Genomic DNA, 57,671 nt, shown 5'->3' with positions numbered 1-57,671 from the left:
TGGTCAATTTGGCTTCTCTCTGCTTCAGGGAATAGATGAGCTCGCCAATAAACTGAACCAGCGCTGGTTCTTCTTGATTTCGGTGCAGGTATAAGTGAATACAGTGATCCAGATGAACCCCGCTGTATAAGCCCGTCAAAGAGGCGGGCTGTCGTATATCAGGCAGTTTGTTCTTAAAACGCGCGTCAATGATCCTGGAGAGGAGCTCGTCCCGTATGGTATTTTCGAGTTGTTTCATGAGTTCCGCAAAATCAGGGAGAATATTCATCAGGATGATTAATGGCTTTTGAGCGCCAGGCAGGCGGGCATAATGTTTAAACCAATAGAGGAGGAAGGGGGATCTCTTTTCAGCGATACATTCGAGGAGATTGTTCAATATTTCAGGCGTAAAATGGTTAAATTGTCTGAATGAACAAAGTATTTCGGCTGCGGCCTCTGCCTGCAAGCTGCTGAGACTACCTTCAGGGATTAGTGGCAGCTTGATGTGATTCGACAGTGAGCCGAGGCGCAGGGAACCAGGACGACTTGCGGTTAAGCCTGGACTGTCGAGCAGTGTTTGTCCCGGAAATTGCAGCAGGCAATCTGCACGGCTCAGCAGATGGCAGACTAGTAAACAGTTTAAACTGGTATTGTCAATTCTTTTTGAGAGAGCCATTAGCGCATCAACCGGGAATTGGCAGACCATTAACAGATTTAGAAATTCCTTAATCGATTGCTCGTCTTCTAAAACAGCCTGCTGATGCTGCTTTTCCAACAAGCCTATTCTTAGCCAGGCAGGATTCGCCGCTGTCTTTTTTGCCAGTAACTGCTCTTTGATCCACTTCCAGCTGAGTAATGGAGTAAATAATGTCAAAATCCGGTCATCAATAGCCGTTTTCTGGTCCAGGCTAATCAATAAGCACTGACGTAATGACTCAGGATACAAGTGCAATTCATTGCAAAATTCCTCTACTAATCCCGCATGAATAAGCAGCCCAATTAATTTGTCCAGCCATTGGAGTTGCTCTGCCTGCTGTTCACCGATATCGAGCATCCATCGCTTGAGCTTATCCAGCAAATCATGCGGTTGTTTTGTTCTGTTAAAACTTAATGCCAGATAATGAAAATACACCGCAGGATAATCTCGATAGACTGAGGTGCAAAGTTCATCTACTCTTTGCAAAAATGTTTCATCGTCAGATGACAGCAAGGTTTCCACTAGCAATATGTTTTCTGTTAATTGAGCTGATACCACAGTGTTATTGTGCTCCTTCCAATGCTGAAGAATGGAATTCATAGAGGCAATAGCTGAGAAATCAATAACGTCTTTTTTTATATGGGCCGACGCTGTATTCAGCCAAATAGTGAATTCAGCAGCGGGTTCTACAGAGAAAATCAGTTTTTGCAAGGTCGTAAGCGAAGCGACAGACTCTCTGGTTAATTGTCCAAACTGTGCTGCAGTCAATTCGGCCAGACAAGAGGGGGCAGGTACCGTTTCTGGAAAATAATTGGCTAAGTGTTGTTGTAAACGGTTTTTGATCTGCTCAATACAAAACCTGCTTGAGCTGGGATGATGGCTCAGGGTATTCAGAAATTGATAGTGGAAGGCTGGATTTTCAAGCGCAATTCTAATGGTATGCTGTAAAAGCCGCTCATTAAGGGCCTGAATCAGGTTCAGATTTTGCTGATTCTCAAGCAAATAACTCAGGCTTAGTAAAAATTCCAGAGTAATCGCCTCATTAGGCGGGTTAAAGGCTGGTGCATAACTGTTAAAGATGATAGCAAGCTCTGCTACGTCAAGCTTAAGACCGGGGCTTCTTAATGCAGCCAGGCGTTCATTATCATAATGATTATGGCCGCTTTTTAATGCTTCAGCAGCAATCATTCGCCCGTGTTTTTTTAGTCTTTCCTCATTGATGTGTAAATGCTGAATTTCCGTTTGCAGCCATTGCAGTTCCAAATTCTGGCTTAAGGATTCGGGTAGAGTCACAAGCCCTGCCTCCTTTTTTGAAATGCCTGAAGCCTGAGCTTTCTGTACCATGGATAGAAGTAGGGGGGCATAAGCTAAACGATAAAAACGGGTGCAGGTCAATAATTCTTCGAGACTTTGACTGCCCATGCCATAAAGTACCGAAACCAGCTCCTGGATACTTGAATATTTTGTTAGCAGCTTGCTGAATTTAGCCAGATTCGCTGCGTGTACGGGGTTTTCTCTTTGCTGCAGATGAGTTATCAGTAATGAAGGGGATACAGCGCTGAGTAGTTTGTATAACAAGGGAGGAATAATGTTTATGCCTGATTGGGTAAACAAACAATTGTCCAAAATCCACTCCTGGACTTTTATATCCTGTAGAATCTGGGGATCTCTAAAAAAAACATCCATCAGCTCATTAAATTTTGTGCTGATTAAAAACTGCTGTTGTTCCTGCCATTCTTTATGAATAGCCTGGGCATTAGCCAAGGCATCACTTTCTGCTTTAGGTAGCAGGCTAATGCGCTTCATATTAATTCTGGCAAAATAAGACTCAGGATTAAACAAGGCATACAGACGCGGTGAGGAGTAATATTCAATTGCTGTGAGATGGAGCTTAAATTTTCCCCACGCGCCTTGAATGGTTTGGATTTGTTCCTGTTTAAGCGCATTAAGCGGTATGGCTGGGGCTTGACCGAGTGAATCGAAGGACTTAATTAGTTCACTGACTGATTGGGGCAAATCATTGATGACCTGCTCAGCGATTCCTTTTCCCTGTTTCAGCAAGGGTTGTATTATATTTTTAACAACCCCGGTATTCACCAATGGATGAGAGGGATTTACCGCTTCCTCTCCAAGTTCCATCAGCACGCCTTCAATCAGGGGCAGTCTTTGCAGCCAACGGGCTGACACGAGGGTATTTTCAGAAACACTCCCGGTATTGGCCAATGGTTCGTAAAATTCATTGAGCTTTATGATTTCCTCAAGAAATTCCATTTGGGCCTGCATGGCGATAACTTCGTCAGCAAAACCTAAATACTTTAAAAGAAGAGGATGGCATTGCCAGCCTTTCCATGGATGGAGCCAGGCATCGCGCATATACTGATTTAGAAGTCCTGCGCTCTCGATGGGCATTTCCCAATCAGGGTTTTTTAAAAAGCTCTGTATCTGCTGGCGTCGTGATACGGACTCCATAATGAGTTGATGCAGCTGCTCCTGACAGGCGTTTTCTTCTGTATAATTTGCCAGAGCAGCCAATGCCTGCTCGTCGGCGTTAATTTTATTCAACCAGTCGGCAAGAGCCAGATGATTGCGCTGCAAATATTGGAAGAGACTGTTGACGAAATTAAATTTTAGTTTGGGCTGTGTCTGGCTATTCAATATCCGGCACAACTGCTCTGCAGAGCTTAGTTCAGACAGCAATCTATCGATCTGTGCAGGCGCCAGAGTATGAATACCTTCCGGGTGTCTGGCAATTAAATCGACAAAAACGAAAAGTGTCTGGCTGTGTAAAAAAATTTCATATAAAGCCTGTACTGATAACACTCTGGCCAGGGTAATCAGAGAAGACCACTGAACGTCTTCCAGTTTGCTTTGCTGTAACACATTGACAGCCAGTTTTTTTTGTCTTTCGATTGTAAGCTTATGAAATAGGAGAACATATTGCTCTTCTGTGATCTTGGCGGGAGGTTTCATAAGCAGGGATTGGATAAACTCCTGGCAGCAATCGCTATCCATAAAGCCTTGATTCTGGATTATATCAAAATGCTCCAGCAGCGTGCTGGTGAACGGATGATGCTCAATATCAGCCTCGGGCAGATCGATAAGCCAGATATTGACTGCCTGTGAAAATTGCTGGCTGCCAAGGATAATCGACGTCCAGGCGGTATGCCGTTGCCGCAAAATTTCCATACTGTTAAATGTGACCTGCTGGAACTCCTGAACAAATTGATAGTGGTTAGCTTTATGAACCGCAGAGTTAGAGGATAGTTTCGCAAAAAATTCAATCTGGCCTAAAACCAAGGCCCGATGAGACTCCTGCTCATGGTTTAAATCGAGCTCCATTAACATTCGGTTAAACACGGGAATCACATCCAGGTTCACTGATTCCGGTTTAATTTGCCGCTGTGCGTCTGCAAGATGACGCTCTCTATCTACTGGGGTGAACAATTTTAACTGTTCAGCCAGAATTGGATAATGGATGGCCGGCAGTGATTTCTGTGCTAATTCAATGAAAAGTTTCGGCAAATAAAACTGCAGTTCAGGCAAGGCATAGACCGTTTGCAGAAAGCCTTGCTCTCTTGGCAATAAAGAGAACAGGCTGGCCCGGTCAATCGTATCCAATTGGCCATTTTTGATAAGCTGCTTCAGCCAATCTGGGAAATTTTGAACAATTTCCTCTGTCTTGCCAGTATCAACGAGCCAAAATATTTCCTCCTGGGAAAGCCCTGACATGGCTTTTTTAAAATGGCGAAGGCTTACAATAAATTGAAAAACCTGATTGTCCAAAACCGGATTTTCAGCCTGCGAATTGGTTTGATTAATTAGTTGATGAATAAATAATTGCGGTGTTTCCTGTAAGTCGACCGTCTTTCTTACCTTAGCCCAGTTAGTTAAGGTGGGGCCTTCCAGTGATTGAAGAAGTATGTTGATGAGATCCATATCGGGAATTTTCTCAAGCAACTCATCATCAATCTGGCTTAGGTAATCAGGGCTTAGTATAGAGCCTGGTTGGTTTGTAAGCGTGATACTTAGCTCTTTGAGGGTTTGGGATTGCCCTAGTTGTGTACAAAGTAATAATTGGCATGCGTTTTCACTGTATTGTCCAGCATGCAGTAATTTCCAGCAACTATGCTTTAGTGCATTAAAATTATTCTTTCCAGCAGCGCTTAACAAATGCTCCACTTTGTAGAGATTCTTAAAGATCTTTTGCAATACAGAGGCTTGGTTTTTGTAGAAATGTAAGAGACGCAAGGCCCGTTCATCCATTTTTTCAGGATTGTACGTAATTAAGTCAAGGATGCGGACTGCGCGTAACTTTAGGTCATTGTCCGCATTATTAACGAGTACACCCTGAAGAATTTGCGGGGTGTAGTCTTGCAGTATGGACGAGCGTGAACAAAGAGAGTGAAAACAGGCCGGTGTCGTAAACAGCTGTTCTGCAATAAGGGTGACAATATTCTTGTCATCCTCATTATTATATTTAATCCATTGATGTATGGGAGCTGAACTATCCAGTGTCGCTTGCATGCGGGTGCAAAACTGTATCAGCAACTGATGTAAGGGGGCCAGATAACTGCTGTCCTGTTTTGATTTTTTAATTAAACTGATAATGAGCTGAATGAGATGTGCTGGTTCAAGTTCTGGCAGTACGGTGTCGAGAATTTCCTGATGGACCTGAGGAGTCAGCAGTATTAAATATTCAAAAAATGAATGCTTATCTTTCTTCTTTAGATAATCACTTAAGAAAGTAAACTTTTCGTCGGTATTCTGATTACGGAGTAAATGGATATAAAAACGATAAAATTCCTCTTTGCTGAGCAATTCAAGCAGTTGCTGTTGTTCTTTAGCCGATATTGTCCTTATCAAATTTAAAAGAAAGGGAAACAGCAGGACCTTTTTTATATTGCTTTCAAACAGGGCAGAAAGCCATGCCATTGATAATTTCGAAAATCCATTAAGATGCGAGGAAATGAGTTCCAAAGGTTGCGCTCTGGATTTCTTGGGTAAAATGGCAATTGTCTGCGCTATCCGTTTGCAATCAGCTGCCTGATTGGCCGATGATTTCAACTTTTCGCACAGCACACGGCAATATTGTTTACAAAGCGATTCCTCCGGGTGGAAAATCTGTTGTAAAGCCAGAATGTGGCTGCAAATGGGAATTAACTGTTCTAATTCGAGCAGATTGAGCAAACTTTCAGTTAGCCGTTGGGATTGACCTGAGTTCTGAGTTAAAAAATTAATGGTGAAACTCTGGTCCGGAGTATTCCGGCTTATGTCTTTTACGAACTGGAGCAATTGCTCCAGTTCCTCAGTTTGCTTGTAATACTCACTTAAAAAGCGGATACAAAAAGCAGTATTCAGTTTATCGCGTTTGAAAAACTGTTTGAACAGTTCTTTTCCGCTGGCTGCTTTGGAGACGGCAACCATTACCGGAATTACTTCGGCAACAAATTGCGAGTCTTCCCAGTTAAACAGGGAATAATGAGTAAGAACTTCTGAGACCAGGCTTTCCTGGAGAGGTTTTTCCGCAGAGCTTTTCAGGCGCGCGATCATTAGCCAGTTAGCCAGATTCGGCCTGTCCGCTATAATTTTCTGATAAGCGCTTTCCGAAGCTTTGGCTCTGATGGCGAGCGCCTGAATAAGATTTTCATATTTGTTTAGATAAGTCTGTCTGGATGAGGCAAATCGTCCGTGAGCTTCCTGATTTTCCTTGGCGTAGGTAGAGGCAATGGCGCGCAGTTTTAAAATGCTGTCAATAAGCTCCTCATCCTCGAGCAAGAGTGACAGGCTGTTAATGGATTGTGCAGGTATTTCGGCAGCAGAAAGCAGGAGACAACTGCTCAGACGCTGCAAATGAGCTTTGGCTTCGGGTTCCTGGAGCGATTCATTTTTCAGGATATAGCCAATCAATTCACCAAGCCAGACGGCATCCTTTTCGGGTCTATCGGTCAGTGCGGCATAAAGCGTTTCCCGCTGGGTATTGGATAAGATGGCCAGCAAACTGGTTAAGGCTGTTCTGCGCTCGCCTGACTTAATCCAGGTGCTTAGAGCAAGCAGACATTGAGGCCATAAGTCAGGGGTTTCATTGATTCTGTCGAAGCTTGCTTTAAGTGCTTGCTGCTGATCGCGCTCCAGAATCTGTGAAAGAAAATGAATGGATATCCTGGTGGTAATCACCTCCAGTCTGTCATCGCTTCCACCGGTTTCGATCACCTTTAACAGGGTTTCCAATAAATCAAAAGAGTGCTGCTGAGCCAAATCATCAACAAGCTTGCTTAACAGGCTAATATCCGGTTTGTCTGATTGATAAGCAATGAGTAAAGCAGGGAGATCGGCTTTGGCCAGTAATGAGTCGACAAATTGATTGGGCATTTAAAACCTCCTTGTTACAGCGCAACTTCTAGCGTTCCCAAAAGCGAGGGGAAAATAAAATCAATAAAGAGAAAATTTCCAGGCGTCCGGCAACCATAGCAAAGATAAGAACCCATTTGCTCCAGTGATTTAAGACGGCCATATTTTCACTGATTGCTCCTAAACCTGCTCCTGAATTGGAAATAGAAACGGCAATTGCGGAAAATGCAGTAAGGAAATCATTGCCGAATCCCATAAAAATTAACAGCAATAGAATAAATAAAGCAATAAATACAGAAATAAAGCTCCACATGGATTGCAAAATGGGTTCTGGCAGACAATGCTTGCCAATTTTGATGGGCACTATAGCATTGGGATGAACCAAACGAATCATTTCTCGCCTGGATTGCTTAAAAATGAGCAGGGCGCGAATGACTTTGATGCCGCCACTGGTTGAGGCAGCGCAGCCGCCAATCAAACCAAGCATTATTAGCAAGATAGGTGTAAAAGTGGGCCAGTCATTAAATGGTTCGGCAATAAAGCCTGTGGTGGTTGCCAGGGAAATTATGTTAAACAATACGGTAATCACGGTATTGTGGCTGATATCAAAGAAGTCATAAATCACCAGACTACCGGTCACAATCAGAGTAGCAATTAAAAGAAAGCTGACATATGTGCGAAATTCCTCATCCTGCCAGTAATGTTTTAAACTTCGTTTTTTGAAGGTAAAAAAATGAAGTGCAAAGTTTGTCCCTCCCAATAACATAAAAAAGCAGGCGACCGACTCAATCAATTCACTTTGATAGAATGCAAAACTGTTGTCATGCATGGAAAAGCCGCCTGTGGAAACGGTAGAGAAACTTTCGCCCAGCGCATCAAACCAATCCATTCCGCTTATCCAATAGCAAAGCATACACAGCAGAGTTAATAAAACATAGATTGACCATAGCGCTTTGGCTGTTTGGGCAATCCGCGGGGTGAGTTTGCTATCCTTCATTGGGCCAGGGGTTTCAGCTCGATACAGCTGCATACCACCAACCCCCAGCATAGGCAATATGGCCACCGCGAGAACTACGATACCCATACCTCCCAGAAATTGCAGCTGCTGGCGGTAGAACAGAACAGCATGCGGAAGACTGTCGAGATCACCAATAATTGTAGCGCCGGTTGTAGTTAAGCCCGAGACCGATTCAAAAAAAGCGTCAGTAACTGGATTAGGACTTTGTATTGCAAACAGAAAGGGCAGCGATGCAAATAAACAGAGAACGCTCCAGAAAAGGGCGACGATTAAAAAGCCATCTCGAGTCTTAAGCTCGTTTCTGCTTTGGCGAAAGAGCAGCCATAACAAGCCGCCTGTACCAAAAGTACAAAGGAAGGCGATTATAAAGGGCCATAGAAAATCTTCCCGGAAAATGATATTAAAAAGGATAGGAGTGAGCATGCTGATACTAAACAGCATGAGCAAAATGCCAAGGATGCGTAAAATCGTTTTAATTTGCATTATTAACCCACAAAACTCAGGCTCACCTGGAAGAGCGATTCAATGTTGCTAATATATTTTTTCTTTAAAATCAGAAGGATGATGTGATCTCCTGATAGCAATATCAGTTCAGGATTAACCATTAATACCTGGCCATTACGAAATAAGGCTGCTATTGAACAGCCTGCCGGTAAATTCAATAAACTCACTGGGCGTCCAACTACTTTCGAAGTGTGCTCATCGCCATGAATAATTAATTCTACAGCTTCTGCTTCGCTATGTTGGAAGCGATACACCTTAACCATATTCCCGCGGCGCAGTTTGGTGAGAATACTGCCAATTGTAATCAGCTGCGGTGAAATAGCCTGATCGATATTGCTGCCTTCAATCAGATCCACATAGGCATTGCGGTTAACCAGGGCCATTACCTGGCGGGCGCCCAGACGTTTTGCCTGCAGACATGACATGATATTGACTTCATCGTCGTTAGTTACTGCACAGAACACATCGGTAAACTCGATATTTTCATTGACTAAAAGATCACGATCGGCGACATCACCCTGTAATACAGTGCCCTTGTGCAATTGAGTCACCAAATCATGGGTTCGATCAGGGCTTCGATCAATCACTTTAATTCGATAGCGATGTTCCAGAGCCTGCGCCAGCTCGGTACCGATATGCCCGCCGCCGGCAATTATGATACGTCGATTGGGGTGAGTGTAGCGTCCAAGCGCAATCAGTGCTTCTTTAATTGCTTGTGGGGAGGCAATAAAAATGACCTCATCACCGCTGGCAACCTGCATCTCATCCTGCGGTGAGAGTACGTCCTTATCGCGAAAGATCATCACAACGCGCGCTTCAATCCCCTGGAGATGTTCATGAAGTTGCCTGATAGTCTTGCCTACCATTAAACCCGAGGATAACGGCTTGATAGTCACCATTAATACATGGCCGTCAGCAAAGTCGAGAACCTGAGATACACCGGGATAGTCAATAAGACTTTCGATATGGTCAGTTACCAGTTTTTCCGGACTGATGCATACATCAACCGGAACATGCTCATCCTGAAATAGCTGCGGGTATTTATAATAGTTATGCGATCGAATACGAGCTATTTTGGTCGGCGTGCGAAAGAGACTGTAGGCTATCTGACAGGCCATCATGTTAATTTCATCGCTATTTGTAACCGCAATAAGCATATCGGCTTGTTCAATACCTGCTTCAATTAATACACTCGGATAGGCTGCATTTCCGCGCACCGTCTGTATATCAAGACGATACTGCAACTCCTGCAGGCGGCTTTCATCCTGGTCGATTAAAAAAATATCATTATTTTCTCTGGCCAGATTTTGTGCCAGCGTTCCCCCGACCTGGCCTGCTCCCAGAATGACTATCCGCATAACAGTAAAGTTCCTTCATAGACAAAAGTGGCAGGACCAGTAAGATAAATGGGGGAGGCCTGATTTTGCCATTTTACGAGGAGTTCACCGCCAGGCAGATCCACCTGAATCGTTTCCTCCATCTGGTAAAAAAGGCGGCCGATAGCTGCAGCAGCGACGGCTCCGCTGCCACAAGCCTGGGTTTCACCGCAGCCGCGCTCATAAACACGAACCTGCAGGCGATCATTGGTAATTATCTCCATAAACTCCGCATTGACTTGCTCCGGGAACAGGGGATGAAAACTGATTTCCTCGCCAAGGGTATTTACCGGGGCTTTCTGAATGTCATTTACCAGAGTTACGGCATGGGGATTCCCAACGCTAATTGCATGAACGGCGACATTGTTCCCCTTGGCTAATGATAATACATAAGAGTCTTGCTGCTGGGTCACCAGGAAAGGGATCTCTTTGGGATTCAGACTCGGTGGCGGCATTTCAATGGTTACAGAGTCATCTTTATTCAGGATTAGCTGCATGGTGGTGGTATGCGTACCGACGCGTATTTTCTTTTTAGTAGTCAGGCCATAATGGTAGAGAAATCGGGCAATGCAGCGTGCCCCATTTCCGCATTGTCCCACCTCCTGCCCGTCCGCATTAATGATGCGATAAAAGAAATCAAGCGATTTATCTTTTGACGGTTCAACGATGAGGCATTGATCAAAGCCTATGCCTCGATGACGATCGCTCAGCGCAATAATCTCTTTGGCAGTTAAATTGGCAGTTTGGTTAATTGCGTCTATGACGATAAAATCATTGCCTAAACCGTGCATCTTTGTGAATTTCAGACTCATGTTTTGGCTCTCGGGTTGGTCAGGATTCAGGGGCTGTTTGTTCTGGTAAATAAAGCGGTCCCTTTTGGCCGCAGGCTGACACATTGGCTATCAACACAACAACTAACAGCACTTGCCCAAGGATCTTTCCTGATAATTTCATAGAAAAACTCCATGTCCGTATTTAATTATAATCATCGTCAGTGTGATATAAAAGAGCCGCGGTGTAAATGATTCACAGTCTGTTTAGTGTGCAATCCATAAAACAAGGCATCTTGTGAGCGGTTTGACAGGATATCCTGGATGGAAAGATTAGGCCGTCACAAGTGAGCTGATTCGCTCCGTTTCCAGTTGATCCAGTGTTTTAAAGGTATCGAGCATGGCCCTGTTGTAGCGCTGATGAGAGCAGGCGTTGATAAAATGTTCTTTTTGACGTGCAACTGTCACTCCATGCGAGTTGGTTTCTGTCCAGCTCAGCATAAAGTGCAGGGTTTGAGGAATTAAATTATCTTGCTGATAGTGAGGGGTTACCTCAATGCGTACACTCGGAACGTTTGGCCATTGCTGTTTCAGTTTTTCAGCGGTGTCGTTTTCGATAGCTTCCAGTATATTGAGATTGGCTGCTCTCGTTGCCGCGGTAATAGACTGCTGATCGTGCTCGCCTCCGAGGAATAAGGCAATTAAATGCGTCCAGTGAAACATATGACCTGTAGACTCGGCATCAATTTCTACGCCATGGGCTTTAAACACGTCCTTGCAGGCCGCTCTGAAGATTGTAAACTGATTGCATGGACGCTTTTTATTCTGATTTTCTTCAATCTGGTGAAGGGTTGCCGTAAATGTAACTTTGCCAGCTCGTTCCCAGATATGCTTGAATCGTGTTTTCAGGGTGGCCACAGACTGCCCGGGCACCCTGAGCGCGCCGTTAAAACGCGGGTTATTATCAGGAGTCGTATGAGTCCATAACTCTGAGGTCTCTGTTCTATAGGCCAGGCGTGCCTCTCGGCCACCCGGCGTTCTTCCTACTTTCAGATAAGTGCGGCAGTTCTCCCCAGGGCTTGTCGGCTGAATTTCTGCTATGCGAACGCCTTTGTCTTTTAGCGGCGACTGACAAAATGTATTGGAAGCGTTTTTCGCCAGAATAAGCCGATTGGTCGAATAATCGATTTCCTCCTGGCTCTGCCGTTTTCTTTTACTCGGGGGTTGAGAATGAAAGAAGGGAGTACAATTTCGCCGCGGTTTTTTTTCTGCCAAAGCGGCAATCAGATTATCATGATTAAGATTTTGAAGACGGGCTAAATGCAGCTGTAAAAAAGGCCTCGATAATCGCTCCCTTTCCTGGGTATCAAAGCGTTTGTATAATTCAAACCAGACGTAGGGCGTCAGGTTTAAACCATTTTCAGCAGGCAGCAGGGACGAGGCCTGTATCGCAAATGAAGTGAGGTTTTCCTGATTATAATTCTCCTGCAGGTAATTAAAATGATACCATCTGGTGTCGCTGCTGCAGTCGGTTTTAGAGATGTATTGGCCAATGCAGTCTTCAGGGAGACTTAATTGAGCGGCAAGTCCTTCTGTCAGGCGTTTAGCGGAGTCTTTTGTATCGGCAGTCTGGTGTAAGCGGCAAGCCTCATTCCAATCCTGAGGAGATAGTTTTCTGGATTTTTTTTCTTGCAGGAACAGGAGGAAGGACTCGATTTGCTCTATCATTGGGCTGGTTGATTACAAATAATACATCAAGGAGGTTATTTTATCATGCTTTTAACGATCCTGCCAGATCGCTGAGCTTTAAAACGGATATCAATTTGTCCAGGGATAAATTCAGGCCATTTGAATCAATAAGTCAGTTTCATCAGGAATCATTGCTTTTTCTTGCACTGTGATAGCGCATTGGTGATAATTTCCCTTTTTTCGGAGAGCTTTGTTGAACGTTTACACAAAAGAGCCAGATACACCGCCGTTGGCTTCGGTAATTTGGATGCATGGTTTAGGAGCTGACGCCTCGGATATGTCAGGGTTAGCATCACAATATCCAATAAGCACGCTGCCCGTTCGTCATGTGTTTATGAATGCTCCCGTTCGGCCTGTGACGATAAATGGCGGCATGCACATGCCGGCCTGGTATGACATCGTCGGCTTTGAGTTAACCGATCGCGAAGATGGCGAGGGAATCAAGGAATCCGAAAAGCAAATCAATGCGGTTATCCAGTCGCAGCTTGAAACGGGCATGACTGAAAAGCAGATTATATTAGCTGGCTTTTCCCAGGGAGCTGCAATGGCTTTGCATACGGCCTTGAACCGCCCTCAGGCAATTGGCGGTGTCGTGTCGCTTTCCGGCTATTTGCCTCTTGCCAGTGAATGCCAGTTCCATTTACCCCGCGAAACGCCTTTTTTTATAGGATATGGACGTTTTGACAATGTCGTTTTACCCGATTGGACTAACTACTCTTGCAGGTTTTTAGAATCCAGGGGTTATCATGATCTGACCATAAAAGACTATCCGATGGAACATTCTATCTGTCAAAGTGAGATTAATGATTTAGATAGCTGGTTAAAAAGATTGCTGGGAGAAAAGGCATGACGATTGTACAAAAGTCACGCATTGTGAAATTTAGTTGCGAGCAAATGTATACACTGGTTAATGAAGTGGAGCATTATGCCGAGTTTCTTCCATACTGCAGTCAAAGTATTATACATCATCGAGACGCTGACGAGGTCCAGGCGACATTGCTCATCTCGGCTGCCGGAATGAATAAATCATTTACAACTCGCAACCGTTTGCAAGCAAATAAAATGATTGAAATTCGTTTGGTCGACGGGCCCTTCAGCCATTTAGAAGGGTTCTGGCGTTTTGATGAGGTTGATGAAGGGTGCAAAATCTCTTTCGACCTCGAGTTTGAGTTTGCCGGCAGAATGTTTTCGATGTTGCTGGGCCCTATTTTTGAGCAAATTACCAATAAGATGGTGGATGCGTTTTGTGACCGGGCAGAGAATTTGTATGCTTGACATTGAGGTGGTGTTTATTCCTTTGGGACAAGAGATATTTCAGGTTAAATGTTCGCTGGCTGATGGTGCCACTGTTGGAGATGCGATCCGACAATCTGGGTTATTGGACGTCTACCCTGAGGTTTTGGAATTGGATTATGGTATTTTCTCAAGAAAAGTATCTGCTGATACGCAATTGAAAAACGGGGACCGGGTGGAGGTCTATCGTAAATTAACCAATGACCCCAAGGAAAAAAGGCGTATTCGAGCCAAAGCTGTAAAATGAAATGGCAGTGCATGCTGGTTAAACCCGGCTTGCAGCCAGGCTTAACCGCTAAAGTCTAGGGAAAATGCTCAATACGAGTCAGCACGCCATTACTGAAATATAAGGAAACGTTTTTTACCTTGAGCGGTGAGCTGCCTTTGCGCCAGGTGTAGGCATAATCCCAACGGTTATTATTAAAGGTTGGGCTCAAAAGACTGCTTCCCAATAAAATAGCGACATCTTGTTTGCTCATGCCTGTCTTAAGCCGAGATACAGTGGATTGCGGTAAAAGATTACCCTGCTGAACGATTCGTCTTGAAAAATCATAAGAGGCGCACGATGCAATGCCGAATGAAATTGTAAGAGCAAGTAATAAACGTAACAATCGCATAATTTTGCCTGTCCTGAAAAATTTCGCCATAATAGCATGTCATTCGTAGAAAGACACTCCAATCGATTAGCTTTTTAAGGAGCCTGTGTGGAAGAGAGCCAACAGTTAAAAGACGCTGGATTAAAAATTACCATGCCCAGACTCAAGGTATTACAAATCCTTGAACAGTCTAAAGAACACCATCTTAGCGCCGAGAATGTCTACAAGGCATTATTGGACATGGGCGAGGATGTAGGCCTGGCCACGGTATACCGAGTTTTAACCCAGTTTGAAGCTGCTGGCCTGGTTGCCCGACACAATTTTGAAGGAGGGTATTCAGTTTTTGAATTGACCCAGGGTGATCATCATGATCATCTTGTCTGTGTTAAATGCGGACGGGTGGATGAATTTGTCGATGAGGTGATTGAAGAGCGTCAGCGGCTGATTGCTGAACGTGCCAATTTTAAAATGACTGACCATGCGCTGAATATCTATGGTCTTTGCCCAAATTGCCAGGTGAAATGATTAGACTATTTATCATGGAGATGATGGATAAAGATAAATTCTCTTGATGACCGGTAAACTGAATTATACTTAGGCAAAAGATCAGTATTGCAAGGAAGTTACAAAAATGAATGAGGAATTACGCAAAGCATATGCCGCCGCTGAGTATCCGGTAATGGATATTGGTGGAATTCTGCTTGATAACAAGCTATTGCCTGACTCTCCGGTGAATCTGGTACTGAAATCCTTTAACCGGCATGGGTTGATTGCTGGCGCCACCGGAAGTGGTAAAACCAAAACCATGCAGGTGCTTTGCGAGCAATTGTCACTCGCCGGTGTTCCCAGTCTGGTCATGGATATAAAGGGCGACGTGTCAGGGTTGGCTTTACCGGGAGTGGAAAATGATTTTTTACGAAGGCGCTGCCAGGACTTGAATTTATCGTTTACCCCGCGCGGTTTTCCGGTTGAGTTTCTAACTTTGAATGACGAGCAGCAAGGCGTTCCTGTCAAAGCGACAGTCGCTGATTTTGGTCCCATTCTGTTTTCACGGATGCTGGACATTAATGAAACGCAATCCGGTGTGGTAACCGTTATCTTCCAATATGCAAAAGAAGAGCAACTTCCCTTAATCGATTTAAGTGATTTCAAAGCCTTGTTACAGTATGTACAGACAGATGCCGGCAAGACAGAGATAGAATCCCGTTTTGGTGGAATCGCTTCTTCGTCGATAGGTATTATCACCCGTAAAATTATCGAACTCGAAACGCAGGGCGGTAACAGTTTTTTTGCAGAACCCGCATTTAATGTGATGGATTTGATGCGCACAACGAATCAGGGGTTAGGCATTATCTCCATTCTTCGATTAATGGATATGCAGGATAAACCCAAGCTATTTTCAACATTCATGCTGAAGCTTTTATCGGATGTATACCGTGTGATGCCAGAGCTAGGGGATCCGGATAAGCCGAAACTGGTGTTATTTATAGATGAAGCGCATCTTATCTTCAAAAATGCCAGTAAGGCCCTGCTCAATCTGCTGGAAACCATTGTCAAACTGATTCGTTCAAAAGGAATTGGTCTGATATTCAGTACACAAACACCCAAGGACATTCCTGATAGCATTCTCAGCCAGTTAGGTTTGAAAATTCAGCATGCCCTGCGCGCCTTTACCGCTAAAGATCGACAGGCCATGAAGCTGGTGGCTCAGAACTTTCCACCGACTAACTATTATAATACAGAGCAGCTATTAACCTCTTTGGGCATTGGAGAAGCGTTACTCAGTGCTTTGGATGGGAAAGGCCAGCCGACGCCATTAATTCAGTGCATGATCAGAGCGCCCGAATCGCGTATGGGCGCTTTAACTGAGCAAGAGCTAAGTTCAGTGGTCCAACAATCCTCTCTGGTATCGCAATATCGGCGGAAGGTCAATACGCGTTCAGCAGCCGAAATTCTTGCAGAGCGCAAAAAGAATACTATCGATATGACCCTGGATGAAAGTAAGAAACGAAAACCAAGGGAGCAGGCAGAGCCTTCAATGATTGATCAATTAAGCAAAAACAGCTTATTTCGGCAATTGGTTCGTCAGTTCTTTCGTCAGCTTACTGATCAGCTGCTTAAAATTCTGGGCGTGAAGAAACGCCGGTAATGAGGGTCGTGCCATTAAGTTAAGCCCCATTTTCTATTAAACTGTCTTCCCCGCGAATGCGGGGAACCATCTCTGAGCTAGCGATAATGCCAACTGAGGAGTGGATTCCCGCCTTCGCGGGAATGACCAATTCCTTAACTTAATGGCCGTGGGCAATGGGGATGGAGGTAATATTGTCTATACTTAAGGGGAGTAATTGGTAAAAGCAAAAGCCTCGCGGCGTTAAAAATGGAGTGACACGGAAGTGCTCTTTTTAAATAATATGCAAAAATTTCGCAATATCATTACCATAAAAATATTTGCTTCACTATCTTTGCTGATCAGTCTTTTTGGTATGATGCTGTGGATTGTGGCTGCATCACAGATTCATATCTTTGCAGGTAGTCATTATCCCATGCAGTTTAATACTGCATTGTGCATTGCCTTGAGCAGCATCTCTATATTGGCCTTACCTTCAAGGAAAAAGTTGGCGTTAATTTTGAGCCAGTTTGCCAATCTTCTGGCTGTTCTGACCTTTGCTCAATATCTGACCGATATGAATTTTCGTATAGATGACCTGTTTGGTTACATGGACCTAAACGTGACCTATCCGGGACGGATGGCTCCAAATACGGCCTTGTGTTTAATTTTATTAAATACTGCTCTTCTGATGCACCTTAAATGTCATTCGAGAATTATACGCTTCACCCAACTAGCCCTCGTTTGTGTAGTCTTTGGCTTGACTTTCCTGTCGGCTATTTCCTATTTTCTTGAGATTAAAGCCGTTTATCTATGGTCGGGTTTGACCGCTATGTCGATCCAGACCGCACTGGGTATTATCTTTTTAAGCAGTTCCCTTATTACTTTGTTTCTTCTTCGTTTTCGGAGTTTTTATGTGGGTTTGATCGAAACTATTGCGATAGTGGTTACCGGAACACTTGCGTCCATCCTGTTCTGGCAGTTTTTGTATATGGATTTTGAATACAATGTACAGAAAAAAATTCAAAATGAGGCGATGGTGGTCAGTAATGAAATCAAGACTGTTCTTGGATCTCAGGCTGAAGCGGCAAGGCGCTTTTTCTATCGGGTCAGCGATTCACCTATAGACGATGAACGAATAAAAAAAGATGCTGTTCATTACCTCGAAGATATGTCGAGCCTGGTATATATCCAATGGCAGGCAAACCAGGGTTTAATGACCAATAGCAATCAACGGGCGGTGAATCAGGGCGAGTGGGCGCCGCTCTGCGATAATGCCCCATCCACAAGTACCGGAATACGAACAGTAGTTTCTCGAAAGCAGTCAAATAATCATTATTATCTCTGTTTGCTGAGTGCGAATGATTCAAACAGGCTTATGCTTTTCGATTTTACCAAATTTCTATCCGATACCATTAACAGTCTTCTGCCGCGAGGCTTTAATCTCAGGATTTCTGATAATCAGCATATACTTTTTGAGCGTTTGTCTACTGAACCCAGTAATAGCAGCAATTTGCGATTTGCCGATAAACTGGAGGTGTATTCTCTTGCGGGTGAACTGCGGTTCTTCATCTGGCCAAGTAACAATTATTTACGAAGCAATAGCCCTGTTTTGCCCGATTTCTTTTTATTTTTTGGCCTGATAATCACCGGCCTTTTGGCATTTATTAATTATTTGAAACACAGCGTCAATATGAAAAATGAAAAGCTGCGTAATACGATGCAAAACAGAAACCAGCAATTATCTGAAATGAAAGCCAAGTATGAACGCATTTATGAATACTCCCCTGATATGCTTTTATTCATTGATACGGGCAACCTAATTACGGAGTGTAATGAAACGTTCGTTGATTCAATGGGCTATTTTAGAAAAAATGGTGTTTTGGGACGTAGTTTATTTGATGTATTGCATTTAAAAGATAAAAAAATTAAAAGGGATATAGCTAAAATACTGGCGGACAGAGGAGCAATAAAAAACCTGGAATTGCCGTTGACCAATCTAAATGGAGAAGAGTCCCTGGTAATGTTAAAAGCCAGCCCTTTTCTGAATGAAGAAAAAGAGTTCCTGGGATATTCGTTTAGCTTACGTGATATTTCGGATATCAACGCCTTAAAACAGGAATTAATGGCTCGTGAATACAGTGTCAACTTATTCCGCGAGAATATTGCTCTTTACGATCACATTCTTGACGAAACGACTGATGGCTGGTGGGATATTAATCTGGAGACGAAAGAATGCCGCTTGTCAAAAAAATTGCTTCGTTCTTTAGGTCTGGATGCACGTTATTCTCATTCACATGTGAATTTTTTTAGAGAGCATGTGATTCCTGAAGATTTTGCTATTGTCGAAAACAATTTAAAACAACATTTGCTTTCCAAAGGCCGCTTTCCTTTCAAACAGGAGGTTCGTTACAGACATCAAAATGGAAAGCTGGTATGGATCTTTTGCCGTGGTCAAGGCATTCTCGATCCCGATGGTAAAATTCGACGGGTTGTTGGTACGCATGTTGATATCAGTGCCCTTAAGTTAACCCAGGCCAAGTTATCAAAAAAAATCAAGGAAATGGACTTAATTGATCAATCAACTCATTTGGTTTTAATGTCTGATGATATCGATACGGCGCTTAGGAACTGCTTATCGCTGATTGGCCTTACAACTCCCTTTTCCAAAGGTATTCTTTATCGCTATCACCCCGCCGCCAATGTCATGGTGGCTACAGCTATCTGGTCTAAAAAAGAGATTGAACCTGAAATGTTAGGGGAGGGGGAGTTCCCTCCTTTTTCGCTAGCCTATGGTGAAGGGCTGGCGGGGAGAGCATGGCAGGAAGGAAAGTCACAATTATCTGGCGTTGACATTGAAAAATTCAAGGCGATTCTGGTTAATAAGTGGAATAAACTTACCTTAAATCAGGTGATCGCCGTGCCTCTTTTTTTAAGTGATAAGGTGGAATGTATTTTTGAGTTTTATCCAACAAAAAAATTAGTCATCAATGAAAATGAGCTGGGTCTTTTTGATATTCTGGCCACACAATTAAGTCTGGCACTGGAAAGAAAAAAAGCAGATTATCTGCTAAAACATTTAGCCTTGCATGACGAGCTTACCCAACTGCCTAACCGTCGTGCCTGCCTTGAAATGCTCGAAATGAGCTTAAGCCGCGCGAAGCGGAGTAATAGCCGGTTTGCATTAATGTTTCTTGATCTGGATGGCTTTAAACAGGTCAATGACAGCTTTGGGCATCATATTGGTGATTTACTACTGATTGAAGTGAGTCAGCTGTTTAGAAAAGCGATTCGCAAGCAAGATTATCTGGCGCGTCTGGCCGGTGATGAGTTCATTATTATTGTAAATGATTTACTTAATCAGGAAATGTTGGCGGTACTGGCTAATCGGTTGATTCAATCTCTTTCACGCCCTCTGGTACTGGAAAATAATATTGTGAAAGTATCGGTCAGTATAGGCTGTGTTACTTATCCAGAGGCAGGTCAGAACATCGAGGACCTTTTACGAGGCGCGGATTATGCCATGTATAAGGTCAAACAGGGCGGTAAAAACAGTTTCTCGGGTTTATCCTGAGATTTTAAGCCCCTCTCTAACTCTCACTGCCATTCAGTTAAGGAAATTTTGTCTTTCCCGCGAAGGCGGGAATCCATCCCTCAATTGGCATTATAGCGAGCTTAGAAATGGATCCCCGCCTTCGCGGGGAGGACAGTTTATGTACAACTGAGCTTAACTTAATGGCAGTGGGGATTACCTATTTAACGCGAACCGATAGCTCGAGAATAAACTCCGCAATCTTTTCCGGTTTTTCCGGATAATTGACAAAGGCGTCGATTGCTACTTTCTTATTCACGCGCTCGCCGCTTTCTTTAGATTCAAATAGCGCCGCTCTGACCTCTTTGCCGCTATCACAAACAAAAAAAACATCCGATTCCGGACGTCGAAGGAATTCGGCATGGAAGGATTTGAAAACCAGAGAAAGGTTTAACTTCTCTTTGTTGGCGTAATAAAAAGCGTGAAGTCCCCCGGCGACATCTGCGCCAACAGCCAGTGCACCGAAATACATGGAGTTAAGGTGATTTCGGCTTCGTCGACGCAATGGGATTTTCATTACAATCTGATCATCATTTAATACCAGAAGCTTGGGGCGTAAATGGCCAATCAGAGGCACCTGGAATGTTCCAAAATACCATAGGAAATATTTGAAGCGTTTAAATAAGGTCATGAGTCGTCCTTGTTTACCTGTAGTTTAGAAATAATCTTTTTTACACCGCGTACCTGATTGACGCGCTTGACAATTGCCAAAATCGATTTTTCCTGTTTTACCTTTCCACTCAGCGTCACCGTACCATTGCTGGTGCTGGCTTTAATACCCACTAAAGGGATGGATTCATCATCAAACACTTTGGCTTTTAAAACGGCTGCTTCAACCTTTGCCGTAATGTAGGCATCCGTTAATCCCATATTGACTGGTTTGATTACCAGATTTTCAATCTCTACCGATTTAACGCCTTTGGTTGATTTGGCGAGCGTTAAGGCATCGACAAAGGCCTGTCGATCATTGACGTGTCCGCTCAAAGTGACGACCCCGTTTTCTGTAGATACCGAGATTTTTAAGGGGTTTAAATCTGTGTGTTTTGTGTATTTGGCCTTAATTTTCGTCGTGATGACTGAATCACTGATGGTTTGCTCAATTTCTTTCAGATTGGGTTCAGCATAGGCAGAAGGAAGTGAACCTGAAAAACAGAAAGATAAAATAAAATATAGAAAAATTCGCATGGCAGGCTAAATATCAAATCCAGTTTACGGAATTATACCATAGATTGTCATTGCCGCGCGGTAAGACTAAGCGTTGTAATATGCGCATCTGGCGATGAATTCTATTATCCCGGGAACGTTTCATGCCAGGCATATTTGGGAGATCTCTCACTGCGTTCGAGATGACGGCCTGCCTGTCTGTGAGTAATGATACAGTTTAATGAACACTCTCATTATCCCCAGTAAAATGAACGGGCGAGACTTTGGGTTTCCCGGTAATTAATGAAGAAAATTTATCAGCATGGCTGAACGAAGAAAATACAAGAAGACTTAAAACAAAAGATTTTATCAGTTTAGTCATCATAATCTCTGCTAATAGGCTATTATTGTTATCGTCAGTTGCATAATCCGCTTTAATTAACTCCACAAGCTGGCATCAAAAGGGTATAATTGATTGTTTTTTGTTTAAGCAGGTCAGGCATGCACAGGATTAGTATACGCGGCGCCAGAACACATAATTTGAAAAATATCGATGTGGACATTCCGCGAAATCAGTTAACAGTCATTACGGGTTTATCCGGTTCCGGAAAATCATCCCTTGCTTTTGATACGCTATATGCGGAAGGGCAGCGCCGTTATGTGGAATCTTTGTCGGCCTATGCCAGACAATTTTTGTCCATGATGGAAAAACCGGATGTTGATTCGATTGAGGGGCTTTCGCCGGCGATATCCATTGAGCAGAAAGCGACGTCTCATAATCCGCGTTCGACTGTAGGAACTATCACTGAAATTTATGATTATCTTCGTCTGTTGTTTGCCCGGGTAGGTGAACCGCGATGTCCTGTGCACCATCATAATTTACATGCTCAAACCATCAGCCAAATGGTGGATCAGGTACTGACGCTCCCTGCGGAACAGCGGGCAATGATATTAGCGCCCGTGGTGAAAGAGCGTAAGGGCGAGCACTTACAATTAATGCAGCAATTGCAGGCCCAGGGTTATGTACGGGCTCGAATTGATGGTGAACTCTGCGAACTTGACGACCCTCCCAAGCTGGCGCTGCGTCAAAAACATACCATCGAAGTAGTGGTGGATCGATTTAAAATTCGGGAAGACATTGCACAACGGCTTAGTGAATCTTTTGAAAACGCGCTCAATCTGGCAGAAGGTATTGCCATTGTTGCTTCCCTCGATGGTAATTTCGAGGAAATTGTCTTTTCATCCAAGTTTGCCTGCCCGGAATGTGGTTATAGCTTGAGTGAGTTAGAACCGCGCTTGTTTTCTTTTAATAACCCGGTGGGAGCCTGCCCTTCCTGTGATGGCCTGGGTGTTGATCAGTATTTTGATCCGGAGCGCATTATACATGATCGCACCGCAAGTCTTGGTGCGGGTGCAATTCGTGGTTGGGATAAAAAAACCACTTATTATTACCCCTTGCTAGAGTCTTTGGCTGAGCATTACCAATTTAATATCGAGCTTGCCTTTGAAGAATTGCCTGAATCGGTTCAAAACATTATTCTTTATGGGAGTGGTAAAGAGGAAATTGAGTTTCGCTACCATCGCTCTCATGGCGGCTACCTGCTTAAAAAACATCGTTTTGAGGGGGTGATTCCCAACATGGAGCGCCGCTATCGCGAGTCAGACTCATCGATGATGCGCGAGGAGTTGGCCAAATATTTATCTTCCCGCCCCTGCCAATTATGCAAGGGCGCTCGTTTGAGAGAGGAAGCGCGCAATGTATTTATTAATGATATCAATTTGCCAGAAATCGCCAACTATTCCATTGAAAAAGCCTATGAATTCTTCAAGCAGCTTCATCTGAGTGGAAACAGGGGCGAGATTGCCGGTAAAATTAATAAGGAAATTTGTGAGCGCCTGGGATTCCTGGTCAATGTCGGTCTGGATTATTTGTCCTTAGCCCGCAGCGCTGAAACCCTCTCCGGGGGAGAAGCCCAGCGTATCCGTCTGGCAAGCCAGATTGGTTCCGGTCTGGTCGGTGTCATGTATATTCTCGATGAACCCTCAATCGGTTTGCATCAGCGCGATAATGATCGCCTGCTAAAAACCCTCACCCATTTGCGAAATCTGGGTAATACCGTCATCGTGGTCGAACATGATGAAGACGCGATTCGTTCTGCGGATTTTGTTCTTGATATCGGACCCGGAGCCGGGGTGCATGGCGGGCGTATTATCGCCGCGGGAACCCCGGAAGAAATTATGGCAGAAGAGAAATCCCTCACCGGGCAATACCTCTCGGGGGTTCGTTCTATCGAAGTGCCTAGACAACGCAAGCACGTGGACGATGAGCGCATGCTGCATCTCACCGGTGTCTGCTGCAATAATCTGGTGAATGTAAATGTAAGTATTCCATTAGGTGTATTGACCTGTGTAACGGGGGTATCTGGTTCGGGTAAATCAAGTTTGATTAATGACACTCTCTATCCTTTGGCCGCCAATCAACTCAATCGTGCCAGTGTGATGACCCCGGGCTCGATTAAGAAAATAAGTGGCCTCGAACATTGTGACAAGGTTATTGATATTGACCAAAGCCCTATTGGGCGCACCCCGCGCTCCAATCCCGCGACCTATACCGGTTTGTTTACTCCTATTCGGGAATTATTTTCAGGCACTCCCGAAGCCCGGGCTCGCGGCTATCAACCTGGGCGCTTCAGCTTTAATGTGAAAGGCGGACGCTGCGAAGCCTGTCAGGGCGATGGGATGATCAAGGTGGAAATGCATTTTCTGCCCGATATTTATGTGGCTTGCGACATCTGTAAAGGAAAACGATATAACCGCGAAACACTGGAAATCCAATATAAGGGTAAGAATATTCATGAAGTGCTGGATATGACGGTTGAGGATGCGCGCAGCTTTTTTGATGCAATTCCAGTCATTGCCAGAAAGTGTCAGACCTTAATTGATGTGGGTTTATCCTATATTCGTCTGGGGCAAAGCGCGACTACATTGTCGGGAGGCGAAGCCCAGCGCATCAAATTGGCTCGTGAATTATCGAAACGTGACACAGGAAATACTTTGTATATCCTGGACGAGCCGACCACTGGTTTGCATTTTCATGACACAAGACAACTCTTAAGCGTTTTATTCCGTCTAAGGGATCAGGGGAATACGATTATTATCATCGAGCATAATCTTGATGTCATTAAAACAGCCGACTGGATTATTGATCTGGGACCTGAAGGGGGAAGCAAAGGAGGGCACATCATTGCCACAGGTACTCCGGAAGATATCACTCGAAACAAGGCATCTTATACCGGAATGTTTTTGAAGCCTCTGTTAAAGAAGAAAAAAGAGGCGGTAGTTTCCTAGCGCTCGCTTCTGACTCCAACTAACCGAGGGTTGCCGTCATCTCGAACGTAGTGAGAGATCTCCCTAATCTTGGTTTGTGCCAGCATTCGGAGATCTCTCACTACGTTCGAGATGACATGGCTAACCACTTCTTAACATACTGAATTATATTGCAATTAATTTCACCCTATACTTGCCTCGGCATGTCCGACGCATCCAAGTGATGCTTGAACCAGAGCCGAATTCGGGTTAACGGTAGTTAAGCGGTTCTTATACCCATTGCAATGCTGGCGATACCAATTCATCTGCGTCTCTTGCTGGCCGGAGGCTAAAAAAAGAAGGACTATAAAGATTTAATCGTTCATGGCAACGCAAACCAAGACATACAAACAAGCCTAAGCCAAGCATAGTAAGGGCGGGTGTTGAGGTGGCTACACCGAGATACATGAATCCAAGCCCCCAGAGCATTCCTGATGGGTGGGGCTGAAAAGAATCGCTCGCCCCCTGAATATACTGGGCATGCTCAATAACATCATTGAACGATGTAGTAAAGGAGTCTTGCTCGCTGTGAGTACGAAGTTCGCTCATAGAAGAAAAATTTTAAAAATTGTCATTTTATGAACCAAAAAAGCTAAAGTCAAGTCACTGTTTTTGCAAGCCGCTGTATCGTAACAAAACCAAGTAATTTGATTTTTATCTAAAAATAGCTATAACTTCAATATAAAACAAAATTGGATGAATAACATGGGAAAGTTTCTTCTATTCGTTTTGGTGATCCTGGCGCTGCTGGCATTTTGGCTTATCAGCATCTATAACACCCTCATCGGAATGATTGAGGCGATTAACAATAATAAAAAGCAAATCGATATCCAGCTAGATCGCCGTTTCAAAGTGTTTGAGTCCTTGATACAAACCGTTAACAAATACATGGATTATGAAAAAACGACATTGAAAGATGTAGTTGCCTTACGTAATCAGGCACAGGCCGCAAGAGCTTCTGGCGATGAAAAAGCGAGAATGGATGCAGAGAATCAGATTTCGCAAATCGCATCAGGAATCAATCTGGTATTTGAACAATATCCTGATTTGAAGGCCAGTCAGAATATGCTTCAGCTGCAAGAGGAAATTGTGAATACAGAAAACAAATTGTCCTACGCCAAGCAAGCCTATAATGACAGCATCGAGCGCTATTATGCCAAGAAAAAATCCTTCGTAGAGGCAATGGTAGTAAATTTCTTTGCTGACAAACTGAATAAAGAGTTCGAGTATTGGTCTTTACCGGAAGATCAAATCAAGGCCCGTGAAGATTATACTGTCAAGTTTTCCGAGTAAGCCATGCCGCTATCAGACTACCATGCTTCGGTAGGTGACTGGCGAGCCCAGTTGCAGAAAAACCAGCGCAAAACGAGGATAGTCATCCTCCTTTTCATCCTGATTTATACCGGGGTGGGTTTGGTGGCGGATGTATTTGTTCTGCAGTCCACTAATCCCAATCTGACTGTGGGTCAGGCTTTTCATGCCTTGCTGACCCTTCAGGTCATTCCTTATGCAACATTGATCATGGGCGGTATCGCCGTCATTTCCTTGCTAATTACCTATGCCATGTACGACCGGATTATGTTAATGGGTACAGAATATCGGGAAATTACACCGGAAACAGCGCAGAATCTACAGGAAAAGCAGTTGTACAATGTGGTGGAAGAGATGCGCGTTTCTGCGGGACTAAAGTATATGCCCAAAGTATTCCTCATTGAAGCAAACTACATGAATGCCTTTGCCAGTGGTTACAGCGAAAAATCGGCAATGGTGGCCATTACCAGAGGTTTAATAGACAAGCTTGATCGCGCCGAATTGCAGGCGGTGATGGCGCATGAATTAAGCCACATCCGTCATCAGGACATCAAACTGACATTAATGGTTGCTGTATTGAGCAATATTTTATTGCTAGTGATTGATGTGCTTTTTTATTCGATGATTTACAAACGAGATCGCCGAAACCAGGATAATCGTTTATTGCTGATTATTATGGTTTTGCGCTGGGTGTTGCCCATATTGACTGTCGTCCTGGCATTATTTTTAAGCCGTACCAGAGAGTACATGGCCGACTCAGGGGCTGTCGAACTCATGCGTGATAATGAACCGATGGCCAGAGCATTGCTTAAAATTTCGGAAGATCATGCAGCCAATGCCGAGGAATACACCCAGGAATATGGACGAACTGCACATGAACAGCTAAGACAGGCTTCGTATTTATTTGATCCCTCCAGTATTGACCCGGTTAAATCACTGACCAGTGCTTTTTCAACGCATCCCCTCACCGAGCAACGTTTAGAGGCCATTGGATTTAAAAAGAAAGATAAGAGATAAACATTAAAAGCCTCACTGCCATTAAGTAAGCTCAATTGTATATTAAACTGTCATCCCCGCGAAAGGCGGGGATCCATCTCTGAGCTAGCCACAATGCCGACTGAGGAATAGATTCCCGCCTTTCGCGGGAATGACAGAAGTCCTTAATGGCAATGAGGGCTAGGTTGAGGGTTGATTCCAAAACCTCTCTCTGAAAGAGAGTAAGGACCATGCCTTGTCAACTAATCGGTTGAATCCTGCAGGCAATTGAATATTCTTTATTGCTTTGAGGTTCAGTAAATTGCAGCTCATTCGTATTACTGAGCGTGATTTTCCTGTCATGATAGGAAATCCCGTCATTTTTCAATACATTAATTAAATTACCCCGTTGAAACAGCACAATGATATGTTTAATCAAAGCTCTTGATGAGCTATTGTTGAATAACCCATGATATCGGTTAATTACCTGGCTTTTATCCAGATAAGTATTAATTTCCCTCTCAATATCCTGTTCTGAATGTTCAGCCAGATGATTCTTCAAAAACTGCTGATTACTTAACACCAGCTCGATAAAATTCAGAATGTTTTCCGTTTTTACGGTGCGATAGGAAGACCAGAAGCTTAGACGTGAGCTGAATTTATTTTCCAGAAAGTCAAAAAGATTGGAAAAATTATGAACAATTACTCTGGCCTGATCGGCCTTAGCCTCATAAAAATCAGCGCGATCCTTTTGTTTTTGTAATTCAACCAGGGCTTCATTCAATTTTAGTTCCAGCGCTTCAATCAGTTCCTGTTCTCTGCTCATGCTTAGTTTCAGGGACTGAAAATCATTTCTTAAATTCTCGCTCGCTCTATTAAAACTTTCTTCGTATAGCTTGAACCGCTCGAGAATGCTGCCAATTCTGCCCTGCATGTTCTCTTTGAGCAGAGATAACTCTCTACTTGCTTCCTGGGCTACTTTTGAATTGTCACCTGAAAGAATTTCCCGGACATCTTTTAATTTATCATCCAGAGTGCTCTTCAGTTCTTTAATATCTTTCACGTTGCGATGAAAATCGGCAAGGATAGTTGTAAAGAGATCTTCATTGGCCTTTTCAATTTTCTTTACATCTTCCAGATGTTTTTTATTGCTTGCCTTTAATTGCTGGACCAAATCCTGTGTTTCGCTAAATTGCCCCTTTACCTTGGCAATATCACTTGAAAGGCTGACTATCTGCGTCTGCTGTTGGATATTTTCCTTTGTCAACAGCTTGTTTCGGGTTTGCAGTTTTTTAACTCGCTCACCATTGATATCAATCTGCCTGATAAGCTCCCCCATATGGGCGGTGATATCTCCGAGTGCCTGAAAAAACTGGTGCAGGGGAGGGGCAAGTTCTTCCCGGCATTTCTCTCTGATTTTGTTTTCAAAATCCCGCAATCGTTTATAAAACTCAATAAACGAAAGCAAACTGCCATGTCTGGGATAAAGTAAAACGAATTCCAACTGCTCAGATCCAAGACCGAGCAGCGAGCTGGTCGCATTCCACTTATATATGGGACTGTTCATTTGCTTGAGGAATTGATAAAGGCCGTCTGGTATTTCAGCTTCATTTCCTCCAAAGCTGATTTTACAGCTGCTGACCTGACCTCCTGCAATTTTTCCAGTAGTATATGATGAGGAAATATGCAATTTACTGCATAGTTTATTGATGGCGTCATTCACATTCATCAATTGCAGTTGGGTAAACTTGAGAGAAGTAAATACTTCATTTTCAGACTTATCTATTTCTGAAAATTGTGAGGGTAATTCAGGATTTAAGCCAAGTAACCGGGTTAAACCATATTCTTCAAAGGTTCTGGCAATATTAAACAGATAAATTCGGTCTTCTTTAGTGAGACTGTTGGCATCAAAGGGCGTTTTGTGTTCATCCGGCTCATAGTTCTTAAGCTTATCAAGCCCATCATGAAGATACTGCATGCGTCGGCGCAGAAACTCCAGTTGTTCAAGGTTGTTTTGAAACACCGAATTAGTAATGAAGCTGGTGCGTTTTATCAGTTTATTGTCATCGAGAGGTTCCGTAATCGACATGAAAGATTGTTTGGGATTGACGAGCGGCATCTTCTTGCTTCTCATCCATTTGGTATCATTCATCAAATCCAGCAATTCCTTAACCTGCGCATACCCAAAGAAGTCAGATAAGCGCCTCATTGCCTCTCGGTAAAAAATATGGATCACCAGACGCCTGGCTTTGTATTCACCCTTTTCAGACATCCCTTTGAAGCCATACTGAATTGCAGACTCAAGAAAGTCTTTCTCAAGTGCCTGGCAAATAAATAAAAGCTTGAAAATGGCTATCATTTCTCGTGATAACTGATCTCTGCAATTTTGATCAATAGGGGTTTTAAGTAAGAAACCGTATTTGGGATCCCAGGATGTAATGTCTGCCATTGCTTTGGGATTATCAAAAATATCCTGGTAACGCACAAAGGATAATCCATCCTCCTCTTGGGCAAGACGATTAAGTCCTTCTGAAACTTTTGCCAGAGGTTTCAGTAATTTGAAAATACCATATTCGTTAAAGGGAACTTTTCCGGTTGCCTGGGAAGTATCTGCTCTTAACATATTCTGGGTTATTTTATAGGCAGAAATCTGCGTGGCATCTGCTCCTGCCTGTGCATCAAACAAGCGGGCAAATAATTCCATCAAATGATTATTCAAGTCATAGAGATCGCGGGTACAATGGACAGACATGGTCTGTACACTAATTTCTCGCTGCTCGACAATTAATTGATCAATTAGATCTCCAAAATGTTTCTGTACTTCCTGGGCGAGCGTGGTGCGCTGCTTCTGAGTTTTTACAAAATAATCCGCAATCGTTTTATTATAATTTTCGGTAAGACCTTCATTGTCTAAAATATTCTGAAAATAGCTTGTGATAATAGTTCGGAATTTTTCAAGGCGTTCTTCATTTTCATATCCTGGCAGCTGCGCTATTCCTTTCATCGCCTGGATTAAGAGCACTGTAGTGTTCCGCATGATTTGCACAGTAGCCTTAGCTAGTGCGCGATTTTCAGAGTTAATCACCTCGCGGTTTTTCAGGTAGCTGTCAAAATATTCATGGATGGTCCGCTCAATGGAAGAGGCAAGCGTATCGGGCGGGGTCATGAGCTGGCTGCTCTCCTGCAGCATATGAATCTGGAAAATATTCCCGTCTGCCGGACTCTCATGAAGCAGGCAGAATTTGTCCATTTCTGGCTTTAATAAGGTTCCGAGATTTAACTGCAGCTCGCAGCCTTTATCCAGCAGGTTTAATTCTTTGACAGTGATTTCAAGGATGCTTGCAAAATTGAAGTTTATGAATTCTCCTGCTGCCTTGTTCAGGCCGCTCATTTGCATAATAAGCTTTTTTTGGTCAGATTGCGCTTTTAAAGAGGTTAAATAGCTCCCCAGAAATGTTCCGGCCATCACACCAGCCGTGCCTGCGATAACTTCACCGGAAACCACCTTGGTGCCGATCATTGTCGCCAAAAGTCCAAACATGTTCATCTCCCTAAATGCATCAATGAATGCTCTCTTCCATGAAAACGCTTAAACAATTCATCGAATTTTTCAACGTATTGTCTAAATCAGCATTGATTTGTTAACCATATAACAGGTTTAATGAAGACGTCAACGCTTGCGTTGAGAATAAAAAAAACAATTTATTACGGGAATAAGCAGCTCGATTTTATAGTGTAGCAAAGTCACTCTAATCCCTGTAGTGGGAATGAACTTTAATTTGGAGATGGCTTTAATATAAGCATATTGGGGTTATCAGATCGTAATTATCCCACTATGCTGTTGTTCAGGAGACTATGCAGCAGGGCCGTTCATCGTCCTCATCCGGTTGTTGAACTGTCTGGATGGTCGGTACCGGAAAAATATTGTTATAAACAATTAGAATGTCCTGCATGAAATCATTGGCGTCACTGTTTAAGGCATGCTCAGGCAAATGCCGGAAAGAGTATTTGGCTGAGATATTAGCCATCAATTGCAACCCCTGTGCATGTGAGGAGTTTCTGGGGGTTCTCGCCAGTATATCACCGGGCCGGAGTATGACCGGAAAATCTGAGTTTTCCAGAGCGAGCATATAATCTGCCAAGACCGGAAACTCGGGTTTGTTTAATCGGCCGATAACAGCATTAAAACGGCATTCCAGAATACAATTGCTATTGTCCAGTAACTCAAGGCAGAGTTTACGTAATGTTTCAGCTTCAGGTGTTAAAGAAATCTGGGCGATTTTAGTGAGGGTCGCTTTTCTGTTAGCCTCATTCGTGGTCAAAGATCTTTCCCATCGTTGAACTATACCTGACAGCGACAGGGGGGCAAAATGAGTAAATGGGCTGGTATTCGTTTTATTCTTGGTGTAGGTGCTAAATAGCGCCAGGGCCGCCTCGGGGCTGGTAATTTTTTCCAGGTCAGTTTTGAGCTCTAATGCACGTTTGCAGACTTGTTCATCTTCCTTGTGCTCTCTGATGAAGCGTGTGAGCTCATCCGCATAGCCCCTCAAAATGTTTGCTGCCATCTGACCTCCCTTGTGAGCTTACTCACGCAATCCGACCCCTTTTTTCAGTAATATCATATTAGCTGCAATTAATAATACGATCAAGACAAAAATAATGCACATCGACAAAGACATGCTCATCTCTTGTTTGCCAATCATTGCGCCACGTAAAGCACTGACCATATAAAGTATAGGATTTAAATGCGAAAGCTTCTCCCAGAATGTAGGCAGCATAGCTGTCGAATAGAACACGCCTCCCAGATAGGTCAGGGGAGTCAGCACAAAAGTAGGAATCAGCATGACATCGTCAAAATTTCTGGCGATCATTGCATTGGTAAAGCCAGCCAGAGAAAAGATAGCAGAAACCAGCAGCACTACAAGCAACGTCAGGGGCAGATGGTGTGGATCAATAGGCACGAAATACCAGGATACCAGGAAAACCAGAAAGGCAACGATTACACCCCGAAGCACACCACCAATTACATATCCCAATAGCAACAGCCCATCATGCATGGGGCTGACCAGGATTTCTTCAATACTTTTCTGAAAGCGAACGGTGAACAACGAAGTTGATACATTGCCATAGGCGTTGGTAATGACTGTCATCATAATCAAACCAGGAGCGATAAACTCGGGATAGCTGACCCCTTGGATATCTCCAATTCGCGGACCTATTAAGGTCCCAAAAATTAAAAAGTACAATGCGGTGGTGATAACCGGTGGCAAAAATACCTGTGAGCTGATGCGAAACATACGCACTAACTCGCGTCTTACTACGGTATAAAAAGCAATCAACTGTTGATTAATGGTCATGATTGATTAAATCCAGAAAGAGTTCTTCAAGCCGATTGGTTTTATTGCGAAGGCTTTGAATTTTAATTCCATTCGCCGAAAGTTCTGCGAATACCTCATTCAGAGAGACGCTGTTATTCACCCGTAGTTCAAAAGTAGTACAGTCAATCAGGCTGGTTTCAAACAGCGGCATTATGGGCAATTGTTCAATGGGTTCCTGTGTGTTAAATACAAAGGTCTGATGATTCAAGCTATTAAGCAAACTTCGCATCGAGGTGTTTTTTATAATCACTCCCTCATCAATTATTGCAATGTGTTTGCAGAGTTGCTCTGCCTCTTCGAGATAATGGGTGGTCAAAATAATGGTAGTTCCTTGTGCATTGGTTTGCTTCAGAAAGTCCCACATGCTTCGCCTGATTTCAATATCCACTCCGGCGGTTGGTTCATCCAGAATGAGCACTTTCGGCTGATGCATTAAGGCTCTTGCAATCATCAGTCGGCGTTTCATACCTCCTGATAAATGCCGCACAATACTGTGGCGTTTTTCCCAGATTCCTAATTGTTCAAGCAGTAAATGCGCCCGAGGTCTCGCCTTAATGCGTGAAATCCCGTAAAAGCCAGCCTGATTAAGTAAAATCTGCTCGCAGGTCTCAAAAATATTAAGATTAAATTCCTGAGGTACCAGGCCAAGACAGGATTTGGCAAGATAGGGATGTTCATCCAAATCATAGCCATAAATGCGAATGCTGCCAGAGGATTTGGTTAGTAATGTGGTGATAAGTCCGATGGTGGTTGATTTTCCAGCCCCATTAGCTCCCAGTAAAGCAAAGAAATCGCCTGTTTTTACAGTCAGGTCAATTCCTTTTAAGGCTTCTACTTTATTGCCGTAGATTTTACGTAATTGTCTAATTTCTAAAGCGTTCATGCCAGGTTCCGTGAACAAATTCATTATGAAAATGTGGCCTATTGAAAAGGAAAAATAACGTTGAATGGGGCGAATAGCAAGCACTATTAACGTAATACCTAACTCGGCTGTAATGAATTGGGATCATCACTAAATTCATCAGACTCATCGTCGGTATCATTGCTTGTTAATCCCGCATCGATGTTGGCCTGTCTGATTTGTTCCATTTTGCTCATAAACTCAGGGGTGATCCATTCTGGCAGGAATTTTTTTTTTCGCCTTTTTTATCTTCCGGTTCTTTTAGTGGAGCAGAGTTTCTGGTTTTAAGTACAAAATCCAGCTCTTCTTGCATACTGGAAAAAAACGTTGGTTGCCCTGGCTTTAAGGCTGCTTTCTTTAATTTCAAAGGGGGCTTGATGTTGGTACTTCCACCCTCTGTTTTTACTGGCCGGGGAGGCACAGGCGGCGCTGGCGGCGCTTTACGCTGGGTTGGCGGTTCAATTTCTGTTTCATTCTTTAAAACAGGTGAGGGTTTGGTCTGTAAATCTGAGCCTGTCATCGCAGGGGAGAGGATGGGTGGCTGTTTAATCGACGATTTATTTTCTTTGATTATTAGTTCAGGCACCAGCTGAGCGGGCGCATTTGCAATAACTTTTTGTAAATTAACTGCATGGCTCGCTTCTTCAATCATATCCCAGGCATGTTCATAGCGGGTTACTTTTTCCCTTAATAAATGCAATTCTCCCTCATTGTCATTTTTGTGCCGCTCCAGTTCTTCATTATGAGTTTGTGATTCACGTAGCTCCTTGGTTAGCTTGGCTATCTGAGCCTCCAGCTCCTGGATTCTTAATGTATAGACTTCTATTTCCAGACAATGCGCTTCTCTCTCTTTGGATATCGCCTGCATTAAATTGCCAATCAGGCTGACTTTGGAGTTTTTAGTATTGAATTTAATGAAGAGGTTGACGCCAATATGATGCTCTTCTTGTGTGATCTCTGCATATTTATTGGTGAATGTGCCCATGTGGGCAAGAAAAATAGGGTCCTGGCTAAACAACATAACAGCGGAGTGTTTTAAAAAATTGAGCACGTCGTCTTCGTCAAAAATATCCGGGGTTTTTACAAAACAACTTTGCAGAAATTTAAGATTTTCAAGGATCGTTTCAGCATGAGTATCTTTATTCCATTTTAAATACCGGCTCAGGTTATTGTTTCCGTATTGCTCAACTAAATCGTTAAATAACGAATTAAACTCTTTGCTTATACTCATTTCCGGCTCCCTGGATTGATGTACAATAGCCCATCAATCCATTTAATAGCAACCGGCCAATAAATTCAACAGACTGAATTAATAATTTGTTGAGAACTTACTCGTTTTAACCACCCGGCAATGCTGACACGGGTCTGATGGGTCAGCTCCACTTCATGAGGAAGATCGCTTGTAAAGCAGATGAAGCGATCAGCCTGAGGTAAAATCGATACCAGGAGTTGTTCTTCCTGGTTATACACCTTCAGAGCTCCCCCATCTTCAGCCTTCCAGCCCTCATTCAGGTAATAGACGCAGGAAATACGCCTATCCTTGTTATTTTGAAATTGATCCACATGTTTTTTATAAAAAGTGCCCGGCTGATAAATGGCATAATGGGTTTCAAACTGATTCAAGCCCATGAACAGGACATTATTTAATTCGCGGCTGATTTGATTTATTTTCTGAAAATAATAGTTTACCGCCAAATCAAATTCATCGGGGTCAAGCCAGAGAATACTATCACCTCTGATTTCCTGCTGCCGGCTAACAGAGGAATTACCTACTCGGGCTTGTCTAAAACGTTGATCAGCATCGCCGCACAAGGCATTGGTTCTAAGTTGCCTTGCATGCTCTTCACCCAGAAAGTTTTCAATAATATGAAACCCTTGATTACAAAGATTATCAATCAGATTTGTATCGACCATGAACATCCAGAAATACTAGAGCTTTACACAATAATTATTGCGATTGTCTCGAAAAAAGCAGAAATCATAGTCCATTTTGTGAAGGAGAGCGAGAAGATTTAACGTATGGCCGATATTAGTCTATTTACCATTAAGCAGGTTTCGTCTTTCTTTCCAGTCTGGTAAAAATTGCGTCATCAACTGTTTAAAATAATGGTTATGGCTAGCTTCAATCAAATGAACCATTTCATGCACAAAAACATATTCAATACACTCTGGCGGATGATGAATCAAATGTTGACTTAACCAGATGCGGCCCTTGCTGGTATTGCAGGATCCCCAGCGGCTTCGCATCGCGCGTATGCCAATGAATTTGGGGAACACCTTAATGATCGGTTGCCATTTGCTTAACAGGGTATCCATTAAACGTCCCAGTTCCTGCCGATACCATTTAGTCAGTATCGTATTAAGATTTTGAGCGCTATCTAAAGTGCTTGAGAAATGCAGTTGTTCGTTAACGATGCCCAGAACCCGATTGCCTGAGCTACCATCTTTCACAAGAGAGTAAACTTTTCCCAGAAATTTAATCTGATTTTCAGAAAGAGGCTGCTGAGGCGAACGCCCTGCAACCTCCTTTTGCTTCTCAATAATCCAGGACTGGCGGCTCAGTAAAAATTGCTCAATCGCGGCATCGCTCATCCTATGGGGTGCACTAACGAGGATTTCGCCATGCGGGGCCGTAATTCTTAAATACAGATGTTTAATAGACTTCCTAATAATTCTGACAGGCTGTTCATTGATCAGTGGAGCCACTTAATATCCGGATAGAAAAAAGTCTATTATATCTGAATTACCCAGTGTGGCTACCGTTCTGCTGGAATACAGGGACTGTCAACGTATTCACCATTAATTTTGAGCACCATGTTGATACTGCGCCGATGATAACGTGACAAAATATCATACTGGGCTTTGCTCATATAACCGTAACTGTTTCCACAATAAACCAGTGAATGGGCAGACGCTGAAGGCTTGGGCTTTAAGGGCAAATCACACTCCCAGCGAAATCGACTTGGATCACAGTTTGCAAATGTTAAGGAAACTGGCAAGATGAACAAAAGGATCGCTATACTTTTTTTCATGACAGGCTCTTTTTTTATTATTGTTTGACTTAATATCGGCGGTTGTCATTATTTCTTTAACGGGATAATTAATTTTGCAAGGAGTAGCAGCGTGACATTAACGACTAAAGATTATCTCGATTTTCTAAGGGATGGTGACTATCTCCGGGCACTGGACTGGACGGCCTATCTCGAAAAAAAATGCGGTGTCAAGGCGGGAGGAGGCGATGATTTGCTGCCGATAGGCGTCTTTGAGTTAATTCGCTATGGATTTTGTCCGGAAGATATGAAGCATATTGAACTGCTTTATGCGGCCCAAGGTGTCAATCTTTTCAAAGGAGTTGCGGGATACGGCTGCACTAATCTAATAAGTGCCGCTCTGCAGTATATGGTTTATTTCAAACACCAGCTCCTGATGTTCTATGCGACTAACGAAGACTGGGGGTCTAATGAGTTATGGGATAAAGCTGCCGTAATTAAGCATATGGAAAGAGAAAGCCCTCACTTGTCTGCAGAAGCCAACAGTATACAATTGAGTACAGAATACGAGGCGCTTGATAAAAGGGCGCAAGAACTGGAGAGAGAAGTTCAGGAGTTAAAGGGAAACAGCGAGATTCAGAAGTTAAGAGCAAATATTGAGTCACTTGAATCCTACCGGGAACTTTGTAATGAGTATATAGACTTATTGTCAAAAGCGCTCGACTCCCTTAACAGTGGAAAAACAGAAAACCAGACTGGGGAGCAGGCTCTTCCTTCAGCTCAGAGCCGGGCCAGGAAAGCGGAAGTGACTGCCGTTCGCTTAGGATTAGTTAAAGTGCTGAACGAGGATTTCAGAGTCTCGATGGCCAACAAAATCAATTGGAATAAAGTAGGCTTGCAGCTTGATGAAATAAAAGCGCAACAGCCGCTTGACTGGGAATTTAATTATCTGAAAAGATTGCAACCGCCTTTCAGCCTGGGAAAAGCGATTGTCGACAAACAAAATCAGCTTTTGTTTTTTGGGATGAACTGTTTACAAAGTATTATTGGCTGTGATTCATCTTCTCTTCGCGCCTCATCGGAAGGACCTCAATCTTAAGAGCATTTGCTATCTGCATCACAAGCTGCTTGATATCTGTGCAATATTGCGTATAATAGCGCAATATTTGTTCACCATTATGAGGTGGTTATGGTTGATGTGGTTATAGTAGGTGCAGGTCCTCTTGGTCTGGCTCATGCCTGGGCAATGAAGAAATTAAATCCGGAATTAAGCATTGTCATTTATGAAAAATATACGGAATACCAGCGTAGACATACACTGAGTATGCAATGGCAGCATTTAGCCTCATTAATGAAAGCGACGGGAACCGAAGAACATCCCACGCTAAAACCTCTTCTGGCTCGGCTCAAAAAAGATCCGCATATTCGCACTAACGAACTTGAAAAAATATTCAAAGAGCTCGCTCTGGAGTGTGAAGAAGGATGCGAGCCTACAAGGATTATCCACGAGGCCATCACACCGGAAAATATTGAAGAAAAGATTCTCGAAGGGCATCCTGAGGCCAAGTTAATCCTTGGCGCAGATGGAACTCACAGCGTCGTCAGCAAACACTTTTTTGGAGAAGATAATCAGGTTAAGCAGGAATTTGATTATGTATTGCAGCTTCGTTACGAAGTCAATGGCTCACATAAAGATGAGGCGGTTGCCACCGCCAATTTTTATCAGAATATGGCGCGTGGCGGGATGATTGCCAGCGAATATGTGGGGCATTTCGCAAAAGGCCAAACTCCTGTTACCATGCAAATGATGATTTCGAAGGAAGTCTTTGATCGTTTGAAGTCCATCGCTACCTCGCAAAAGCCTATTCATCTTAAAAACAACGAGCAGGCAAAGGATATACCCCAGGATATTCGTAGTTTTCTAACCCGCTATCTCGAGCTTAAAATCGAAAAATGCCATGAAGATTCTTCTCTTATCGATTGGAACTCGGTGCGGGTTAGCGTCAACGAAGCGCCGGCGACTTATGCCAGACAAATCAGTAGGCAGGTCGCAAGAAAAGACGGCTCCAAAGTCCATGTTAAGCTGGCGGGTGATGCCAAATTAGGACTTTCTTATTTCAAGGGGTTGAACGCAGGAAATGAGGCAACTGCAATTTTTATCGAGCAGATGAAAGAGCATATTCGTAATGGATTTGCTGATGAAGAGCAACTCGAGCTCAGCCTCAATCAGTATCAAACCTGGTTTACCGAAGTGTATGCCCCTAAAAAAGTACATGAAGTGTCGCAATACAGCCGTCGCAATATTCGCGCTCCAATGCGAATAATGGAGGCCGTGCAAAAGGTAAAGGGCATTTCATGGCAGGACGATATTGACTCCTCTGAAGAGTTGCTTAATGCGTATTTTAATTTACAGCAGGCGCCTGCTCATCAGGTGAGCAGAGAAAAGCAATGGCGTAAATACCCGCATCGCAGCTATGATCCTGTCGGTTTGGGTGATTGGAAATATATTCCTATAACTCATCATTTGAAAAAGACTGTTAAACTGTTTACCGACTTTTTCAAACCTTATAAAACCTCTGCTTCATGGCATCCATTCAAACAAGACTTAAGACAACCCCTGGTTGGACTGCTGAATGTGGGAAGTGGACTGCTTAAAACGCTGGTCGGCCTGCTGAGCTTGAACCCGTGGCGATTTTTGGATGGAGTATTCAGTCTGGTCAGAGGCGCGATAGAAATTGCGACCACCCCGCTGACCTGGCTGCTCAAGCCAATTACCCGAGGCATAGCGACCTTAATCTACAAAGGTTTCTGGGGGCCTAAAAAAATCGAAGACAACACCGGCATGCGAAAGCTTGCTAAATTAGGTATTAAGGCTGTTGATGAATTCGATCAAGAATCCCTCGATCATGACCCCTCTGCCCAATCGAGTTATAACATCATAGCCCTTTGTCATGATATGCATCGCAAATATATGAAAGGCATTCGTCATCAACAAATAACGGATGTGGCGATGGATGAACTTGCAGCCTATAAGCAGGTAGTGGATGAGCCTGTTGCGGATCCAACCACCGCGCGCCAATACTTCTCCCTTTTCTATAACAAGCCAGAGAATAAGGCGGATAAAGTTGAAGCTCCATCTCATCAAGAGGGTTTATCCATCTGATTAAAAAGCCCTGAGGATGCAATAGCGGAATCAGGGCTTTTTTCTGTCTTCCCCCTCGTGCTGCCCTACGTACTGCGACTTGTTCGCAGTATCCAGGAAATGCTTTTAAACGGTTTGAATTAATTTTGCCTGGGATATTACGAATAAGTTGCGGTAAACAGGAGTTGTTGAGAAAATAGAATCAAACAACCAACCTGTTGTCTTTGCGAACAGAGTGAAGCAATCCAGATCGAAACTTGAACACAGTAAGGAGCTGGATTGCTTCGCTAACGCTCGCAAAGACGTTCTTTTGTGCACCTATTTTCATTTATGCAACAATGCCTGGTAAATAGGCGAAGATCTCTTCGATTCAGATGTAGGAATGCCACGACAAGTCGCGGCATTAGATGGAGCGGTAATTCAGGCAAGCAGGCAGTTGATTGTCAACAGGCCTAGTCTAGATCTTAGTCTTCTTTGCGGCTGCTTAATTTTTCTTTGATACGAGCAGCACGGCCAGCCAGATCACGCAGATAATATAATTTGGCACGACGAACATCACCACGACGTTTGACAGTAATGCTGTCGACGATTGGGCTATAAGTCTGGAATACACGCTCTACACCGACGTTATGAGAAATCTTACGCACGGTGAAGGCAGAGTTTAAACCACGGTTACGTTTAGCAATTACAACCCCTTCAAAGGCCTGTAAACGCTCACGAGTACCTTCTTTTACTTTTACTTGTACTAAAACGGTATCGCCTGGGCTGAAATCAGGAATATTTTTACCTTGCATTTGCTCGGCATTCAGCTGATCAATAATGTTAGTCATGAATCATCACTCCTCAAGTATGGTCTGTCGCTGCAAGCTCAGGTATATATCGATGTCCATAGCTTGCCGGTTGTTACTTCTCTCGGTTATTCCGTGAGAGCATTCATTTTAAAAGCTTTTAATGCTGCAAGCAGTATGCTGCAGTAGAAAAATGCTCCGTTTTTTAGCAGGAATCACTGTGTTCATTTTGAAACTCACTCAGTAATTCCCTGTCCAAATCGTTTAAATCGATTTTTTCTAATAATTCCGGTCTTTTTAACCAGGTATTTCCTAAAGATGCCTTACGTCGCCAGCGTTCAATTTCCCGATGGTTACCGTTCAGTAAAACGTCTGGAACCTTCTGTCCGTTAACCAGCGCCGGGCGGGTATAATGCGGGCAGTCCAGCAAGCCATTCATAAATGAATCCTGCTCTGCAGAGCCCGCGTGGCCCAGGCTGCCGGGCAACAAACGCAAAATTGCATCAATAAAAATCATTGCGGCTAATTCTCCGCCGCTCATCACGAAATCGCCAACCGTCCATTCTTCATCGACGTGTTGCTGGATAATTCGCTCGTCTATCCCTTCATACCGACCTGCAATAAAAAGCAGGGGTGTTTTATCCTGGGCAATTCTAATCAGGTCGTTCTGTTTAATCTGCCTGCCCTGCGGGCTCAAATAAATAGTACGGCATCCTGAAGGCAGAGCCGCTTTGGCATGCTCTATTGCGGCATGCAGGGGCTCATACATCATTACCATCCCAGGACCGCCGCCGTAAGGCTTGTCATCAATCTGACGGTAAGGCCTTTTTGCCCAATCACGTGGGGTCCAGTATTCAATTCGGGCAAGCCCCTGTTCAAGCGCTCGTCCTGTTACACCATAGCTCAAACTGTTAAAAATTTCCGGAATGAGACTAATCACACCAAGATGTAACATTAAAAATCCGCGTCCCAATCAACCAGAATCTGTTGCTGGCTTAAATCGACCTTTATAACGTAATGACCAGGTAAATAGGGAATCAGATGACGTCGTTCACCATTCACAATCAGGACATCGTTTGAGCCAGTCGCAATCACCTCGGTGACTGTACCCAATAGCTCATTGGATTGATTGATAACTTTCAGCCCAACAAGCTGGTGCCAGTAAAACTCATCTGGCTCTAGCACGGGTAATTGCTTGCTGCTTATCGCAATCTCCGCATTGGTCAGTTTGGCCGCTTCTTCTCGCTCATTGTAACCTTTTACTCTTACGAGAATGTGTTTATCGCTGAGTTCAACCTGTAACAGCTCAACAGGTTGCCACTGTTTGGCGATAGAAATATGCCAGTCTGCATAGTCAAGAATATTATTACGGGGTTCAGTAAAGGAATGTACCGTAATAAGGCCTTTTATACCATGAACTCGACCAAAACGACCTACAATTATCCAATCAGTTAAATCACTCACATTATTCAGCGTTAGCAGCTTTCTTATGTTCTTTAACAAGAGCGCTTACGCGATCGGATAACTGTGCACCCACGTTTAACCAATGCGTTAATTTATCCATTTCGATATGGAGACGAATGTCTTGTCCCTGAGCGACTGGGTTAAAATAACCAATGCGTTCAATGTAATTTCCATCACGACGTTTGCGACTGTCTGTAACAACCATGTGATAAAATGGACGCTTTTTAGCGCCAGCTCTTGATAAACGTATAACGACCATTATTTTCCTCTTCTAAGAGTGGTTACGTAAAAATGCCGTGTATTGTACGAAAATTCACACGACATGTGAAGTCATTCTGACAATTATTTGAAATCATCGGGTAAAATACCCTTCATTCCAGTAAGGCCACCCAAGCCGCGCATCATTTGTTTTAAGGCACCCGGCTTGGAAATTTTCTTCATCATCTTCTGCATTTGCTCATATTGTTTCAATAAGCGGTTAACATCCTGAATCTGTGTGCCTGAACCCTCTGCAATGCGCTTCTTGCGGGAGCCAATGATAATCTTGGGCAAACGTCGTTCTTTTTTCGTCATCGAATTAATAATAGCAATTGTTTTTGCCAATGCTTTATCATTCACTTGCGACATGGCCTGTTGCGGCAGCTGGCTCATACCGGGCAGTTTGCTCATCATACTGCTGATGCCGCCCATATTATTCATTTGCAATAACTGCTGCTTGAAATCTTCCAGGTCAAAGCCCTTTCCTTTTTTCAGCTTCTGCGCCAGTTTCTCACTGCTTTTTTTATCCGCCTTACGCTCAACCTCTTCAATCAGCGTCAGAATATCGCCCATCCCCAAAATTCGGGACGCGACACGGTCAGGATAGAATGGTTCAAGGGCATCAATTTTTTCGCCGGTTCCCATGAACTTAATGGGCTGACCAGTGATTTCCTTCACGGATAAAGCCGCTCCTCCACGGGCATCACCATCGGTTTTGGTGAGAATAATACCTGTTAAGGGCAGGGCATCATGAAAGGCCTTGGCGGTATTGGCTGCATCTTGCCCAGTCATGCTGTCGACGACAAACAGAGTTTCAACGGGTTTGACCGCTTGATGCAATGCTTTGATTTCGTCCATCATGTCCTGATCGATATGCAGACGGCCTGCTGTATCGAAAATAACGACATCCATATATTGCTTTTTAGCATTATCGAGTGCGCGCTGGGCAATATCGAGCGGGTTTTCATGCGCCTGCGCCGGAAAAAATGCAATATCAAGCTGCTCGGCGAGCAATTGCAACTGTTCGATGGCCGCAGGTCTGTAGACGTCCACGCTCACCAGCATGACTTTTTTGTTCTCTTGCTCTTTTAAATAGCGTGCGAGCTTGGCTGAAGTGGTCGTTTTACCGGAACCCTGCAAACCAGCCATAAGAAAAATAGCTGGGGGTTGCGTTTTAAAATTCAGTTCTGAGCGCTCACTGCCCAGAATGACAATCAATTCATCATGAATAATTTTGATCAGTGCCTGCTCAGGCTTGAGTTTATCATCGACTGCCTGACCAAGCGTTTTTTCTCTGACTTTCTCTATAAATTGCTTAACAACAGGTAAAGCAACATCCGCTTCCAGTAAGGACATGCGCACTTCGCGAAGCGCCTGCTGTGTATTCTCTTCGGTAAAATGACTTTGCCCAGTCAGCGTTTTGAACGCCTGGTTCAACCGTTTGGTTAAATTATCAAACATGGAATGTCTGCCTGATTTCAAAAATAATCATAGTACCACAGGTGTTTCTCTCTGTGTAATCTTTACTTTATAAAGAGTATAATTCGGTTTGTTATTTAACCGGATAAGGAATCCAAGTGCAGTTTTCCCTGGTCACACTATCGATTATTCTCTTTATTCTGATCCTGCTTTCCGCCTTTTTTTCGGGAACGGAAATCGGCATCATGTCGATTAATCGGTATCGACTGAAGCATTGGGTTAAAACGAATCATCATCAGGCTGTTCGGGTTTCCAGGTTGCTGCAACGACCTGATAGACTGCTGGGAGTGATTTTGATAGGTAATACCTTTGCCAATATCACGGCCTCCATGATTGCTACTCTGATAGGTCAGAGGCTGTACGGAAATGCCGGGGTCGCCCTGGCGACACTTGTGCTCACTTTAATTATCCTGGTTTTGGCGGAAATGGTTCCCAAGACGCTGGCGGCACTGCATCCCCAGCAGGTAGCGTTTCGCTCCTCTTTGCCATTGCTCCTTCTACAAAAAATTCTGGCGCCGCTGGTTTATCTGATTAGCACAATCACTAATTGGATTTTACGCCTGTTTGGTATCTCTCTGGATAAAGCTCAGCGAGAAGCGTTAAGCGCTGAGGAGTTGCGTTCTGTCGTTAATGAGGCTGGCGGTTTATTGCCCGCCGAGCATCAGGGAATGCTGATTAGCTTACTGGATCTTGAAGAAGCGACCGTTGAAGATATCATGATACCTAAGGCTGATGTGATTGGCATTGATTTGGAGCAGCCCTGGCACCAGATTCTTGATGAGCTGGAAACAGCTCAGCATACCCGCCTGCCTCTGTTTCGTCACAGCATTGATGATTTGCTTGGCATGGTACACGTGCGCAATGTGTTAAATCTTGCTCTTGAAGAAAGGCTGGACAAAGACAGTCTATTGAAAATTGCTGATGCCCCTTATTTTGTTCCCGAGGCCACGCCTTTAAATGTGCAGCTTTTGAATTTTCGCAAGGAAAAAAAGCGCAGTTGTTTCGTGGTGGACGAATATGGCGATTTGCAAGGGCTGGTTACAATTGAAGATATTCTCGAAGAAGTGATTGGTGAATTTACAACGGACATCGCCGCTCTGAGTAAAGACATTGTGCAGGAAAATGAAGAGACAATTATTGTCGACGCCAGCATCACTCTCAGGCATTTGAAACGCGGTTTAGGCTGGCAATTACCCATGATTGGACCGCGCACACTCAGTGGACTTATTATTGAGCATTTGGGTTATATTCCAACAGCTGATAGTTGCCTGCAGATTGAAGATTTTCAAATTGAGATTTTGAGGGTGGGTGATAATATGGTTAAAACGGCAAGGATAAGAAAAGTAAACAGGAACGAGCCAAGTCAAAGTTAAACCTTGAAGCATTGAGCATCAGGATTTAACTCTGTCTCTGCGTTTGCTGTTGATTAGCAAATAAATGCCGGGCAGCACAAAGAGTGTAAACAAAGTGCCGATTGCCAGACCACTGACTAATACTGTTCCAATTGCATGTCGTGATTCAGCCCCCGCATCCTGGGATAGCAATAAGGGAATTGCACCAAAAATCATCGCCCCCGTAGTCATTAATATAGGGCGCAGGCGAAGTGAACAAGCCTGCCTCACGGCTTCACTGGCAGCAAGTCCTTTCGCACGAAGCTGGTTGGCGAACTCAACAATCAAAATACCATGCTTGCTAATCAGCCCGATTAAAGTGATTAAACCCACCTGTGAATAGACATTCAGGGATTGTCCGGAGAAATAGGTAGCGGCTAAGGCCCCTGAACAGGCTAAGGGTACGGTAAATAGAATAATAAGCGGGTCAATAAAATTTTCAAATTGAATCGACAAAATGGCATAAATAAACAAAATCGATAAAAGTAACAGGAACAGCATGGTATGAGACGATTCGTTATAAGCTTTTGCAGCACCGCTCCAGGTCAGTTTGTACTGGGAGGGTAATTCAGTTTTGGATAATTTCCATAACTGCTTCATTGCTTTATCAATAGATTCTTTGGCAGGAAACTGAACATGCAAGGTGGTAGAGCGCATTTGCTTATAGTGCTCGAGGGTGGCTGGTTGGGATTTAGCATTCATAGCAGTAAAGGCTCCCAAAGAAACCCGCTTGCCCTCCGGTGTAGTTAGATAAAGCTCGTTTAAGGTCCAGGGAGCGCTATTGCCTTTAACCGTTAAATTGTAAAGCACACTATCTTTTTGAAAAGTGAGTGATTTATCGGCACTGAAAAATACTTCAATGGTTTTGGCGACCTGGGCGGGAGTTAATCCCAGTTTGCTCAAGGCATTATTATCCAGTTCAATGGAGTAGCCGAGAGTATCCAGACGTAAATCATAACTGGCGGATTCAAATTGTCCGCTGCTGTCGAGCACCGCTTTTAATTTTTCAACATGATCAAATAAATCACGAAAGCTGTCGGGTGTTGAAATAATGAGAGAAAGTTCAGCTCCCTGGCCTGCATCATCAATCCCCGGCAAACCAGTATTCCAGCTCCACACGGAAGGATCCACTGAGGGAATGTCTTTAAACTGCGGGCGCAGATGCAAAACGAGCTGTTCTGCCGACTGTGATCTCTGAGAATGAGGTTTCAGCGGGAGTAGAATACTCGCGCCCCAATCCCCCATAAAAGTTAATTTGTAATCCGATTCCTTGATGGAGTTAGTAGTTTTTTCGAATGCACTCACTTTTTTATCCAGATCATCTAGGGATTCGCTGCTAAGAGGTGGCGTATAAATGCCAACCAGGCCGCGATCTTCCTTGGGAGCGGTTTCTGCAGGAGTATTATAATACAGCAGAAAGCAAATGCTGATGGTGAGGATTGAGGCCAGTGCTGCAAACCAGCGTTTGCTGAGGACACGCGTAAGCGCATGGTTGTACCGCTTTGTGAGGTTTTCCAACAGTGTGTCAATTTGCGGCCACCGAGGCGTTGCATGGTTACCTAAAAATTTTGCACACATGAGCGGTGATAAGGTAAGAGCCACCATTCCGGAAACAAAAACGCTGCCGGCCAAAGCCACCGCGAATTCTACAAATAACTGCCCCAGCATCCCATCAATGAAGGCGAAAGGCATATAAACGCTGGCAAGGGTGAAGGTCATCGCTATAATAGCGAAGCCAATTTCTTTGGCACCCAGTATCGCCGCATTCAATGCGGTTTCACCTTTTTCGATGTGACGCCAGATGTTTTCCAGAACAATGATAGCATCATCAACTACCAGGCCTATCGCAAGCACCATCGCAAGCAGCGTCATTAAGTTGATGGAGAAACCGAATAGCTTTAGAAAAATCATAGCGCCGAGCAATGAAATGGGAATAGTTACCAGAGGAATGAGTGTGGCACGCCAATTTCTCAGGAAAAGAAAAACAATAATGAGCACCAAAATGACTGCTTCAAGAATTGCGGATTGAATATTATGCAAAGAGGCATTAATAAATTGCGATTGATCCAGAATAATACTGGCATGGACTGAAGAGGGTAGGCTTTGCTGGACCGCCTGCAGGGTCGCTCGAACTTGCCTGGAAACCTCAATAGGGTTGGCGTCATTCGCGCGATTAATGGATAATACGATCCCTGAATGGCCATTGACGCGCACTCGAAACTGGCTGTTATCGCTTATCAATTGAACATCGGCAATTGATTTTAAAAAAACAGGATGTTTTTTATCTGCTTTAATGAGCAGGTTTTCATAATCCTCCACAGATTTCAGGTCGGAGTTTAAGGTACTCGGGATTTTGTTTTGATAATTCCCTGCCGGTAATGAAACACGGCTTCGCTCAAGGGCGCTCATTACCTCATCTACATTGATGCCAAACGCGTATAATTTCTTGGGATCAAGGTTGATGTTATAAGTATAAGGCTGTCCCCAAACTCTCACTGATGAAACACCTGGAACACTGCGAAATTCATTTTTTAAGCGGAGATTGGCAAAATGAGTCAGGTCGGCGAAGGCTAAAGTCCTGGATTCAATCGCGATCCCAATAAATGGCAGACCAGTATTCTGGCGCTGACGCTCGATGCGGGGGGATTTTACTTCGGCGGGTAAGTAGGATTTGGCCAGACCTACCGCGTCCTGGGTGGCGCTTAATGCTCTGTCCATAGGAGTGCCGGTGCGAAAGCTCAGAGTGATTTCAGAGGAGCCGCTTTGTGATTGAGAGGTGATGGTGTCCAGACCTTCAATCCCTGATAAATTATCTTCAAGTATATTGGTAACAGCGGTTTCGACCAAATCCGGACTGGCGTTGGGGTAATTGGTACTAACACTGATCGTTGGAAAGGTGATGTCAGGATATTCTCTGAGTGAGAGCGACTGAATACACAGCAACCCCACTACCACGACGAGTGCGTTAAGAATAATGGTTATGACCGGATGTTTAATGAAATAACTGGTGATTTTCATAATGAAGCATTTTTTATTGGCTGTGGTTTAAATTCACTGACTGACATTCCTGGATATAGGCGCTCTTGCCCTTTAATAATCAGTTTTTGCCCCTCTTGCAAGCCTTCAGTAATTTCTACAGTCGATTTATCTCTGAGTCCCGTTTTAATCGATGCCAGTTTGATTTTTCCATCATCAAGAATGTAGACGAATGGAGCGCCATTCCTGAGAAAAATGGCGGATGAGGGTACCACTATTACATTTTTCTGTTCGCGTACTAGCAAATCGAGTTCCACGGTTGAACCAATCAGGCATTCCTTACAAACAATGTCGACATCGGCAGGGCACATGTGCGTTTCCTCATCCAGCATTGCTTGTACATGGGAAAGCTTATAATTCCGGTTCAATAATTTCACGGTTTGCCCCACCCTTATTGTCGGGAGAGTGCTGCAAGGCAGGTCGATATCGACGGCCAGCGATTTGGGATCATAGATAGTAACGATCGCATCTCCTTGGGTGACCTGCATGCCTTCACGTTTTTTGTAGACACCAACCACACCATCAAAAGGCGCATAAAAACGCAGATTGTCCAAATCAAGCTTTGCCTGAGCTAATTCTTTCTGCGCGGCCAGCCAGATCTGTTTTTGCTCATCTGCCTCTTTCGGACTGACATAGCCTTTTTTAATCAAAGCGGGATCCGCAAGGCGCTGATATTGCTGACGCGCAATTTGCTCAGCAGTTTCTGATAATTGCAGGGATTTTTCATTATCGGGATTATCGATTTTGGCTATTAATCCATTTTTGGAAATTGTTTCGCCAGGGTTGGCCATGATATCGAGAATGCCGCTGCCTTTTGCGGTTAACACCGCAACGTGTTTGGGACGAATAGTACCTAGCAGATGAATGGTTTCCTGAATATCGGCTTTTTTTAATGTCAGTGTTTCAACTACTTTTACCGGGTTGCTATTGTCCTTGACGGAGCTTGTATGAAAAAGCCAGTAGGCAACAATCACAAGAGGCAATATCACAAAAAGGATATGTTTTTTGGTTAATCGAATTGGCTTAACTCTAAAATTCGCCATAATCAGACTCTCTAATCATTGGTAATATCTGAGCGAGGATGGATTATCCTAACACAACTACGGTAGAGATTGGACAACTTATTGATTAAGGTATTTTAATGAGATTCAACTGACTCTTTCAGCACTTCAACCGGTGCTGTAAATAAATACCCGCCATTACGAATCGTTTTTATCAGCGCGGGTTTTTTGGCATCCAGTTCAATTTTCTGCCTTAAACGGCTAATTTGAACGTCAATGCGGCGATCGAATGGGTGGAGATCGGAATGTTTGGTTATCTGTAACAAAAACTCTCGTCCCAGGACTTGCTGCGGCTGTCGAACGAATGCATGCAGCAGGTCATACTCACCCGCGCTTAGCAAGAGCTCATGGTGATCATTACTAAAAACCTGTCGAGATGCCGGGTAAAGACGCCATTCTGAAAAAAGTAACACTTCTTTTTCAGCTTCTGCATTTTGAGTTGCCCTTGCGACTCTTCGACTAATGGCTCCGATACGAGCGTGCAATTCGCGCGGATGAATTGGTTTAACCAGAAAATCGTCAGCTCCGGCTTCAAGCATGTTTACACACAGTTGCTCATTGATTTGATTGCTGATAACAATTAGCGGCACATTGAAACGTTCATAGATCTGATGAATTTTTGCCGGGTTTGCTTCAAGCAGTGTTGCCGAAATAAGCAAGGCAACAGGCTCTTCACAAGTTGTTTCAAGTTCTGACAAGCTCTTGATCGAGACAATATTAAAATTAAATTTATTAAAATAATCAGCCATTTGGCTTTCCGGGAGCGCATCGTCAATGAAAAGCAGGGGTTTGCGATGCATGGGCATAAATAAAACTCCATTAATTTTTAATAGACAGTATTTTCACAATTATATACCTATTACACTTTAATTTCATCGCGTGTGAAGGGGATATCCGCCTCCATTTTCTGACGAAAATTGTTATTGTTCAGTGCCTTGGGACTAAGCTACAATCAAATAATAAGAGCCGGAGGGCCAGGGGCACTGCCATTAAGTAAGGGAGTTCTGCAATTACATGTAGGTTGGGCCCTTGGCCCAACATTGAATTCTGGAACGGTTCCAACGTCTTTATTGGGGCCAGGGGCCCAACCTACAATACTTCCTTATTTATGACAGAGAGGTCAGACGGTTACAGTTTAGCAATACTTCAGAGGGGAGGCAGGAGGTAAGGGATGACAGAAACCATGCATGTACCGTTACCTTGGTTGATTGATGAAAATTGCCGATTAAAGGCTGAATTAAAATATGCGATTAAAATTAACGAGGCAAAGCTAAAGCCTTTGCTGGAATCGTCGCCGACCCCGTCCTACAAAACGAGCAGTATTGTTGAGTATTGCCATGAGTTAATTGAACTGTATGAGAAATTATCCCGTCTGAACTCCTCTGAGGCTAATCCCGTATGGGAGTCGCCGCTTTTGTTTGAAACAATTTATTCACAATGTATTGCCAGAATTGAAAAATGCCGCATTAAATGGAGGCAGGGCAGTACTGATGAAAATGAAGCCCGCAGCGTTGATAGCTTATTATTTTACTACAGGAATCTAATGGCCTTGGTCCTTGACCACGATCCAAAGGCTAATTGCGGCGATAATGAACTGCTGGCTCCTTTACTGAAAAAAATAATACAGGCGAAATCAGTCAGTGAATGGCTGAGTGCAATTATTCATTTCGCCAATCGCTTCAATGACAAGGTCAATATGGCGAAAGAGCAGTTTTTGCATTTAAATGAACGCGATTGTCTGGGTTTTTATCAGCAATTGACCGAGCCTGAATATGTCGAACTGGTTAATGCCCTGTTTTTTTATAAAACGCAACCGGGATTGTTATACGGCAATCGATTGAGTACTGAAAAAGAAATTGAAGTTAAGAATACCCTCTGTCAGTTACATTATTTTATCGAGGTCATCCATCAAACGATTTTGCATAATCTAAAACAGCGTGGCTATAATCCAGTTCAGGATTATCTTTTTCATGGAGATGAATTACCTCCCGGGATTTGCGTTGAAATAAATGAGATGACAAGAGAAATTATCAAATCCGCTCTCCAGCAATGCGAAATACCCAATTTCCTGTCCACCAATGATCTTATCCATCAGGGCCTTAATGATTTGTTCCGCGCGTATAAATACTGGTTTAATCCCAATCGCCTGATTGACGCCGCTATGTACCTGCGAAGCCAGTTGGTCTCTCCTGTATCAGAACCGGAAGGCAATGAATTTTTGCAGCAAATGGTTATTCTTTATCAACAGCTAAGCACAGAGCAATGCATCGACCTGTATGGATATTTTTCAAATAAAGATACACGCTATTTGCTCAGGACTTTACAGGCAGCGGCGCAGGGTCAGATGATTCGTGATGTAGAGTTGCTCAGGGAGGATGAGCGATTAGCAGTCATTCGTGTTTACCAGGTTATGGAAGACTTGATGGCCGCTTTACTATGCGAATTAAAAAATCGCCATATTCTAATGGCGGCCTATCCTGATTTCAGACAGGATACAGTTGTAAAGCCAGGGAGGCGAAATCTGCAGGCTCTAAGCCGTATTCTGACGCTTTATTCGTCACCAGAGATGAATCAGAATTCGAGACTGGAGACATTATTTAAGTCCCTGGAAAAACTTCAGCAGGGATAGACAAGCCCTCCACGGGCTATCGTCATCCCGTTCATGAGGATGAGTTAGAAATCTTTGGCATCTCTTTAAACGCTGGCGGAGTTTGCGGATAACCTGACAATTGTTTCTGATAAAAATTAAGCAATTGTTCGAGCAGTTTTTGTCTCGGTGAGTGTTTTGCGAAAGCCGACTGGGCCTCATCAGTCCACTCCCCGGTCTTTAAATTCAGGATCACCGTAATATAGGTCTCATTATCGGGATAAAGAGCAAGCAGCCAATCGCCATCCAATATTCCATAAAGCTTCATTGCATCGATAAGGGGCCAGCGATCGGGACGAATTTCCAGATCATCGGTTTGAGGATTCACCCAGAAAAGCAGTTTGCCATATTCAACTGCTTTTTCATTACTTAGGGCTGAGTTGGGTAGAAATCCGCTTTCAAGCATCACCGGTCGGCTTTGTTCATTCAAATGGGTTTGTGTTTTTAAAAAACCTGCCAGTGATATGCCGTCAGATAATGGGGTCGGGTGAATTTTAAGATAGGAGTAGACAGTGGGGGCGATGTCCATTAATACCACACGGTCCTGCACAGTTTTTACCGGGCTAACGGTTGCTCCCTGCTGAAAACTTGCCATGCCCAGAACACAGAAAAACTGGTCCGGACTTAATAAATCGGAGCCATGTCCGGCGCTGCGTTGTAATTCAGTAGCGGTTTTTTGAGGAAAATAGGACTCGAGACGACTTGATCCGCTGCCCTGATACAGCTTAGGATCGATTTTCCTGGAGCCTTTTTTATATAATACTTCGCCATGATCACTTAATAAAATAATAAGACTGTTATCAGTGATTGCGGTTTTTTGCAGGAAATCAAACAATGTTTTAACTTGCTGATCGACTTTATGCAGTGCTGCATAATAAAGTCCCTCCCGCTCTTCGAGACTGTATTCATTTTTAACTTGGGCCGCAGAAGAGGCTGCCCAGGCATAGGGCCAATGAGGTAAGGTAAAATGTACGGCTAAAAAAACAGGTTTTTTCCTGTTTAGCTCAAGAACAGAGTGCTGCAATTCTTTATTGAAGGTCTCAGGGTAATAGGAAAAATGACCGGCGCGATTCATGTAATTGTAAGGAAGCAGCCAGCGGCTAAGGCGAAAATTAATTAAAAAATTGCTGAGCGGAAAATCATAAAATGAGCCGAGCAGTACATCATTAGCGCCAATTTTAGGGCCGACTATTTTTTGAAAACCAAACTCTTCTCCCAGATTATTGAATCGTCTGTCGTCTGTGGCAAAAATGGTTTGATATCCTGCCTTCCTTAAAGTCCAGGCAAAGCTTGCGGCACTGTCAATTTCTTTCTTTGAGATAAGATTTTCTCTGGCGCGATGATGAAGTGGATGCAGGCCGGTTAAGATACTTGCCCAGGCAGAGTAAGTTCGTGCCAGAGGACTGACCGTGTTGGTAAAATGCACACTATTGGCAAGAAATTGAGCGATGAACGGGGTATGTGCCTTGCTAACCTGGCTCGGGCTTAAAGAATCCACGCCGATGATGATAACATTTGGTGATGCTCCTGCGATAAAATGTGTCTCTTTTTTTGACCAGGGCAGGAATAGAGTAATGATTAGTAATATTAAGCTGATGCTCACTTTTGTATTTAGCAAACAGAATCGATAAAGGCTCATCAGACTTGCCAGCAATAATAAGCCAAGTGATATCAGAAGGGCAGCAGTAATCAGAAAGGGTGGAAGTCCCGGAACAAACAATTTGCTAAAGGCGCTTAAGGGAAAAAAGTAGCAGTTAAGGCTTAGAATGGCAATCAGAGAAGTTATCAGGATAGTGAGAATACGCCGGTCCAGGCGTTTTTGGGAAATGGGTATCGGTGTAATTCCCCATAATAAGAACACCTGAATCAGGGTCAGGAGAACGTGGAGAATAATTTGCAGCAAAAAGGCGGCAATTAACTCCGCATAAACTTTCCAGGGCAAGGTTACCGCGTGGATAAAACTGGCACTTAAGGAGAAACTGTAAATTAGTTGAAATAAGAGAAATAACAGGTTAAATCCTGCAAAGCTATAAATGCCCTGTTTTATAATCTGCCTAAAACGCGTTACCATCCGATGAGTAGAATATTGGTTAACCCTAATGGCATTCTGAGCTTGAAAGGCTGGAATAGCAAGTAATCTTAACCGGCCTGATTTCCAACGGTTGTATTCAAATGCCAGTTGTAAACATAATTGTCAATGGTATTAACATGCTTTAACTGATGTTTGAGGGGCTCTTTGGCAAACTGCCTGATATGATTAATTACATTTTGTTTGGTTTCGCCAAAATCCTCACTAAACCAATCGTATATTTTTGAAACGACCAATTCACCCTCAATAACCTGCACGCCTCGCAGAGAATTGACATAATCAAAGGCCGCCAGATTTAATTGCTGTTCCAGTTTTTCGCCGGTATAAACCTCTTTCCCCAGGTTAGGAGCACCAATTGCGCCATTATTCAGGGCATAATGACTACGGGAGTCATTCCATATAGGGCGAATAATACGATTTTGAATTTCGTCCAGAGACAATGAAATATTATTGACAGTAATCAGCTTGGCTCCCCAGGGCCCAATACTGAATAAACCGGGTGAAATATTGATTTCATCAATGCTGTTTACCGGGAAATAACTGGCAACAGTATGCACGGTTATTGCGTTATACACATTGATCCAGTAAGCGAGTTGCTCTGCTCGATTGTACTCGCTGATATTAATGCCTGACATTCGCTCAATGTATTTTTTTAAAAGCTGACGATCGGTTTCCCTGACATTGGGATAATCAATCAGATTGATTCCTTCTTCATTTGTAATGAGATGTTTTTGCAGAAATTCCTGCCATTCTGAATGTTGAATAACTGCTTTGGACAGTGGATTGTTAACTTCCCAAATAGGCCATAAACTTTTGTTAAAAGAGGCAAAGATATTACCTGTTATAAAAAGCAATAAAAAAAGAACTGAAATTCTAAGGCTTTTACTCATTCACAAGGGCTCGATTACGTAGTGCATTACCAATGGTAGTGACATCCAGGAACTCCAGCTCACCGCCAGAGGGGATCCCTCGTGCCAGCTGACTGATGCGAATGCTGCAGTCACTAAACAATTCGCGAATAAAATGGGTGGTGGTTTGAGCTTCAACGGATGGACTTAGGGCAAGGATAATTTCCTCAATCTGCTCTGACAGAGCCAGATGGCGTAAGCGCGGCAAACCGATGTCCTCAGGACCCAATCCATCGAGTGGAGAAATTTTACCCATGAGTACAAAATACTTTCCTTTAAATACTCTGCTCTGTTCAATTGCAGCCACATCAGCAGGTGTTTCAACGACACATAAGACAGACTGCTCACGGGTGTTATCCTGGCATAATGAACATAATTCGGTTTCTGTATAGTTGTGACAACGTTCGCAATGCCTGATTTGCTGCATGGCTTGCTCCAGACAGGCAGCAAGATGCAGGCCGCGTTGACGCTGGTGTTGCAGCAGGTGGAAAACCATGCGCTGGGCAGATTTTGGACCCACCCCTGGTAAACAGCGCAGTGCCTCGACAAGCCTGGTCAACGCATTCATAAAACTTATTATTCCTTGTCTTCTTCTTTCATGAAATCTGTTGGAATATTCAGTCCGGCAGTCAGTTGGCTGATTTCATCTTTAGATGCTTTTTCAACTTTACGATTGGCATCATTAATTGCCGCTGCAATTAAATCTTCCAGCATGCTAACTTCTTCATCCAGCAGTGAAGGATTAATTTTGACTTCGACCGCGTCATGGTTGCCTTTCATTTTAATACGCACCAGGCCGCCGCCAGATTCGCCGAGTACAGTCAGCAAATTCAATTTCTGTTGTGCTTCCTGCATTTTTTGTTGCATTTTTTGGGCTTCTTTCATTAGATTGCCAAGATTTTGATTAATATCCATGTGTAGCTACCTCATTTAAGTTGATTAACTAATTATAATGTATCTTTGTTAGGTACAATAGAATTTTTGACGATCTCTCCGGAAAACTCCTGAATTAACTGTTGTAAAAAAGGGTCTTCCTCCAGGTGTTTCTCTGCTTCCTGCATGTTTTTTGTTTGCTCTATTTGTTTAACCTGCGCAGGTGAACTTTGTATGGTTTCCTGAACGCTCAGATTAATACGGATATTGGTTTTATAAAATGCAGACAGAGTTTGTTCTATGCGTTGTGTAATCCCGGGCGAAAACAGGGAGTGGTGTCCCTTGGCGACTTGCAAAAAAATATCCTTGTCGCTGCGTTTAATAAATTCAGCATTTTCTACGGCAGTCAGGGCTAGTCCGCTCAATTTTAACTGGGGAATAATTTGCGCCCAGTTTTCCTCAATGATAACCGGAGCTGTATTAATCGCAACCTCGGGAACTTCTGAAGGTAAAGACATGGCCTTAACGGGTGTTTCATCTAAATGCCTGACAACGTCCTGCGACGGCGTTGTAACATCGTCAGATGGTCCTGGTTCATCTCGGACAATTTCCTCTGTTACATCAAAAGCCTTAGGCTGCTCTGGTGCTTTGGAAAGGGGAGCAGACTCTAATTGCTCACCTGTAAGCGGAGGAATGACGGATGTGTTCACCGGCTTGAAACTGAGCATGCGCAGCAGAGTCATTTCAAAACCGATTAAAAGGCTGGGAGCCAAGTGGATCTCATCAATGCCTTTAAGGGCAATCTGATAAAACAATTGCACATCTGCTGGTGTAACCTGAGTTGACAGGTTTTGTGTCTCAACTGAAAAGTCGAGTAAGGGATGAGAACCAGATAAAGCCTGACTGACAGAAATCTGGTGAAGGTGATTGATCAGTTCTTCAAGAACAAAAATGAAATGACCACCCTCAGCAGCAATCTGGCGGCTTGTGTTAATAATTCTTCCTGCATCTTCAGCAAGCAGTGCTTGCAGCAGAATCATGGCATAATCTTTTTTTGTATGTCCTAAAAGGCTTTTCGCAATTTCAGCGGTCAAATGATTATCAGCAGTTGCAATAGCCTGGTCAAGTATACTAAGTGCATCCCGCATGCTGCCTTTAGCCGCTCGCGCAATAATCTCAAGAGCCTGATGTTCAAAACTGTAGTCTTCTTCTTTGAGAATAAGTTCCATCTGACTAATGATAACCGCAGGCTGCAATGGTTTAAGATTGAATTGTAAGCAACGAGATAGAACAGTTGCAGGCAGCTTTTGCGGATCTGTGGTCGCTAACAAAAACTTAACATGTGCAGGAGGTTCTTCCAGTGTTTTGAGTAAGGCATTAAAACTATGCTGCGAAAGCATATGAACTTCGTCGATCAAATAGATCTTGTAGCGGCCTGTCGTTGTCGCATATTGTACATTTTCCAGAAGTTCACGAGTGTCTTCAACACGTGTTTTTGATGCACCGTCTATTTCAATCAAATCGATAAACCGGCCCTGTTCAATGGCGAGGCATGTATCACAGGACAGGCAGGGTTCGGCACTGACACCGAGTTCACAATTAAGTGCTTTGGCCATTAAGCGCGCGATACTGGTTTTCCCAACGCCGCGGGTTCCTGTGAAAAGATAAGCATGATGAATACGTTGCAGGGCCAGTGATTTGCTAATGGCTTTATTAATATGTTCTTGGCCAACCAGTTGCGAGAAAGAACGTGGTCGCCATTTACGCGCCAGCGCAAGATAACTCATAGACATTCTTTAGTAATATGGCGGCAGCTTCAGAAGCCACACCTCGGCGCCCGAATCAATTACTACCGCTGCTCCCTTCCGGGCCTGACGGGGTTCATAATCTATCGTCGCGTGGGGACCAATGAAGCCACCATTGTTCAATTCCGAAGATTAACAAAAAAAGCAGAGAATCACCAGTACTATTCACATAAATAGTCAGTTACTTGCTTAAGAAAGATTGAAAAGCGCCAGATAGTATATATATTAATAGTGTAGGCAGGCAGGCGTTGAAAAAAAAATTGGAAATATTTTGAATTAATACTGGCAAAATTCAAAGAATGGTCTAGACTGAAACTTGAGGCGTTTCATCCGGGTACAGATTTCAGATAATTGAGAATAAGTCAGCCTCTGAAATAAACCAAAGTACTTTGCGATAGTGGTATTCCTCCCCAACTTATGAAGTAATAATGAATGTAAGCTCTGCTAAACGTTCCATTTACTGGGTCAAAAAACTTTTTTGAAGAAATTTGCAAAAAGTGTTTGACAAGGGAAGCGAAATCCGTAGAATACGCATCACGCCTTCGGGGCGAGTTGATTAAGAAGATGAAGACAAACTGTGTGGGCGCTTGAAGAGATTTGAGTGCTTGAGAAGTAAAGAATATAGTCAGAGAAATTT

Annotated in this window: 44 protein-coding genes and 1 other RNA gene (1 of these 45 running past the window's edge); 13 read left to right on the top strand and 32 right to left on the bottom strand. The window is 43.6% G+C overall.

All coding sequences use genetic code 11. The features are described from left to right. The 6 genes from B1207_RS13595 to B1207_RS13570 all read right to left on the bottom strand — a co-directional run. On the bottom strand, positions 1–7,045 hold the 5' portion of the coding sequence (locus B1207_RS13595) for a hypothetical protein (RefSeq protein WP_112220479.1). 1,427 nt of this gene lie to the left of the window's left edge; only the first 7,045 of its 8,472 coding nucleotides appear in the window; its start codon is at positions 7,043–7,045; its stop codon lies beyond the left edge, outside the window. Between the two features lie 28 nt (positions 7,046–7,073). Further along, entirely contained in the window at positions 7,074–8,525 is a 1,452-nt protein-coding gene (locus tag B1207_RS13590; protein ID WP_112220478.1) for a TrkH family potassium uptake protein, read from the bottom strand. A 2-nt stretch (positions 8,526–8,527) separates the two neighbouring features. Next, on the bottom strand, positions 8,528–9,904 hold the full coding sequence (trkA, locus tag B1207_RS13585; protein WP_112220477.1) for a Trk system potassium transporter TrkA: 1,377 nt from the start codon (positions 9,902–9,904) through the stop codon (positions 8,528–8,530). Continuing rightward, a complete protein-coding gene (dapF, locus tag B1207_RS13580; protein ID WP_112220476.1) occupies positions 9,895–10,734 on the bottom strand; it encodes a diaminopimelate epimerase in 840 nt (279 codons plus the stop codon). Before dapF ends, trkA begins: the two co-directional genes overlap by 10 nt. A 19-nt stretch (positions 10,735–10,753) precedes the next feature. Then, a complete protein-coding gene (lptM, locus tag B1207_RS13575) occupies positions 10,754–10,876 on the bottom strand; it encodes an LPS translocon maturation chaperone LptM (RefSeq protein WP_112220475.1) in 123 nt (40 codons plus the stop codon). A gap of 149 nt (positions 10,877–11,025) precedes the next feature. Further along, positions 11,026–12,420 (bottom strand): DNA/RNA non-specific endonuclease, encoded by a 1,395-nt coding sequence (locus tag B1207_RS13570; RefSeq protein ID WP_112220474.1) that lies wholly within the window; start codon positions 12,418–12,420, stop codon positions 11,026–11,028. Between the two features lie 214 nt (positions 12,421–12,634). On the opposite strand from B1207_RS13570, the gene B1207_RS13565 reads away from it, so the two are divergent. Genes B1207_RS13565 through B1207_RS13555 form a run of 3 tightly spaced genes read left to right on the top strand, consistent with a single transcriptional unit; the run spans position 12,635 to position 13,981 of the window. Further along, positions 12,635–13,291 carry an alpha/beta hydrolase gene (locus B1207_RS13565; RefSeq protein ID WP_112220473.1) on the top strand — a complete coding sequence of 219 codons (657 nt, stop codon included), beginning with the start codon at positions 12,635–12,637 and terminating at the stop codon, positions 13,289–13,291. Further along, positions 13,288–13,716, top strand: coding sequence for a type II toxin-antitoxin system RatA family toxin (locus tag B1207_RS13560; RefSeq protein ID WP_112220472.1), 429 nt, complete (start codon positions 13,288–13,290; stop codon positions 13,714–13,716). The genes B1207_RS13565 and B1207_RS13560 overlap by 4 nt, the downstream gene beginning before the upstream one ends. Next, on the top strand, positions 13,709–13,981 hold the full coding sequence (locus B1207_RS13555; RefSeq protein WP_112220471.1) for an RnfH family protein: 273 nt from the start codon (positions 13,709–13,711) through the stop codon (positions 13,979–13,981). The genes B1207_RS13560 and B1207_RS13555 overlap by 8 nt, the downstream gene beginning before the upstream one ends. 55 nt (positions 13,982–14,036) lie before the next feature. Here B1207_RS13555 and B1207_RS13550 read toward each other — a convergent pair whose 3' ends face one another. After that, on the bottom strand, positions 14,037–14,381 hold the full coding sequence (locus B1207_RS13550; protein WP_058507975.1) for an outer membrane protein assembly factor BamE: 345 nt from the start codon (positions 14,379–14,381) through the stop codon (positions 14,037–14,039). 57 nt (positions 14,382–14,438) lie between these two features. Here B1207_RS13550 and fur point away from each other — a divergent pair, with 57 nt between their 5' ends. The 3 genes from fur (at position 14,439) to B1207_RS13535 (ending at position 20,011) form a co-directional block, all read left to right on the top strand. Continuing rightward, entirely contained in the window at positions 14,439–14,855 is a 417-nt protein-coding gene (fur, locus tag B1207_RS13545; RefSeq protein ID WP_112220470.1) for a ferric iron uptake transcriptional regulator, read from the top strand. 106 nt (positions 14,856–14,961) lie between these two features. Beyond that, positions 14,962–16,479: a helicase HerA-like domain-containing protein gene (locus B1207_RS13540; RefSeq protein WP_112220469.1), complete on the top strand. Its 1,518-nt coding sequence runs from the start codon at positions 14,962–14,964 to the stop codon at positions 16,477–16,479. Between the two features lie 334 nt (positions 16,480–16,813). Then, entirely contained in the window at positions 16,814–20,011 is a 3,198-nt protein-coding gene (locus B1207_RS13535) for a sensor domain-containing diguanylate cyclase (protein WP_172458308.1), read from the top strand. Between the two features lie 178 nt (positions 20,012–20,189). Here the strand turns inward: B1207_RS13535 and B1207_RS13530 are convergent, their stop codons facing one another. Together B1207_RS13530 and B1207_RS13525 are read right to left on the bottom strand one after the other, a co-directional pair. Beyond that, the gene (locus B1207_RS13530) at positions 20,190–20,660 is read right to left on the bottom strand and encodes a PaaI family thioesterase (RefSeq protein ID WP_112220467.1); all 471 of its coding nucleotides are present in this window, start codon (positions 20,658–20,660) and stop codon (positions 20,190–20,192) included. Continuing rightward, the gene (locus tag B1207_RS13525; RefSeq protein ID WP_112220466.1) at positions 20,657–21,214 is read right to left on the bottom strand and encodes a BON domain-containing protein; all 558 of its coding nucleotides are present in this window, start codon (positions 21,212–21,214) and stop codon (positions 20,657–20,659) included. Before B1207_RS13525 ends, B1207_RS13530 begins: the two co-directional genes overlap by 4 nt. A gap of 459 nt (positions 21,215–21,673) precedes the next feature. On the opposite strand from B1207_RS13525, the gene uvrA reads away from it, so the two are divergent. Beyond that, a complete protein-coding gene (gene uvrA, locus B1207_RS13515; RefSeq protein ID WP_112220464.1) occupies positions 21,674–24,520 on the top strand; it encodes an excinuclease ABC subunit UvrA in 2,847 nt (948 codons plus the stop codon). 249 nt (positions 24,521–24,769) lie between these two features. Here the strand turns inward: uvrA and B1207_RS15865 are convergent, their stop codons facing one another. Continuing rightward, positions 24,770–25,087, bottom strand: coding sequence for a hypothetical protein (locus B1207_RS15865; protein WP_146740070.1), 318 nt, complete (start codon positions 25,085–25,087; stop codon positions 24,770–24,772). A gap of 156 nt (positions 25,088–25,243) precedes the next feature. Between B1207_RS15865 and B1207_RS13510 the strand changes: the two genes are divergently transcribed. Together B1207_RS13510 and htpX are read left to right on the top strand one after the other, a co-directional pair. Then, a complete protein-coding gene (locus B1207_RS13510) occupies positions 25,244–25,831 on the top strand; it encodes a LemA family protein (RefSeq protein ID WP_112220463.1) in 588 nt (195 codons plus the stop codon). A 3-nt stretch (positions 25,832–25,834) separates the two neighbouring features. Beyond that, positions 25,835–26,866, top strand: a complete 1,032-nt coding sequence (gene htpX / locus B1207_RS13505; RefSeq protein ID WP_112220462.1) for a zinc metalloprotease HtpX — start codon at positions 25,835–25,837, stop codon at positions 26,864–26,866. A 217-nt stretch (positions 26,867–27,083) separates the two neighbouring features. Here the strand turns inward: htpX and B1207_RS13500 are convergent, their stop codons facing one another. The 8 genes from B1207_RS13500 to B1207_RS13465 all read right to left on the bottom strand — a co-directional run bounded on the left by B1207_RS13500 (position 27,084) and on the right by B1207_RS13465 (position 36,135). After that, the gene (locus B1207_RS13500) at positions 27,084–30,365 is read right to left on the bottom strand and encodes a hypothetical protein (RefSeq protein WP_112220461.1); all 3,282 of its coding nucleotides are present in this window, start codon (positions 30,363–30,365) and stop codon (positions 27,084–27,086) included. Between the two features lie 304 nt (positions 30,366–30,669). Continuing rightward, positions 30,670–31,389, bottom strand: coding sequence for a hypothetical protein (locus B1207_RS13495; RefSeq protein WP_112220460.1), 720 nt, complete (start codon positions 31,387–31,389; stop codon positions 30,670–30,672). Positions 31,390–31,407: 18 nt separating this feature from the next. Further along, on the bottom strand, positions 31,408–32,181 hold the full coding sequence (locus B1207_RS13490) for an ABC transporter permease (RefSeq protein WP_112220459.1): 774 nt from the start codon (positions 32,179–32,181) through the stop codon (positions 31,408–31,410). Further along, positions 32,171–33,085, bottom strand: a complete 915-nt coding sequence (locus tag B1207_RS13485; RefSeq protein ID WP_112220458.1) for an ABC transporter ATP-binding protein — start codon at positions 33,083–33,085, stop codon at positions 32,171–32,173. Before B1207_RS13485 ends, B1207_RS13490 begins: the two co-directional genes overlap by 11 nt. 211 nt (positions 33,086–33,296) lie before the next feature. Continuing rightward, positions 33,297–34,334: a hypothetical protein gene (locus B1207_RS13480; protein WP_112220457.1), complete on the bottom strand. Its 1,038-nt coding sequence runs from the start codon at positions 34,332–34,334 to the stop codon at positions 33,297–33,299. Between the two features lie 65 nt (positions 34,335–34,399). Beyond that, positions 34,400–35,017, bottom strand: a complete 618-nt coding sequence (locus B1207_RS13475) for a 2OG-Fe(II) oxygenase (RefSeq protein ID WP_112220456.1) — start codon at positions 35,015–35,017, stop codon at positions 34,400–34,402. A 120-nt stretch (positions 35,018–35,137) separates the two neighbouring features. Continuing rightward, on the bottom strand, positions 35,138–35,809 hold the full coding sequence (locus B1207_RS13470) for a M48 family metallopeptidase (protein WP_112220455.1): 672 nt from the start codon (positions 35,807–35,809) through the stop codon (positions 35,138–35,140). Positions 35,810–35,859: 50 nt separating this feature from the next. Further along, positions 35,860–36,135: a hypothetical protein gene (locus B1207_RS13465; RefSeq protein ID WP_112220454.1), complete on the bottom strand. Its 276-nt coding sequence runs from the start codon at positions 36,133–36,135 to the stop codon at positions 35,860–35,862. A gap of 91 nt (positions 36,136–36,226) precedes the next feature. Between B1207_RS13465 and B1207_RS13460 the strand changes: the two genes are divergently transcribed. Together B1207_RS13460 and B1207_RS13455 are read left to right on the top strand one after the other, a co-directional pair. Then, the gene (locus B1207_RS13460; protein ID WP_112220453.1) at positions 36,227–37,192 is read left to right on the top strand and encodes a hypothetical protein; all 966 of its coding nucleotides are present in this window, start codon (positions 36,227–36,229) and stop codon (positions 37,190–37,192) included. 90 nt (positions 37,193–37,282) lie between these two features. Then, on the top strand, positions 37,283–39,256 hold the full coding sequence (locus tag B1207_RS13455; RefSeq protein WP_112220452.1) for a hypothetical protein: 1,974 nt from the start codon (positions 37,283–37,285) through the stop codon (positions 39,254–39,256). Between the two features lie 443 nt (positions 39,257–39,699). Here the strand turns inward: B1207_RS13455 and rplS are convergent, their stop codons facing one another. From rplS to ffh, 5 genes are all read right to left on the bottom strand, one after another. Then, entirely contained in the window at positions 39,700–40,065 is a 366-nt protein-coding gene (gene rplS, locus B1207_RS13450) for a 50S ribosomal protein L19 (protein ID WP_112220451.1), read from the bottom strand. A gap of 163 nt (positions 40,066–40,228) precedes the next feature. Further along, positions 40,229–40,978, bottom strand: a complete 750-nt coding sequence (gene trmD / locus B1207_RS13445) for a tRNA (guanosine(37)-N1)-methyltransferase TrmD (protein ID WP_112220450.1) — start codon at positions 40,976–40,978, stop codon at positions 40,229–40,231. Next, positions 40,978–41,487 carry a ribosome maturation factor RimM gene (gene rimM, locus B1207_RS13440; protein ID WP_112220449.1) on the bottom strand — a complete coding sequence of 170 codons (510 nt, stop codon included), beginning with the start codon at positions 41,485–41,487 and terminating at the stop codon, positions 40,978–40,980. The genes trmD and rimM overlap by 1 nt, the downstream gene beginning before the upstream one ends. Position 41,488: 1 nt before the next feature. After that, positions 41,489–41,746 carry a 30S ribosomal protein S16 gene (gene rpsP / locus B1207_RS13435; protein WP_058507999.1) on the bottom strand — a complete coding sequence of 86 codons (258 nt, stop codon included), beginning with the start codon at positions 41,744–41,746 and terminating at the stop codon, positions 41,489–41,491. A gap of 83 nt (positions 41,747–41,829) precedes the next feature. Next, entirely contained in the window at positions 41,830–43,206 is a 1,377-nt protein-coding gene (ffh, locus tag B1207_RS13430) for a signal recognition particle protein (protein WP_112220448.1), read from the bottom strand. A gap of 116 nt (positions 43,207–43,322) precedes the next feature. On the opposite strand from ffh, the gene B1207_RS13425 reads away from it, so the two are divergent. After that, positions 43,323–44,597: an HlyC/CorC family transporter gene (locus B1207_RS13425; protein ID WP_112220447.1), complete on the top strand. Its 1,275-nt coding sequence runs from the start codon at positions 43,323–43,325 to the stop codon at positions 44,595–44,597. An 18-nt stretch (positions 44,598–44,615) separates the two neighbouring features. On the opposite strand, the gene B1207_RS13420 is transcribed toward B1207_RS13425, so the two are convergent. The 3 genes from B1207_RS13420 to B1207_RS13410 all read right to left on the bottom strand — a co-directional run bounded on the left by B1207_RS13420 (position 44,616) and on the right by B1207_RS13410 (position 49,518). Next, positions 44,616–47,633 carry an efflux RND transporter permease subunit gene (locus B1207_RS13420; RefSeq protein WP_112220446.1) on the bottom strand — a complete coding sequence of 1,006 codons (3,018 nt, stop codon included), beginning with the start codon at positions 47,631–47,633 and terminating at the stop codon, positions 44,616–44,618. Continuing rightward, entirely contained in the window at positions 47,630–48,694 is a 1,065-nt protein-coding gene (locus B1207_RS13415; RefSeq protein ID WP_112220445.1) for an efflux RND transporter periplasmic adaptor subunit, read from the bottom strand. The genes B1207_RS13420 and B1207_RS13415 overlap by 4 nt, the downstream gene beginning before the upstream one ends. A gap of 95 nt (positions 48,695–48,789) precedes the next feature. Continuing rightward, on the bottom strand, positions 48,790–49,518 hold the full coding sequence (locus tag B1207_RS13410) for a response regulator transcription factor (RefSeq protein WP_370637187.1): 729 nt from the start codon (positions 49,516–49,518) through the stop codon (positions 48,790–48,792). Between the two features lie 365 nt (positions 49,519–49,883). Between B1207_RS13410 and B1207_RS13405 the strand changes: the two genes are divergently transcribed. After that, complete coding sequence (locus B1207_RS13405; protein ID WP_112220444.1) at positions 49,884–51,341, top strand: hypothetical protein; 1,458 nt, start codon at positions 49,884–49,886, stop codon at positions 51,339–51,341. A 31-nt stretch (positions 51,342–51,372) separates the two neighbouring features. Here the strand turns inward: B1207_RS13405 and B1207_RS13400 are convergent, their stop codons facing one another. The 6 genes from B1207_RS13400 to ffs all read right to left on the bottom strand — a co-directional run bounded on the left by B1207_RS13400 (position 51,373) and on the right by ffs (position 57,140). Beyond that, a complete protein-coding gene (locus B1207_RS13400) occupies positions 51,373–53,430 on the bottom strand; it encodes a sulfatase-like hydrolase/transferase (RefSeq protein ID WP_112220443.1) in 2,058 nt (685 codons plus the stop codon). Positions 53,431–53,498: 68 nt separating this feature from the next. Further along, positions 53,499–54,338: a DUF547 domain-containing protein gene (locus tag B1207_RS13395; protein WP_112220442.1), complete on the bottom strand. Its 840-nt coding sequence runs from the start codon at positions 54,336–54,338 to the stop codon at positions 53,499–53,501. After that, positions 54,331–54,924 carry a recombination mediator RecR gene (recR, locus tag B1207_RS13390; RefSeq protein WP_112220441.1) on the bottom strand — a complete coding sequence of 198 codons (594 nt, stop codon included), beginning with the start codon at positions 54,922–54,924 and terminating at the stop codon, positions 54,331–54,333. The genes B1207_RS13395 and recR overlap by 8 nt, the downstream gene beginning before the upstream one ends. A gap of 8 nt (positions 54,925–54,932) precedes the next feature. Next, a complete protein-coding gene (locus tag B1207_RS13385; protein WP_112220440.1) occupies positions 54,933–55,271 on the bottom strand; it encodes a YbaB/EbfC family nucleoid-associated protein in 339 nt (112 codons plus the stop codon). 32 nt (positions 55,272–55,303) lie between these two features. Then, positions 55,304–57,016 (bottom strand): DNA polymerase III subunit gamma/tau, encoded by a 1,713-nt coding sequence (gene dnaX, locus B1207_RS13380; protein ID WP_112220439.1) that lies wholly within the window; start codon positions 57,014–57,016, stop codon positions 55,304–55,306. A gap of 27 nt (positions 57,017–57,043) precedes the next feature. Continuing rightward, an RNA gene (ffs, locus tag B1207_RS13375) (signal recognition particle sRNA small type) lies at positions 57,044–57,140 on the bottom strand. Positions 57,141–57,671: the final 531 nt, after the last annotated feature.

Source organism: Legionella quinlivanii (assembly GCF_003265995.1).
GTDB lineage: Bacteria > Pseudomonadota > Gammaproteobacteria > Legionellales > Legionellaceae > Legionella_C > Legionella_C quinlivanii_A.
This window is presented reverse-complemented; position numbering and strand designations above follow the sequence as displayed.

Bases quoted from the DNA above. Each gene is read 5' to 3' on its own strand.
- uvrA (WP_112220464.1), top strand. From the start codon at position 21,674: ATGCACAGGATTAGTATACGCGGCGCCAGAACACATAATTTGAAAAAT.
- htpX (WP_112220462.1), top strand. From the start codon at position 25,835: ATGCCGCTATCAGACTACCATGCTTCGGTAGGTGACTGGCGAGCCCAG.
- B1207_RS13590 (WP_112220478.1), bottom strand. From the start codon at position 8,525: ATGCAAATTAAAACGATTTTACGCATCCTTGGCATTTTGCTCATGCTG.
- B1207_RS13485 (WP_112220458.1), bottom strand. From the start codon at position 33,085: ATGAACGCTTTAGAAATTAGACAATTACGTAAAATCTACGGCAATAAA.
- B1207_RS15865 (WP_146740070.1), bottom strand. From the start codon at position 25,087: ATGAGCGAACTTCGTACTCACAGCGAGCAAGACTCCTTTACTACATCG.
- trkA (WP_112220477.1), bottom strand. From the start codon at position 9,904: ATGCGGATAGTCATTCTGGGAGCAGGCCAGGTCGGGGGAACGCTGGCA.
- B1207_RS13540 (WP_112220469.1), top strand. From the start codon at position 14,962: ATGAATGAGGAATTACGCAAAGCATATGCCGCCGCTGAGTATCCGGTA.
- B1207_RS13405 (WP_112220444.1), top strand. From the start codon at position 49,884: ATGACAGAAACCATGCATGTACCGTTACCTTGGTTGATTGATGAAAAT.
- B1207_RS13500 (WP_112220461.1), bottom strand. From the start codon at position 30,365: ATGTTTGGACTTTTGGCGACAATGATCGGCACCAAGGTGGTTTCCGGT.
- B1207_RS13535 (WP_172458308.1), top strand. From the start codon at position 16,814: ATGATGCTGTGGATTGTGGCTGCATCACAGATTCATATCTTTGCAGGT.
- B1207_RS13530 (WP_112220467.1), bottom strand. From the start codon at position 20,660: ATGACCTTATTTAAACGCTTCAAATATTTCCTATGGTATTTTGGAACA.
- trmD (WP_112220450.1), bottom strand. From the start codon at position 40,978: ATGTTACATCTTGGTGTGATTAGTCTCATTCCGGAAATTTTTAACAGT.
- rpsP (WP_058507999.1), bottom strand. From the start codon at position 41,746: ATGGTCGTTATACGTTTATCAAGAGCTGGCGCTAAAAAGCGTCCATTT.
- B1207_RS13560 (WP_112220472.1), top strand. From the start codon at position 13,288: ATGACGATTGTACAAAAGTCACGCATTGTGAAATTTAGTTGCGAGCAA.
- B1207_RS13570 (WP_112220474.1), bottom strand. From the start codon at position 12,420: ATGATAGAGCAAATCGAGTCCTTCCTCCTGTTCCTGCAAGAAAAAAAA.
- B1207_RS13480 (WP_112220457.1), bottom strand. From the start codon at position 34,334: ATGAGTATAAGCAAAGAGTTTAATTCGTTATTTAACGATTTAGTTGAG.
- B1207_RS13475 (WP_112220456.1), bottom strand. From the start codon at position 35,017: ATGGTCGATACAAATCTGATTGATAATCTTTGTAATCAAGGGTTTCAT.
- B1207_RS13550 (WP_058507975.1), bottom strand. From the start codon at position 14,381: ATGGCGAAATTTTTCAGGACAGGCAAAATTATGCGATTGTTACGTTTA.
- rplS (WP_112220451.1), bottom strand. From the start codon at position 40,065: ATGACTAACATTATTGATCAGCTGAATGCCGAGCAAATGCAAGGTAAA.
- B1207_RS13415 (WP_112220445.1), bottom strand. From the start codon at position 48,694: ATGGCGAATTTTAGAGTTAAGCCAATTCGATTAACCAAAAAACATATC.
- B1207_RS13395 (WP_112220442.1), bottom strand. From the start codon at position 54,338: ATGAGTAAAAGCCTTAGAATTTCAGTTCTTTTTTTATTGCTTTTTATA.
- B1207_RS13410 (WP_370637187.1), bottom strand. From the start codon at position 49,518: ATGCCCATGCATCGCAAACCCCTGCTTTTCATTGACGATGCGCTCCCG.
- B1207_RS13555 (WP_112220471.1), top strand. From the start codon at position 13,709: ATGCTTGACATTGAGGTGGTGTTTATTCCTTTGGGACAAGAGATATTT.
- ffh (WP_112220448.1), bottom strand. From the start codon at position 43,206: ATGTTTGATAATTTAACCAAACGGTTGAACCAGGCGTTCAAAACGCTG.
- B1207_RS13525 (WP_112220466.1), bottom strand. From the start codon at position 21,214: ATGCGAATTTTTCTATATTTTATTTTATCTTTCTGTTTTTCAGGTTCA.
- recR (WP_112220441.1), bottom strand. From the start codon at position 54,924: ATGAATGCGTTGACCAGGCTTGTCGAGGCACTGCGCTGTTTACCAGGG.
- B1207_RS13495 (WP_112220460.1), bottom strand. From the start codon at position 31,389: ATGGCAGCAAACATTTTGAGGGGCTATGCGGATGAGCTCACACGCTTC.
- dapF (WP_112220476.1), bottom strand. From the start codon at position 10,734: ATGAGTCTGAAATTCACAAAGATGCACGGTTTAGGCAATGATTTTATC.
- B1207_RS13455 (WP_112220452.1), top strand. From the start codon at position 37,283: ATGGTTGATGTGGTTATAGTAGGTGCAGGTCCTCTTGGTCTGGCTCAT.
- B1207_RS13510 (WP_112220463.1), top strand. From the start codon at position 25,244: ATGGGAAAGTTTCTTCTATTCGTTTTGGTGATCCTGGCGCTGCTGGCA.
- B1207_RS13490 (WP_112220459.1), bottom strand. From the start codon at position 32,181: ATGACCATTAATCAACAGTTGATTGCTTTTTATACCGTAGTAAGACGC.
- B1207_RS13385 (WP_112220440.1), bottom strand. From the start codon at position 55,271: ATGGATATTAATCAAAATCTTGGCAATCTAATGAAAGAAGCCCAAAAA.
- dnaX (WP_112220439.1), bottom strand. From the start codon at position 57,016: ATGAGTTATCTTGCGCTGGCGCGTAAATGGCGACCACGTTCTTTCTCG.
- B1207_RS13420 (WP_112220446.1), bottom strand. From the start codon at position 47,633: ATGAAAATCACCAGTTATTTCATTAAACATCCGGTCATAACCATTATT.
- lptM (WP_112220475.1), bottom strand. From the start codon at position 10,876: ATGAAATTATCAGGAAAGATCCTTGGGCAAGTGCTGTTAGTTGTTGTG.
- B1207_RS13465 (WP_112220454.1), bottom strand. From the start codon at position 36,135: ATGAAAAAAAGTATAGCGATCCTTTTGTTCATCTTGCCAGTTTCCTTA.
- B1207_RS13400 (WP_112220443.1), bottom strand. From the start codon at position 53,430: ATGGTAACGCGTTTTAGGCAGATTATAAAACAGGGCATTTATAGCTTT.